The organism is Tsukamurella asaccharolytica, assembly GCF_007858435.1.
Lineage (GTDB): Bacteria > Actinomycetota > Actinomycetes > Mycobacteriales > Mycobacteriaceae > Tsukamurella > Tsukamurella asaccharolytica.
This window is the reverse complement of record NZ_VIGW01000002.1, coordinates 497,228-553,690: the sequence shown is the minus strand read 5'-3', so window position 1 is coordinate 553,690 and position 56,463 is coordinate 497,228. Positions and strand designations below refer to the sequence as shown.

51 protein-coding genes and 1 pseudogene (2 of these 52 only partly in view) are annotated in these 56,463 nt (G+C 70.4%); 28 read left to right on the top strand and 24 right to left on the bottom strand.

Annotated elements, in window-relative coordinates; all coding sequences use genetic code 11:
• Nucleotides 1-1,032: the 3' portion of an alpha/beta hydrolase gene (locus FK529_RS06075; protein ID WP_146560100.1), read on the top strand. Its footprint begins 303 nt before the window's first position; 1,032 of the gene's 1,335 nt are visible here — the last part of the coding sequence; its start codon lies off the left edge, out of view; its stop codon occupies nt 1,030-1,032.
• Here the strand turns inward: FK529_RS06075 and FK529_RS06070 are convergent, their stop codons facing one another.
• The 3 genes from FK529_RS06070 to FK529_RS06060 all read right to left on the bottom strand — a co-directional run bounded on the left by FK529_RS06070 (nt 1,033) and on the right by FK529_RS06060 (nt 4,243).
• On the bottom strand, nt 1,033-1,689 hold the full coding sequence (locus FK529_RS06070) for a response regulator (protein WP_146560099.1): 657 nt from the start codon (nt 1,687-1,689) through the stop codon (nt 1,033-1,035).
• Nucleotides 1,674-2,819, bottom strand: coding sequence for a sensor histidine kinase (locus FK529_RS06065; protein WP_146560098.1), 1,146 nt, complete (start codon nt 2,817-2,819; stop codon nt 1,674-1,676). Before FK529_RS06065 ends, FK529_RS06070 begins: the two co-directional genes overlap by 16 nt.
• A 101-nt stretch (nt 2,820-2,920) precedes the next feature.
• Nucleotides 2,921-4,243 carry an MFS transporter gene (locus tag FK529_RS06060; RefSeq protein WP_146560097.1) on the bottom strand — a complete coding sequence of 441 codons (1,323 nt, stop codon included), beginning with the start codon at nt 4,241-4,243 and terminating at the stop codon, nt 2,921-2,923.
• 433 nt (nt 4,244-4,676) lie between these two features.
• Between FK529_RS06060 and FK529_RS06055 the strand changes: the two genes are divergently transcribed.
• The gene (locus FK529_RS06055; RefSeq protein ID WP_158635061.1) at nt 4,677-5,924 is read left to right on the top strand and encodes an NAD(P)/FAD-dependent oxidoreductase; all 1,248 of its coding nucleotides are present in this window, start codon (nt 4,677-4,679) and stop codon (nt 5,922-5,924) included.
• Nucleotides 5,924-6,313 carry a RidA family protein gene (locus FK529_RS06050; protein WP_146560095.1) on the top strand — a complete coding sequence of 130 codons (390 nt, stop codon included), beginning with the start codon at nt 5,924-5,926 and terminating at the stop codon, nt 6,311-6,313. Before FK529_RS06055 ends, FK529_RS06050 begins: the two co-directional genes overlap by 1 nt.
• A 1-nt stretch (nt 6,314) precedes the next feature.
• Here the strand turns inward: FK529_RS06050 and FK529_RS06045 are convergent, their stop codons facing one another.
• A complete protein-coding gene (locus tag FK529_RS06045) occupies nt 6,315-6,890 on the bottom strand; it encodes a TetR/AcrR family transcriptional regulator (RefSeq protein WP_146560094.1) in 576 nt (191 codons plus the stop codon).
• Between the two features lie 48 nt (nt 6,891-6,938).
• On the opposite strand from FK529_RS06045, the gene FK529_RS06040 reads away from it, so the two are divergent.
• Nucleotides 6,939-7,553, top strand: a complete 615-nt coding sequence (locus tag FK529_RS06040) for a DUF1345 domain-containing protein (RefSeq protein WP_146560093.1) — start codon at nt 6,939-6,941, stop codon at nt 7,551-7,553.
• A gap of 15 nt (nt 7,554-7,568) precedes the next feature.
• On the opposite strand, the gene helR is transcribed toward FK529_RS06040, so the two are convergent.
• Complete coding sequence (gene helR, locus FK529_RS06035; protein ID WP_193559662.1) at nt 7,569-9,752, bottom strand: RNA polymerase recycling motor ATPase HelR; 2,184 nt, start codon at nt 9,750-9,752, stop codon at nt 7,569-7,571.
• Between the two features lie 207 nt (nt 9,753-9,959).
• Here helR and FK529_RS06030 point away from each other — a divergent pair, with 207 nt between their 5' ends.
• The 8 genes and pseudogenes from FK529_RS06030 to FK529_RS06000 all read left to right on the top strand — a co-directional run bounded on the left by FK529_RS06030 (nt 9,960) and on the right by FK529_RS06000 (nt 17,115).
• A complete protein-coding gene (locus tag FK529_RS06030) occupies nt 9,960-10,604 on the top strand; it encodes an ABC transporter permease (RefSeq protein WP_146560092.1) in 645 nt (214 codons plus the stop codon).
• A complete protein-coding gene (locus FK529_RS06025; protein ID WP_146560091.1) occupies nt 10,601-11,773 on the top strand; it encodes an ATP-binding cassette domain-containing protein in 1,173 nt (390 codons plus the stop codon). Before FK529_RS06030 ends, FK529_RS06025 begins: the two co-directional genes overlap by 4 nt.
• A complete protein-coding gene (locus FK529_RS06020; RefSeq protein WP_146560090.1) occupies nt 11,770-12,567 on the top strand; it encodes an ABC transporter permease in 798 nt (265 codons plus the stop codon). The genes FK529_RS06025 and FK529_RS06020 overlap by 4 nt, the downstream gene beginning before the upstream one ends.
• A complete protein-coding gene (locus FK529_RS06015) occupies nt 12,564-13,553 on the top strand; it encodes a glycine betaine ABC transporter substrate-binding protein (RefSeq protein WP_146560089.1) in 990 nt (329 codons plus the stop codon). Before FK529_RS06020 ends, FK529_RS06015 begins: the two co-directional genes overlap by 4 nt.
• Nucleotides 13,554-13,633: 80 nt before the next feature.
• Nucleotides 13,634-14,131, top strand: a pseudogene (locus FK529_RS20515) (cupin domain-containing protein); the annotation flags it as partial.
• Nucleotides 14,111-14,521: a rhodanese-like domain-containing protein gene (locus tag FK529_RS20510; RefSeq protein ID WP_231702954.1), complete on the top strand. Its 411-nt coding sequence runs from the start codon at nt 14,111-14,113 to the stop codon at nt 14,519-14,521. The pseudogene FK529_RS20515 and the gene FK529_RS20510, both read left to right, overlap by 21 nt.
• 23 nt (nt 14,522-14,544) lie before the next feature.
• Nucleotides 14,545-15,225, top strand: coding sequence for a TIGR00266 family protein (locus FK529_RS06005; RefSeq protein ID WP_146560087.1), 681 nt, complete (start codon nt 14,545-14,547; stop codon nt 15,223-15,225).
• Between the two features lie 123 nt (nt 15,226-15,348).
• The gene (locus FK529_RS06000; RefSeq protein ID WP_146560086.1) at nt 15,349-17,115 is read left to right on the top strand and encodes a BCCT family transporter; all 1,767 of its coding nucleotides are present in this window, start codon (nt 15,349-15,351) and stop codon (nt 17,113-17,115) included.
• A 10-nt stretch (nt 17,116-17,125) separates the two neighbouring features.
• Here the strand turns inward: FK529_RS06000 and FK529_RS05995 are convergent, their stop codons facing one another.
• The 4 genes from FK529_RS05995 to FK529_RS05980 all read right to left on the bottom strand — a co-directional run bounded on the left by FK529_RS05995 (nt 17,126) and on the right by FK529_RS05980 (nt 27,764).
• Complete coding sequence (locus tag FK529_RS05995; protein WP_146560085.1) at nt 17,126-17,710, bottom strand: GNAT family N-acetyltransferase; 585 nt, start codon at nt 17,708-17,710, stop codon at nt 17,126-17,128.
• Between the two features lie 38 nt (nt 17,711-17,748).
• A complete protein-coding gene (locus tag FK529_RS05990; RefSeq protein ID WP_158635060.1) occupies nt 17,749-20,985 on the bottom strand; it encodes an arabinosyltransferase domain-containing protein in 3,237 nt (1,078 codons plus the stop codon).
• A gap of 9 nt (nt 20,986-20,994) precedes the next feature.
• A complete protein-coding gene (locus FK529_RS05985; protein WP_231702938.1) occupies nt 20,995-24,402 on the bottom strand; it encodes an arabinosyltransferase domain-containing protein in 3,408 nt (1,135 codons plus the stop codon).
• A 110-nt stretch (nt 24,403-24,512) separates the two neighbouring features.
• Nucleotides 24,513-27,764, bottom strand: a complete 3,252-nt coding sequence (locus tag FK529_RS05980) for an arabinosyltransferase domain-containing protein (protein ID WP_146560083.1) — start codon at nt 27,762-27,764, stop codon at nt 24,513-24,515.
• A 103-nt stretch (nt 27,765-27,867) separates the two neighbouring features.
• On the opposite strand from FK529_RS05980, the gene FK529_RS05975 reads away from it, so the two are divergent.
• Both FK529_RS05975 and FK529_RS05970 read left to right on the top strand, forming a co-directional pair.
• The gene (locus tag FK529_RS05975; protein ID WP_146560082.1) at nt 27,868-28,293 is read left to right on the top strand and encodes an ImmA/IrrE family metallo-endopeptidase; all 426 of its coding nucleotides are present in this window, start codon (nt 27,868-27,870) and stop codon (nt 28,291-28,293) included.
• Nucleotides 28,290-29,342, top strand: coding sequence for a hypothetical protein (locus tag FK529_RS05970; protein WP_146560081.1), 1,053 nt, complete (start codon nt 28,290-28,292; stop codon nt 29,340-29,342). The genes FK529_RS05975 and FK529_RS05970 overlap by 4 nt, the downstream gene beginning before the upstream one ends.
• Nucleotides 29,343-29,348: 6 nt before the next feature.
• Here the strand turns inward: FK529_RS05970 and FK529_RS05965 are convergent, their stop codons facing one another.
• The gene (locus tag FK529_RS05965; RefSeq protein WP_146560080.1) at nt 29,349-29,735 is read right to left on the bottom strand and encodes a transcriptional regulator; all 387 of its coding nucleotides are present in this window, start codon (nt 29,733-29,735) and stop codon (nt 29,349-29,351) included.
• A 118-nt stretch (nt 29,736-29,853) separates the two neighbouring features.
• On the opposite strand from FK529_RS05965, the gene aroQ reads away from it, so the two are divergent.
• Nucleotides 29,854-30,294: a type II 3-dehydroquinate dehydratase gene (gene aroQ / locus FK529_RS05960; RefSeq protein ID WP_146560079.1), complete on the top strand. Its 441-nt coding sequence runs from the start codon at nt 29,854-29,856 to the stop codon at nt 30,292-30,294.
• Nucleotides 30,295-30,340: 46 nt separating this feature from the next.
• Here the strand turns inward: aroQ and FK529_RS05955 are convergent, their stop codons facing one another.
• Nucleotides 30,341-30,922 (bottom strand): TetR/AcrR family transcriptional regulator C-terminal domain-containing protein, encoded by a 582-nt coding sequence (locus tag FK529_RS05955; RefSeq protein ID WP_158635059.1) that lies wholly within the window; start codon nt 30,920-30,922, stop codon nt 30,341-30,343.
• Nucleotides 30,923-30,962: 40 nt separating this feature from the next.
• Between FK529_RS05955 and FK529_RS05950 the strand changes: the two genes are divergently transcribed.
• Genes FK529_RS05950 through FK529_RS05940 form a run of 3 tightly spaced genes read left to right on the top strand, consistent with a single transcriptional unit; the run spans nt 30,963 to nt 32,820 of the window.
• Nucleotides 30,963-31,565: a biotin transporter BioY gene (locus FK529_RS05950; RefSeq protein WP_146560077.1), complete on the top strand. Its 603-nt coding sequence runs from the start codon at nt 30,963-30,965 to the stop codon at nt 31,563-31,565.
• The gene (locus tag FK529_RS05945) at nt 31,562-32,245 is read left to right on the top strand and encodes an energy-coupling factor ABC transporter ATP-binding protein (RefSeq protein ID WP_146560076.1); all 684 of its coding nucleotides are present in this window, start codon (nt 31,562-31,564) and stop codon (nt 32,243-32,245) included. Before FK529_RS05950 ends, FK529_RS05945 begins: the two co-directional genes overlap by 4 nt.
• The gene (locus FK529_RS05940) at nt 32,245-32,820 is read left to right on the top strand and encodes an energy-coupling factor transporter transmembrane component T family protein (RefSeq protein ID WP_146560075.1); all 576 of its coding nucleotides are present in this window, start codon (nt 32,245-32,247) and stop codon (nt 32,818-32,820) included. Before FK529_RS05945 ends, FK529_RS05940 begins: the two co-directional genes overlap by 1 nt.
• 123 nt (nt 32,821-32,943) lie before the next feature.
• Here FK529_RS05940 and FK529_RS05935 read toward each other — a convergent pair whose 3' ends face one another.
• The 5 genes from FK529_RS05935 to FK529_RS05915 form a co-directional block, all read right to left on the bottom strand.
• Nucleotides 32,944-33,966, bottom strand: a complete 1,023-nt coding sequence (locus FK529_RS05935) for an ABC transporter substrate-binding protein (protein ID WP_146560167.1) — start codon at nt 33,964-33,966, stop codon at nt 32,944-32,946.
• Nucleotides 33,967-34,055: 89 nt separating this feature from the next.
• On the bottom strand, nt 34,056-35,951 hold the full coding sequence (locus FK529_RS05930) for an arabinofuranosyltransferase (RefSeq protein ID WP_146560074.1): 1,896 nt from the start codon (nt 35,949-35,951) through the stop codon (nt 34,056-34,058).
• A gap of 43 nt (nt 35,952-35,994) precedes the next feature.
• Nucleotides 35,995-36,756, bottom strand: coding sequence for a decaprenylphospho-beta-D-erythro-pentofuranosid-2-ulose 2-reductase (gene dprE2 / locus FK529_RS05925; protein ID WP_146560073.1), 762 nt, complete (start codon nt 36,754-36,756; stop codon nt 35,995-35,997).
• Between the two features lie 28 nt (nt 36,757-36,784).
• On the bottom strand, nt 36,785-38,212 hold the full coding sequence (dprE1, locus tag FK529_RS05920) for a decaprenylphosphoryl-beta-D-ribose oxidase (protein WP_146560072.1): 1,428 nt from the start codon (nt 38,210-38,212) through the stop codon (nt 36,785-36,787).
• 112 nt (nt 38,213-38,324) lie between these two features.
• The gene (locus FK529_RS05915; protein ID WP_146560071.1) at nt 38,325-38,510 is read right to left on the bottom strand and encodes a sigma factor-like helix-turn-helix DNA-binding protein; all 186 of its coding nucleotides are present in this window, start codon (nt 38,508-38,510) and stop codon (nt 38,325-38,327) included.
• 125 nt (nt 38,511-38,635) lie between these two features.
• Between FK529_RS05915 and doeB2 the strand changes: the two genes are divergently transcribed.
• The 4 genes from doeB2 to FK529_RS05895 are packed head-to-tail and all read left to right on the top strand — an operon-like array spanning nt 38,636 to nt 43,671.
• Entirely contained in the window at nt 38,636-39,784 is a 1,149-nt protein-coding gene (gene doeB2 / locus FK529_RS05910) for a N(2)-acetyl-L-2,4-diaminobutanoate deacetylase DoeB2 (RefSeq protein ID WP_146560070.1), read from the top strand.
• A 37-nt stretch (nt 39,785-39,821) separates the two neighbouring features.
• Entirely contained in the window at nt 39,822-41,084 is a 1,263-nt protein-coding gene (locus tag FK529_RS05905) for an aspartate aminotransferase family protein (RefSeq protein WP_146560069.1), read from the top strand.
• Nucleotides 41,081-42,295 (top strand): ectoine hydrolase, encoded by a 1,215-nt coding sequence (gene doeA / locus FK529_RS05900; RefSeq protein ID WP_146560068.1) that lies wholly within the window; start codon nt 41,081-41,083, stop codon nt 42,293-42,295. Before FK529_RS05905 ends, doeA begins: the two co-directional genes overlap by 4 nt.
• On the top strand, nt 42,292-43,671 hold the full coding sequence (locus tag FK529_RS05895) for an NAD-dependent succinate-semialdehyde dehydrogenase (protein ID WP_146560067.1): 1,380 nt from the start codon (nt 42,292-42,294) through the stop codon (nt 43,669-43,671). Before doeA ends, FK529_RS05895 begins: the two co-directional genes overlap by 4 nt.
• Here the strand turns inward: FK529_RS05895 and glmS are convergent, their stop codons facing one another.
• Together glmS and FK529_RS05885 are read right to left on the bottom strand one after the other, a co-directional pair.
• Nucleotides 43,672-45,507 (bottom strand): glutamine--fructose-6-phosphate transaminase (isomerizing), encoded by a 1,836-nt coding sequence (gene glmS / locus FK529_RS05890; RefSeq protein ID WP_146560066.1) that lies wholly within the window; start codon nt 45,505-45,507, stop codon nt 43,672-43,674. It lies immediately after the preceding gene.
• Nucleotides 45,508-45,521: 14 nt separating this feature from the next.
• A complete protein-coding gene (locus tag FK529_RS05885; RefSeq protein WP_146560065.1) occupies nt 45,522-45,782 on the bottom strand; it encodes a hypothetical protein in 261 nt (86 codons plus the stop codon).
• A gap of 150 nt (nt 45,783-45,932) precedes the next feature.
• Here FK529_RS05885 and FK529_RS05880 point away from each other — a divergent pair, with 150 nt between their 5' ends.
• From FK529_RS05880 to FK529_RS05865, 4 genes are read left to right on the top strand one after another with little or no spacing between them, the layout of a single operon-like run.
• Nucleotides 45,933-46,163, top strand: a complete 231-nt coding sequence (locus FK529_RS05880) for a helix-turn-helix transcriptional regulator (RefSeq protein ID WP_146560064.1) — start codon at nt 45,933-45,935, stop codon at nt 46,161-46,163.
• Complete coding sequence (locus tag FK529_RS05875; protein ID WP_146560063.1) at nt 46,141-46,641, top strand: hypothetical protein; 501 nt, start codon at nt 46,141-46,143, stop codon at nt 46,639-46,641. Before FK529_RS05880 ends, FK529_RS05875 begins: the two co-directional genes overlap by 23 nt.
• A gap of 30 nt (nt 46,642-46,671) precedes the next feature.
• Complete coding sequence (locus FK529_RS05870; RefSeq protein WP_146560062.1) at nt 46,672-47,109, top strand: GtrA family protein; 438 nt, start codon at nt 46,672-46,674, stop codon at nt 47,107-47,109.
• Nucleotides 47,109-48,719, top strand: coding sequence for a glycosyltransferase family 39 protein (locus FK529_RS05865; RefSeq protein ID WP_146560061.1), 1,611 nt, complete (start codon nt 47,109-47,111; stop codon nt 48,717-48,719). Before FK529_RS05870 ends, FK529_RS05865 begins: the two co-directional genes overlap by 1 nt.
• Before the next feature lie 119 nt (nt 48,720-48,838).
• On the opposite strand, the gene FK529_RS05860 is transcribed toward FK529_RS05865, so the two are convergent.
• From FK529_RS05860 to FK529_RS05835, 6 genes are all read right to left on the bottom strand, one after another.
• Entirely contained in the window at nt 48,839-49,708 is an 870-nt protein-coding gene (locus tag FK529_RS05860; protein WP_158635058.1) for a type IV toxin-antitoxin system AbiEi family antitoxin domain-containing protein, read from the bottom strand.
• An 87-nt stretch (nt 49,709-49,795) separates the two neighbouring features.
• Nucleotides 49,796-51,430: an acyl-CoA synthetase gene (locus tag FK529_RS05855; protein ID WP_146560059.1), complete on the bottom strand. Its 1,635-nt coding sequence runs from the start codon at nt 51,428-51,430 to the stop codon at nt 49,796-49,798.
• Between the two features lie 70 nt (nt 51,431-51,500).
• Complete coding sequence (gene glfT1, locus FK529_RS05850; RefSeq protein WP_146560058.1) at nt 51,501-52,412, bottom strand: galactofuranosyltransferase GlfT1; 912 nt, start codon at nt 52,410-52,412, stop codon at nt 51,501-51,503.
• The gene (gene wzt / locus FK529_RS05845) at nt 52,405-53,202 is read right to left on the bottom strand and encodes a galactan export ABC transporter ATP-binding subunit Wzt/RfbE (RefSeq protein WP_146560057.1); all 798 of its coding nucleotides are present in this window, start codon (nt 53,200-53,202) and stop codon (nt 52,405-52,407) included. The genes glfT1 and wzt overlap by 8 nt, the downstream gene beginning before the upstream one ends.
• 1 nt (nt 53,203) lies before the next feature.
• On the bottom strand, nt 53,204-54,061 hold the full coding sequence (gene wzm, locus FK529_RS05840; protein ID WP_146560056.1) for a galactan export ABC transporter permease subunit Wzm/RfbD: 858 nt from the start codon (nt 54,059-54,061) through the stop codon (nt 53,204-53,206).
• A gap of 102 nt (nt 54,062-54,163) precedes the next feature.
• Entirely contained in the window at nt 54,164-54,670 is a 507-nt protein-coding gene (locus FK529_RS05835) for a bacterial proteasome activator family protein (protein WP_146560055.1), read from the bottom strand.
• A gap of 69 nt (nt 54,671-54,739) precedes the next feature.
• On the opposite strand from FK529_RS05835, the gene FK529_RS05830 reads away from it, so the two are divergent.
• On the top strand, nt 54,740-55,996 hold the full coding sequence (locus tag FK529_RS05830) for a cysteine desulfurase-like protein (RefSeq protein ID WP_146560054.1): 1,257 nt from the start codon (nt 54,740-54,742) through the stop codon (nt 55,994-55,996).
• Nucleotides 55,997-55,999: 3 nt separating this feature from the next.
• On the top strand, nt 56,000-56,463 hold the 5' portion of the coding sequence (locus tag FK529_RS05825) for a LysE family transporter (protein WP_146560053.1). 178 nt of this gene lie beyond the right edge of the window; 464 of the gene's 642 nt are visible here — the first part of the coding sequence; the start codon lies at nt 56,000-56,002; its stop codon lies beyond the right edge, outside the window.

The following is a 56,463-nucleotide window of genomic DNA, read 5'->3' as shown; positions in this document are numbered from 1 at the left end:
CTGGTCGCGGTGGGGTTCGGGCTGCTCTTCCTGCGGCCGTTCCCGCCGATGCAGCAGGTTCCGGTGCCGGCCGACGTCCAGTTCTGGCAGCTGGCCGATGGATCCCGGCTGGCGTACCGCGCCAGCCCCTCCACGGCGGCGGACCGCAAGGCCACGCCGGTGATCTTCCTGCACGGCGGGCCCGGCACTCCCGGCGAAGGTTTGCCGTATGGAACGCAAGCGCTGAACGCGGCCGGCTACGACGTCTACAGCTACGACCAGATCGGCGCCGGTCGATCCACGCGACTGGACGACGTCACCGGGTACACCGTGTCCCGCAACGTCGAAGACCTCGAAACGATCCGGAAGCTGATCGGGGCCGAGCACATGATCCTGATCGGCCAGTCGTGGGGCGGGTCGCTGGCGGCGCAGTACCTTGCGGCACATCCGAATCGGGTGGCGAAGGTGGCCTTCACGTCGCCCGGAGAGATCTGGCCGGGTGCACGCCCGGGATCGGGCGCCTCACCCTGGGGCGGGCTGACCGGAGCGAACAAGAAGCGCTACGACGAGCTGACGTCGGATTCACGCTTCCTGCTGCAGGCGGTGCTGCTGACGAACAGTCCGCAGGCGGCGCATCGCCTGGTGGGCGACGCGGAGTCCGACTCCCGGTTACACGAGATCGCCGTGGCCGGCCGGGACCTGGGCCGTTGCCCGGGCGCGCCGCGAGGGGAGGGCGAGGTGCATCAGAACCCCCAGGGCTTCTACACCAACCAGCTCACCAACGCCGACTTCGCGGTGATCGCCGACCCGCGGCCGGTGCTGCGCACGGTTCGCACACCCGCGCTGATCCTCCGGGCGGAGTGCGACTACGTCCGGTGGACCGAGACCCGCGAGTACCGCGACACCCTGCCCGACGCGACGTTGGTGTACATCCCCGGCGCTGGTCACAGCATCACCGCAGACGCCGGTCCGGCGTACCTGCGGTCGATCCTGGGTTTCCTGGCCGGCGAGCCGCTGGTGTCCTACACCGGGGCCGACGACCCGGCCGGGTGATCAACCGGAGCCGACGAGTCCCGATCGGTAGCCGATGATCACCAGTTGCACACGATCCCTGGCGTCGAGCTTGGCCAGGATCCGACTGACGTGGGTCTTGGCCGTGGCGGGGCTGATGTGAAGCTCGGCCGCCAGCTCGGCGTTGCTCAGTCCCTCGGTGACCTTGACGAGGACCTCCCGCTCCCGCTCCGTCAGGTCGGCCAACCCGGGGTGCGGCGTCGCCGAGCGGGCGGGCGGCGTCCACGTCTCGGCGATCCGGCGGGCGATCACCGGCGCCAGCAGTGCCTCGCCGGCCGCGGCGGTCCGAATGCTCTGCAGGAGCGCCGGAGCCTCGAAGTCCTTGAGCAGGTAGCCGCTCGCGCCGTACCTCAGCGCCGCCATGACGGAGTCGTCGCTGTCGTAGCTGGTCAGCACGATGACCTTCGTGGCGACCAGCTCCGGGTCGTCGGCGATGATCCTGGTTGCCGTCAGGCCGTCGCCGCCCGGCATCTTGAGGTCCATCAGGACCACGTCCGGACGCAGGCGGCGGGCCAGCTCGACGGCGGTGGAGCCGTCCCCGGCCTCCCCGGTCACCGTGAGGTCGGGCTCGGGCTCGATCAGCGACCGCAGCCCCGATCGGGCGAGCTGGTGATCGTCGACGATCAGGACGGTGAGCATGCCCGGTCCTCCCTGGGGACTTCCGCGATCACGTGAAAGCCGCCGCCGGGTGCTGGGCCCCAGCGCAGGCTGCCTCCGACGAGGGCCAGGCGCTCGCGCATCCCGCGGACGCCGTACCCCTCGACCAGGTCGCCCGGAGGCGGTCCCGTGCCGTCGTCGGTGACGCTCAGTCTCAGTCGGTCCGCCTGCCAGTCGAGCTCGACCCGCACCGAGCCCGCGTGGGCATGACGACGGGCGTTGATCAGTGCCTCCTGAGCCACCCGGTAGAGCGTACGGCCGGTCAGCGGGTCGCAGCTTCCCGGAGCTCCGCTCACCGCGAATGTGGCCGGCGGACCGTCGATCCCGCTCGCGTGGACGAGTCCGGGGAGATCCTCGAGGCTCGGGACCCGGCCCGGCTCGATCTCCGTGCCGCGCAACAGCCCCAAGAGCTCCCTGATCTCCCGGGACGCACCTCTGCTCGTGGTGTGAATCCGCTGCAAAGCCGCCTTCGCCTCGTCCGGCCGGCTGTCGAACAAGTGCAGGCCGATACCGGCCTGCATCGACACCGCCTCGACCGACTGGGCGATCAGGTCGTGCAGCTCCCGCGCCATCGCGGCCCGCTCGTCGGCGATCCGCCGCTCGATCGCCTGCCGCTGCTCGGCCCGCTCGGCAGCGGCGCGCGCCAGGAACAGTGAGCGGCGGAAGCCGACCGCGCGGCCGATGGCGAACGCGAGCGCCAGCCAGGCGGCGGTGGCGATCACGCCTCCCGGCTCGTGATCCAGCAGCCACCCGGCGGTCACGAAGGCGGGGGCGGCCGCGACCACGACCCAGGCGGCGGCCCGCCACGGCCGTTCCCCCGCCGCAACCGTGCCGATGGCCACCGCGAACGCCAGCACGAACGGACCCTCGAGCAGGGCCGCGATCGGCGTCACCTGGCCCGCGAAGCCCAGCAGCCCGATGACCAGCAGTCCCGTGACGGGAAAGCGCCGCCGCCATGCCAGTGGGAGGCTGCAGAGCAGTCCGAACCCGGCGACGACGAGCCGGTCGGACGGGGTCGTGGGATGACCCAGGAGCGTGGCCACCCCGAGCGCCCACACCGCGGCCGCCACCAGCGGATCGGCTCGACGGAGGAGACTCGACCTGAGGGACATGATGCACCGAGTGTAGAGAGCGACATGGCCCCCGGCCGGTCAGCGGATCGTCCCGCGACGCGCCGTTACGGCGCGCCATTGGCCGGCTCGAGCGCGTGGGCCTAAAGGGAGGACGTCTCGGCGAGGGTCTTCCCGCGTGTCTCGGGTGCCGCCACAATGCTGTAGAACATCGCGATCAGGGATAGTGCCGCGGCGGCCAGCATCGTCGGTCCGATTCCGAATTTCGCGATCATGGGCGGGACCGCGTAGATCCCGACCGCACCGCCGATTCTGCTGAGCGAACAGGCCATTCCCACCGCGCTCGCCCGTATGCTTGTAGGGAACAGCTCGTTCGGGTAGACCCATTGCAATACCTGAGCACCGCCGATGAATACCGCATATGCGGCGAGCATCCCGAACAACACGTACGACGGGGCACTCGGAAACAATCCGAGCACCAGAAGCGCCAATCCGGAAAGAAAGAAGCTTGCGATGATCAGGGGCCGCCGTCCGTAGCGATTAATCGTAATCATCGCGAGTACGCACCCCGCCAGAAACAGAGTATTGATGAGAGCAGAGGCGTAGTTGGCCATCGAACCGTTGAGGCCGATTTTGGCGAGAATTGCCGGCCCGAATGCGTAGATCGCGTACACCGGGATGAGCGAGCAGGTCCAGATGACTGTCACGAACACCATGCGCCCCAAGTAGCCGGATCCGAGGAGGCGAGCGGCAGGGGTGTCGTCGATGGCGGACAGCGTCGCGTCCGGCCCGAACGCCTTGCGCATCGCGGCTTGCGCTTCGTCGACCCGCCCCTTCGATAGGAGCCAGCGTGGCGATTCAGGTGTTCCTGCTCGAAGCGCGACGATGAGTGCGGCTGGAAGCGCCGCACTCGCCAACGTCCAGCGCCATCCGTCCTCTCCGGCCAGGTGGATGAACATTTCGCCCACGAACGACGCTAGGCCCGCTCCCACGAACATCATCACCATGAGAAAGCTGATGAGCTGGCCCCGGTGCTTCAGGGGCGTGAACTCCGTTAGGAGCGATGTCGCGATCGGATAGTCGGCGCCCACCGCAACGCCGACCAGGATTCGTAACGCGAAGAGCCACCAGAAACTGTCCGCCCAGAATTGGGCGACCGACAACACGACGATGGCAGTCAGGTCGACTGTATAAAGTACCTTGCGACCGAATACATCAGTCAGCCAACCTCCGGCGTAGGCGCCGAACAACATGCCGAACAGAATGGATGCGCCAAGTAGCCCCTCTTGGCTCGCGGTGAGGTGCAGCTGCGGCGATATCTGGACCATGGCGACGCCGATACTTGCGATGATGAATCCGTCGAGAAACGGACCGCCCGCCGAATAGAGAGCAAGCTTCTTGTGGAACGAGTTCAGCGGCGCTTCGTCGATACCGAGGCCGCTCGACGGGATTTTCTGCGTAGTCATTTCCAGCTCCTGCTGCAGGTGGGAATGCGGGTAGGGGAAGTCGGTGTGTTTACGTGCGCGAATAACAAGGGGTGCACCTCCGGAAGCCGCCGAAATGCCACGACCCGGCAAACGTCGCGGAGTAAAAAAATGCGGCTAGCGCTCGGACTCGCCATTAGCAGGCGCGTAGCCATAATCGAAGTGGCGAAGGCAGACTATGGTCTGCGTCACACCGATGTCAAGACGCTATTAACCAGCGACTCGTAGCTCGACCCGGCGCCGGGAACAGGGCAAAGACCGAACTCGACATTCGTAGAACTGTGGCACTTTTTCCTGCGACAACGCAATGTATCGTGCCCGACTCCGCCTCAGTATCTTGTGGAGAAGCATTGATCCGGCTGCCCATTCATCGACAGGGCTGCCCGAAATCAGCACGCGTTCCTAGGAGTGGATTGTGACGACTGTAGTGCTCGGAGGGGGTGTTGTCGGCCTCAGTACCGCATGGAGCCTTCGCCGGCGCGGCGAGGAGGTTATCGTCCTCGAACGCAACGCCATTGGCGAATCCGCCTCGGCGGTGAACGCCGGATGGGTGACGCCCTCTCTGTCGACGCCACTGGCGTCCCCCGGGGTGTTGACTCTCGGTCTCAAGCACGCGCTCCATCGCGACGGCGCGTTGTCGATCCGGCCGAAACTCGACGGCGAGTGGATCAAGTGGTTGTGGAATTTCATGAGGGCGGCGCAACCGGCCGCGTACAGAGACGGAGTGCGTGCTCTGCTCCACCTCAACGCGCACACTCTCGACCTCTTCGACGAGATGCATGACGACGGTGTCTCCTTCGAAATGCACAAGTCCGGACTATTGGCTCTGGCGCGGACGCCCGACGGACTCGGCTGGTTCACGCAACTGTTCGACCAGCTCATTCCCCTCGGTTTCACAGGCAACATCGAATACCTCTCCGGTGACGAGGCCAGGGAGCGCGAACCGGCGGTCGGCCCCGGGGTATCGGCGGCCGCGCACACCTCGGTGGACCGGCACGTCAATCCCGACATCCTCCTTCGTGGGCTTCACGAGCGGATCGCCGAGATGGGGGTGCTCGTTCGCGAGCACACCGCGGCCCGAAAGATCATCTTCACGGGCACACGGTGGATGATCGACACGGCGGACGAGACGGTGTCGGCCGACAACGTCGTCGTGGCCCTGGGAGCGGCGACGAACGCCGTTCTCCGACCGCTGGGCGTGGCTCTGCCCCTCGCCGGCGCGAAGGGCTACTCCATCGATCTTCGCGGCGTGGGAACGCCGCCCGAGTATTCGCTGTACCTCATGGAATCCAAGCTCGGAGTGAGTCCGTACAACGACGCGGTGCGCATCGCGGGAGCCTTCGAGTTGCCCGCCCAGGACGACGAGATCACCGGCCGACGAATCAGAAGTCTCGTAGAGCAGGCCCGCCCGTACCTGTCCGGATGGACACCGGACGTCGACGTGGACGTCAGTGTGGGCCGGGCGGGGCTGCGGCCGTCGACGCCGGACAGTCTCCCGTTCATCGGACCGGTCCCTGGCCGCGACGGCCTGTTCGTCGCGGCGGGCCACGGAATGCTCGGCGTGACTCTGGCACCGGCGACCGCGGAGGGGATCGCGGAAGTGATCACCACCAAGCGCGTTCCGTCCCATCTGTTGCCGTTCCAGCTCGCGGGACGGATCTGATGGCCGGCAACGACGAGGCGGTCACCCCACCCCCGGCGCCGGCGTACCGGCGGATCAACGACCTCGTCCTCCTCTCCGGCCAGGTCGGTGTCGACGCGCTCTGGCGCGTGGTCGGACCGGACTTCGAAGACGAAGCACGGCAGGTCTTCCGGAACATCGCCACGACTCTGGCCGAAGTGGACTGCACGCTCGCCGATGCCGTCTTCGTCCGGACCTACCTGTCGGACTTCGCGTACTTCGCAGCCTTCAACGACGTGTGGCGGGCCGTCTTCGGCGACTCGCCCCCCGCTCGCACCACCGTCCAGGCCGGCCTGCACCCGCCGTTCCGGATCGAATGCGAGGTGGTCGCGGCAGTACCGCCCGGGGCCGCCGGTTCGCCCGGGCGCTGACTCACGAACGCGGCTCACCTGGCAGCCCGCCGAGGGCACCGTCGGTGAACGTGCGGAAGGCGAAGGCGAGCGTGTCGAGCGACTGCAGGGTGCCGCTCTCGTAGCCCACCAGCAGGTACAGGGCGGTGGTCGCGTACTTCTCCGCGAGCCCGCGGTCGCCGATCACCTCGGTGTAGGTCTCCGCGATCACATCGCGCCGCGCGCGGTCGACCTCGGCCTGGTGCCTCGCCACCTCGGGGTCGTGCGCTGCCCACACCCGGATCGCCGCCTCAGTGGCGTGCGGCAGCGTCATCCCCACGTCGATGAGCGACATCAGCCGGTCGTAGGCGTCGGGCACCTGGCGCGCGGCCTCGATGAGCCGGTCGCTCTTGGTCTGCCGCCAGTACGCGATGAGCGCCGACGTGAACTCCGGCCAACTCGGGTACGCGTGGTAAAAGCTGCCGGTCGACGAGCCCGCCTGCTCGCAGACGGCGGCCAGTTTCAGCGCCGCATGCCCCCGCTCGGCCAGCACTGCCAGCCCCGCTTCCAGGAACCGCAGCTGAACGTAGCGCGATGGGCTCGAGCGCGCGGCGGGCATGCCGCGATCGTATCGGTCGCGCGCCCGGCGCCGTGGAATGCTGACCGCATGCGACGTTCGGTACTGGTTCCTCTGCTCGAGACGGTGCTCACGCTGCTGGGCCTCGTCTGGCTCGCCGCGGTGCTGCTGTTCGGCAGCGCCGCGCTGCCGCTGCTCGTCGTGTGGAACGTGTCGGCGGTCGCCTACGTGATCGCGGGATGGCTCCTGTTGCGCCGCCGGATCCCCGCGGGCGAGGACGATCCGGACCTGATCGCCGCGCCGCGGTGGCAGACCACGCTGTTCGCGGGCGTGGTCAGCGGCTCGGGCCTGGTGGGCGGCCTGCTCATGATCGCCACGCGCGGCGCCGAGCCGGATCCGGCGCTCCAGCCCGTCGCCGCCGCGACGGTCCTCCTCTCCTGGCTGCTCCTGCACACGGCGTTCGCCCAGATCTACGCGCGCGACTACTTCTCGGGAGGTGGCCTGCAGTTCCCGGAGTGCGAACGTCCGCAATTCACCGAGTTCGTCTACTTCGCCATCACGATCGGGACGTCCTTCGCGGTCTCGGACGTCACCGTCACGCGGCGATCCACGCGCCGGCTGGTGATCGTGCACAGCGTGCTCAGCTTCTTCTTCAACGCGGCCGTCGTGGCGATCGCGCTGGACTGGATCAAGCGCGGAGGCTGAGCACGCCGCGCGGCGTCAGGAGGCCACGACGGGGCGCTCGAGGCCGGTCAGGCGGGCGGGCAGCGGGGCGCGGTGCAGCACCCCCAGCCGCTGCGTCGCGCGGGTGAGCGCGACGTAGAGTTCCGCCGCACCCCGCTCGCCGTCGGCGAGGATCGCCTCGGGATCCACCACCAGCACCGCATCGAACTCGAGCCCCTTCGTCTCCGACGGCGGGACAGCGCCCGGCGTCCCTTCGGGCCCGATGACGACGGACGTGCCCTCCCGGCCCGCCTCGTCGCGGACGAAGGCCGCGATCGCGTCGGCGAGGTCCCCGTCGGTCACCTGCCGCGCCCACGGCCGGATTCCGGAGGCGCGCACCGACTCCGGCGGCACCGCGTCGGGCGCGAACTCCGACAGCACGTCCGCGGCGACCGCCATGATCTCCGACGGGGTGCGGTAGTTCACCGTGAGTGCGGTGTACGCCCACCGGCCCGCGACGTACGGGTCCAGCATCTCGGCCCACGAGCGGGCGCCCGCCGGGGCGCTGCGCTGAGTGAGGTCGCCCACCACGGTGAACGAGCGGGACGGGCAGCGGCGCATCAGTACCCGCCAGTCCATCGCCGACAGCTCCTGCGCCTCGTCGACCACCACGTGCCGGTACACCCAGGTCCGGTCCGCGGCGGCGCGCTCCACCAGATCGCGGGTGTCCCGCTCCTCGAAACGCCCCGCGAGATCGTCGGCGTAGAGCAGGTCGGTGGCGAAGAGGTGGTCCTCGTCATCCATCGAATCCGACCGGGAGACCAGCGAATCCAGCACGCCCTCGGCGAACTCCGCCTCCTCCCTCCGGGCCGCGGCGGCCGCGGCGTCGTCGGTCGCCTCGTGCGGGCCGAGCAGCTCGGCGAGCTCGTCCAGCAGGGGCACGTCGGAGACGGTCCACGCGGCACCGTCGGAGCGCAGCAGCGACGGGTCCGCTCCCGCCGCGGCCAGCCGTTCGGGCGAGCTCAGCAGGTCCGCGAGCAGAGTTTCAGGGGAGAGCACGGGCCACAGCTGATCGACGGTGCGCCGGAAGGTCCCGTCCACTGCGAGGTCGGCGAGCATGCTGCCGCGCATCTCCTCCCAGGCGCGCGTGTCCTCGCGCCGCAGCCACTGCTTCCCGATCCGGCCCAGCGCGCGCTCGGTGATCGCCCAGGTGAGCACGTCGAGGAAGACGGCCCGCGCCTGATTGTGAGGCTGCCCGCTGGCGGTGGCCTCGTCGCGGGCCCAGCCGACGACGTCGGCCTCGACCCGCACTTCTGCGTCGCCGAGCCCGATGGAGACGGGGGCCTCCGGCAGGGCGCGACGGTCCGCGACCGCTGCCGCGAGCACGCCGGCCATCGCGGGCGCGCCCTTGATCCGGGCCACCGCGGGCACGTCCTCCGCGCGGGCGGTGACCCCCGGGTAGAGCGTCGCCGGGGTCGCGAAGACCACGTCGGACTCACCGAGCGAGGGCAGCACGCGACCGATGTGCCGGAGGAAGGACGTGTTCGGCCCGACCACCAGCACGCCGTGCCGCTCGAACCGCGCCCGCTGGGTGTACAGCAGGTACGCCACCCGGTGCAGCGCCACGACCGTCTTACCGGTGCCGGGCCCGCCCTCGATCACCGTGACGCCCGGGTTGTCGGAGCGGATGATCCGGTCCTGATCCGCCTGGATGGTCGCGACGATGTCGCGCATCCCCTCGCCGCGCGGCGCGTTCACCGCGGCCAGCAGAGCGGCGTCACCGCGGGCGTCGGCTCCCGGGCGGCCCAGCATCTCGTCGGTGAACGCGGTCAGCGCCCGGCCGTGGCTGAGGAACTGTCGCCGCCGGTGCACGCCCTCCGGGTGCGCGCCCGTGGCCGTGTAGAAGGGCCGCGCCGCGGGGGCCCGCCAGTCCAGGAGCAGCTCGTCCTCCCCGTTCTCGTCGTCGAACAGGCCGAGTCGTCCCACGTACCGCGTCCCGACGGTGCCGCCCGGCTCCCCGTCGAGCCGGCCGAAGGCGAGGCCCTCCTCGGCGACGCTCAGCCGCCGCACCTCCCGGGCGGAGGTCATGACGTCGCCCTCCCGGTCCACCGCCCGGCCCTCGTGGTCGCGCAGGGCGTCGGTGTACCGTCGGCGCGCCCGGTCCCGCTCGGCGTCCAATCGCGCGTACAACGCCGCCACGTACTCGCGCTCCGATGTCAGTTCGTTCTCGTATTCGGACATGCACCCACCTCGTCGAATTCGGATCCGGCCAGCGAGTATGCGCCCTCCACGGGGCCTTGCGGCAAGGCCCGGGGTGCGTTATACATTGAAGGGGGAGAGCGGTCCCGCGCCCTCGCCTGTCTCCCTGCGCCTGGCTTCGCGTCCAGGATTCGGCCCACTCTGACGCTAATCACGCGCGAAGGCCTGTTTCGTCTGTAGGTTCGACACGTGGACCTCCGAAGATTCCTCGACGGTCGTGGGGGTCAGCTCGGCTTCCTCACCTATCAACACGCGTCGTTGGTGATCCAGTGCGTGGTGATCGGGGTGGTGATCGCGCTGGTCATCGCCGCCCTGGTGTATCGCTCCCGCGCCGGTGCCGCCTTCGCCACCGCCGTCGCCTCGGTCGGTATGACGGTGCCGTCCCTCGCGCTCCTCGCGTTGCTGCTCCTCGTCTTCGGGCTGGGGGTGACGCCGTCGGTCACGATGCTCACGTTCTACGCCACCCTGCCGATCCTGACCAGCGCGATCGTCGGACTACAGGCGGTGCCGCCGGCGCTGGTCGAGGCGGCCCGCGGCCTGGGTATGCCCCGCTGGCGGGTGCTGGCCACCGTCGAGCTGCCGAACGCCTGGCCCGTGATCCTCACCGGCATCCGCGTGAGCACGCAGCTGGTGGTGGGCGTGGCGACGGTGGTCGCCTACGTGCTCGGGCCGGGCCTGGGCTCCCTGATCTTCACCGGCCTCTCCCGCCTCGGCGGCGCGGGGGCACTCGAATCCGCGCTGGTGGGCACCGTTCTCGTGGTGGCCGTCGCGCTCGTACTCGACGGTCTGCTGGTGCTCCTGGGCCGCTTCACCGTCTCGAAGGGACTGCGATGAGTCAAACCACCGGCGTATCGATCGAGCTGGAGAAGGTGATCAAGCGCTACCGCGGGCAGGACAAGCCGGCGGTCAAGGAGCTGTCGATCGCCATCGACGCGGGCGAGACGGTGGCCATCGTCGGGCCCTCGGGCTGCGGCAAGACCACCACGATGAAGATGATCAACCGGCTGATCGAACCCACCTCGGGCCGGGTGCTCATCGACGGGACCGACGTCACCAAGGCCGACGCCGACCACCTCCGCCAGGGCATCGGCTACGTCGTGCAGGCGGGCGGACTGTTCCCGCACTGGACCGTCGAGAAGAACATCGGCGCGGTGCCGGGGCTCCTCGGCTGGGACAAGGCGCGCTCCCGCGCCCGCGTCACCGAGCTCCTCGAACTGGTCGGGCTGGACCCCGACGTCTTCCGCAACCGGTTCCCCAAGGAGATGTCCGGCGGCCAGCAGCAGCGTGTCGGCGTCGCCCGCGCACTGGCGGCCGACCCGCCGGTCCTGCTCATGGACGAGCCCTTCGGCGCCGTCGACCCGATCACCCGCGTGCGCCTGCAGGATCAGCTCCTCGCGATCCAGGAGGAGCTGCACAAGACCATCGTGATCGTCACGCACGACGTGGACGAGGCGATCAAGCTCGGCGACCGGGTACTGATCCTGTCCGAGGGCGGCCAGATCGAGCAGTTCGGCACGCCCGAGGAGATCCTCACGGCTCCGGCCAATGCCTTCGTCGAGGAGTTCGTGGGAGCGGGCGCCACCCTCAAGCACCTCTCGCTCAGCTCCGTCGGCGAGATCCCCAGCGCCCCCGTCGTGCTCGCCCGCCCCGGCGACTCCTCGGAGGAGGTCGCCGCGCGGGCCAAGGAGGCGAAGCTGAGCTGGGTGGTCGTCGTCGACGAGGACGACCGGCCGCGCGCGTGGCCGTCGGTGGCGGAGGTGCTGAGCAAGCCCGTCGTCTCGACCTACGTCGATCAGCGGCTGCCCGTCACCGAGCGCACCGCGACGCTCGCCGATGCGCTCGACGTGATGCTGGCCGCCAGCCAGGGCGGCGTGCTGGTCACGCAGCGCGGCAAGGTGATCGGCGCGCTCACCATCGAACAGGTGGCGGAGCGGATTCGCGAACGGCAGGCCATCGCGAATCCGGAGCAGGCCGCCGACACCTACCGGGCGGCGCCGTCGTGACCGCCGCGGCCGAGGCGCCGAAGGAGGCGCGCATCGGGCCCACGCCCCGGTTCGCCGGTGGCGTGCCGATCGATCTCATCCTCGAACCCCTGCTCGTCGTCGTCGGATTCGTCGGGTACCTGATCTGGCACGCCGCCCAGGACTTCACGGAGACCGAGGCCGTGCAGCTGCAGTGGTCGGCCCTCGGCCAGTCGGTGTGGGAGCACATCCAGCTGACCGTGGTCTCCGCGGTGCTCGTCGTGCTCATCGCCATTCCGCTGGGGATCCTGGTCACGCGCAAGCGATTCGCGCGCGTCGCGCCGATCATCGTCGGGCTCGCCAACGTCGGGCAGGCCGCGCCCGTGCTCGGCATGGTCGTGCTGTTCGCCATGTGGTTCGGCACGGGCTTCCGCACCGCCGTCGCGGCGCTCGTGGTGTACGCGGTGCTGCCGATCCTGCAGAACACCGTGACCGGCCTACGCCAGGTGGACGACCGCGTGATCGAAGCCGCGCGCGGTCAGGGCTTCTCGGCCTTCCAGACGCTCCTTCGGGTGGAGCTGCCGCTGTCCGTGCCGGTGATCCTGCACGGCGTGCGCACGGCCCTCGTCATCCTCGTCGGCACCGCCACCCTCGGCACCTTCATCGGCGCCGGCGGACTCGGCGTGCTCATCACCACCGGCGTCACGCTGTACCTTCCGGCCCTGCTGTTCTCCGGCGCGCTGCTGGTCGCCCTGCTCGCACTGGCCATCGACTGGCTGGCCCGGCTCGCCGAGTACCTGCTGGCGCCGCGTGGACTGCGCGGGGTGACGGCATGACGCGGGCGGGCCGGACTGCGCGGACGCGCGTGCGTCGCGCGCTGCTGCCGGTGCTGGCGGCCCTGTCGCTGGTCCTTGCGGGCTGCGGGCTGGAGAGCTCGTCGGGCCACTTCGTGCACGCCGAACCCGCGGACGGACAGACCCCGCTGGCGGGCGCGAAGATCTCGGTCACGTCGAAGTCCTTCTCCGAGGGCATTCTGCTCGGCAAGATCAGCACCACGGTGCTGCAGGCCGCGGGCGCCGAGATCACCGACCTCACCAACGCGCCCGGCTCGATGTCCTCGCGGCAGGCGATGACCAGCGGCGCGGCCGACGTCTCCTGGGAGTACACCGGCACCATCTGGGTCAGCTACCACAAGCAGACCGAGACCATCAGCGACTCCGCCGCTCTGCTGGCCCGCGTGCGCGAGGCGGAGCGGGCCGAAGGGATCGAGGTGCTCGATCCCGCACCGTTCAACAACACCTACGCCTTCGCGGTGACCCCCGCGCAGAAGGCGCAGCTGAACCTGAACACCCTGAGCGATCTGTTCCGGCTGCCGCCGGCGCAGCGGTCGCTGTGCGTGGATCCCGAGTTCCAGTCGCGCCCCGACGGCCTCGGCCGACTGCTCGAGAAGTACGAGGTGCCCCTCGGCAGCGGCACCCCGGCGAACACCGTCACCACGATGGACGCGGGCGTCATCTACTCGGCGATCTCCGGCGGCACCTGCCTCGCCGGAGACGTCTACGCGACCGACGGCCGCATCCGCAAGCTCGGCCTGCAACTGCTGGAGGACGACCGGAAGTTCTTCCTGCCCTACGACGGTGTGCCGGAGGTCCGCGCGGACGCGCTGGCGAAGTACCCGGCGATCAGGGAGGTACTGGGGAAGGTCAGCCGCCTGCTGACCAACGAGACCATGCAGGAGCTCAACGGCGAGATCGACATCGAGGGACGCGATCCCGCCGACGTGGCCGCCACCTGGCTCAAGGAAGTGGGACTCGTCCGCTGACCGCCCGCCCCGCGGGGCGCTTTCGGTCGCGGTGAGCGGAAGGGTTCATCCGGGGCGGTCACCGTCCGACACTGAAATGCATGACCGATACCGCACCGGACCTGCTGGCGCTCACCGCGACCGAGGCCGCGAAGGTGTGTGCCGGCGAGTACGACCGGGTGATCCCCACCGAGTGGCCGGTCGGTGAGCGGTGGTCGACCCGGCTGTGGGGCGACGACGATGTGGACGTCTGGCTGATCAGCTGGGTGCCCGCGCGCTCGACGGAGCTGCACGATCACGCCGGCTCGCTGGGCGCGCTCACCGTGGTCTCCGGTGCGCTGGCGGAACGCAGCTGGGACGGGGAGGCCCTGCGGGAGCGCCGGATCGACGCCGGAGGCCAGGCGGCCTTCGACCGCGGATGGGTGCACGACGTGACCCGGCACGCCGACGCGCACGACGCGGCGACCGGCGAGGCCGCCACGCCCACCCTCTCGGTGCACGCCTACTCCCCGCCGCTCACCGCGATGTCCTACTACGAGGTGACACCCGGCGGTAGGCTCCGCAGGGTGCGCAGCGAACTGACCGACGAACCCGAGGGTCCCACCGGCGGGCGCGGGATCGACGAGCTCCTCGCGAGCGCGCGCGACCGCATCGACCGCGTCGAGGCCGCGGACCTGCGCGCCGAGCTCGACGCCGGCGCGATCATCGTCGACACGCGGCCCGCGGCGCAGCGTGAAGCTGAGGGCGAGCTCGACGGCGCCCTGATCATCGAGCGGAACGTGCTCGAGTGGCGGCTCGACCCGTCGTCCGACGCACGGATCGCGGAGGCCACCGGCTGGGACGTGCGGTGGATCGTGATGTGCCAGGAGGGCTACTCCAGCTCCCTCGCCGCGGCGGCCCTGCGCGACATCGGGCTGCACCGCGCCGCCGACCTCGCGGGCGGGTACAAGGCCCTGGCAGCCGCGGCCGTCGGACCCGGCGCCGACTGATCGCATTCGGCTAGATTGGCGGCATGCAGGTACAGCTCCGTCACAACCCGTCGTTCACCATGGCCCGGTGTCAGCTGGCACCGAACGAGCCGATGACCGTCGAGTCGGGCGCGATGGTCGCCCACTCGGCCGGGATGAACCTGCAGTCGCAGGCCCAGGGCGGCATCATGCAGGGCCTCAAGCGCAGCCTGCTCTCGGGGGAGTCCTTCTTCGTCTCCACCTTCACCGCTCCCCAGCAGGGCGGCTGGGTGGACGTCGCGGGCACGCTCCCGGGCGATGTCGCGGTCCTGCAGATCCAGCCCGACCGGCCGTACTACGTGACCCGGGGCGGCTGGCTGGCCAGCTCCCACGGAGTGCAGACCACCACCCAGTTCGGCGGCGCGAAGACCTTCTTCGGCGGCGAGGGCGCGTTCGGTCTTCAGGCCGCGGGCCAGGGCGAGGTGCTCGTCGCCTGCTACGGCGCGATCGACGTGATCGACCTGCGCCCCGGCGAGCAGGTGGTGATCGACACCGGCCACGTGGTGGCCTACGACCTGAACATGCAGTTCTCGATGCGCCGCGCGGTGCAGGGGAAGTGGATCCAGTCGATGAAGTCCGGCGAGGGAATGGTCTTCGAATTCACCGGTCCGGGCCGGGTGCTGCTGCAGACCCGTAACCCGCGCGGCCTCGAGGGCTGGATCCGTTCGGTGGTGCCCTCGGCCTGATCGGCGGAGCATCGTCGCAGCGCACGAACCTGCAGGTCGTGCTGCCCCGTGCGTGGTGCGGGGGCGCGGGGGAGTTCGCCGGAGATTTGACCGGTGCCATAGCCCCTGTGATCTAGTTGCATCATGGCTACTGCAACTAATAGGCCAGAAGACCATCGCCGGACGACCGACTGGGTCGTCTTCGGTGTGACGGCCGTCGCGGTCCTGGCGTTCGTCCTCTGGGGTTTCCTGGATCCGGACGGGTTGAAGACGACGACGTCCGAGGTGCTCGATTGGATCATCACCGATCTGGGGTGGCTGTTCATCATCTCAGCCAGTCTTTTCGTTCTCTTCGCGGCGTTCCTGGCCTTCTCCCGGTTCGGTCGTATCCCGCTGGGGCGTGACGGGGAGCGACCCGAGTTCAAGACCGTGTCCTGGATCGCGATGATGTTCAGCGCGGGCATGGGGATCGGCCTGATGTTCTTCGGGGCCGCCGAGCCGATCTACCACTTCGTGGGCGCTCCTCCCGGCATGAACAGCCACGACGTGGCGGTCGCGATGGCGACCACGATGTTCCACTGGGGGTTCCACCCGTGGGCGATCTACGCCGTGGTCGGCCTGGCCATCGCGTACAGCACCTATCGGTGCGGGCGCAGCCAGCTGATCAGCTCCGTCTTCGCGCCCATCTTCAACCGCACCGGCGGGCACGGCGTGGGCGGCCGCATCATCGACATCCTGGCCATCTTCGCCACGCTGTTCGGCACCACCGCCTCGCTGGGCCTCGGCGCCGCGCAGGTCGGGGCGGGCCTGGAGCGGCTGGGCTGGGCCCAGGACGGCTCCAGCAAGCTGTTGCTCGTCGCCATCATCGCGCTCCTGACGCTGGCCTTCGTCGCCTCCGCGGTCTCCGGCGTCGCGAAGGGCATCCAGTGGCTCTCGAACATCAACATGGTGCTCGCACTGGTGCTCGCGGTCTTCGTCTTCGTGGTCGGCCCGACCGTGTTCATCCTGAACCTGCTGCCCACGTCGATGGGTGCGTACGCCGCCGACTTCATGGACATGTCCGCCCGCTCCGCCGCGAACGAGCCGGAGGCGGGCAAGTGGCTGGCCTCGTGGACCATCTTCTACTGGGCGTGGTGGGTCAGCTGGACTCCCTTCGTGGGCCTGTTCCTCGCGAAGATCTCGCGCGGCCGCACCATCCGCGAGTTCGTGATCGGCGTCATGGCCGTGCCCACCTTGGTGTCGCTGGTGTGGTTCTCCGTCTTCGGCGGCACCGCGATCAACCAGGAACAGGCGGGCCTCGGCATCAGCAAGGCCGAGAACGAGGAGGTCATGCTCTTCGACGTCCTCGGTAACCTGCCGTGGTCCACGATCACCACGTTCCTGGTGGTGCTGCTGGTCGGCATCTTCTTCGTCTCCGGCGCCGACTCCGCGTCCATCGTGATGGGCACACTGTCCCAGCGCGGCGCCGAGGAGCCCAACCGGCTGGTCACGGTCTTCTGGGGCGTGCTCACCGGGACCGTTGCGGCGCTGCTGCTCTGGGTGAGCGGCGACGACGCGCTGACCGGAATCAAACAGATGGCGATCATCGCGGCGGTGCCCTTCCTCGTGGTGATGGTCGGCATGTGCGTGGGCCTGATGATGGACCTGTGGCACGATCCGCTCATCGTCGCCGAGCGGGCGCACCGCGACGAGCTCGGAGAGCGCCTGCGCTGGCACGCGAACACGCTCGCGGTGACCGACGACAGCACCGACGTGCTGCCCTCGCAGGACCTGCCCGTCTACTCCGACGGCGAGGTCCCGGATGACCTGTACCACCCGCACCACACGGGCGAGCTGGTCACCGTCGAGGTCTACGACGCCGATCACTCCGGGCCGATCGAAATCGATCCGCAGGACGGCGCCTCCCGGTAGACCGGGAGGTTCAGCGCGCGGGCCGGAGCATCGGGATGAGCTCGGGGCCGTCCGGCAGCAGGATCGGTGCCAACGGCTCGAACCCGAACCGCTGGTACAGGGGCACGTTGCGGGGGTTGCTCGACTCGAGGTAGGCCATGCCGGTGACCCGCTCGAGGCCGTAGCGCAGCAACGCCGAGCCGAAGCCGCGGCCGGGAACGGCCGACCCGATCGTGGCGAGGTACCAGTGCGGCTCCGTGGGCCGGCGTTCCTCGAGCGCGGTCACCAGGGCGGCTCCCCGCCCGAGCCCGGTGCCGATCCCCGCGGCCAGCAGCGGCAGCGCGGCGAACGGCCGCAGCGGGTGCGGCGCGTGGCCCGGCGGGTTCCAGGACGCCGCGGCGACGGGCTCGGCACCGTCGAACAGGAGGTGGCTCGCCCCCGGCGCCCCGTGCGAGGCCAGGTGGATGCCCGCGAAGGTGACGCGGTCGAGCCGCGGGGAGGGCTGGACCCACCGGATCACGGGATCGTCGGCGAAGGCGCGCGCCAGCACCCCGAACGACGCCCACAGCGTGCGCCGCGTGACGTCCTCGATGCGATGCCGGATGACCGGTTCCATACTTCGACGGTACGCCCGCGGCGGGCCCGGCGGCGGGATCAGTACGGGGCGGAGCGCATCGGCCCCGGCGTGTACCAGCCCGAGCGGGTGGCGGTGCCCAGCTCCAGTTGCGCCGGCTCCGCCGCAGTCCACGGCGTGAACCTGGTCAGCGTGCCCCAGTCCATCGCCCACTTGCCCTTGAGGTAGGTGGGCACGATCTGCTCGTGGTAGAGCGCGTCGGTCACGCCGAGCGGGCCGCCGGTCTTCCAGCCCTGCCACGTGTTCGAGGTGAGCACGGTCGCCATGTAGTCGGGCGAGATCCGGTACTCGGGCCGCTCGAAGAGACCGTTGACGGCGCGCACCTGACGCTGGCACGGGAAGGCGAAGGCCACCATGAAGTCCAGCGCGACCACCGTGTCGCGGCCGAGGGACTCCTGCAGCGTCCTCATGGGCGTCATCCTCGGCGGGGTCACGACGACGGGGTCGGGCGAGGGGACCTTGTCGTCGATCACCACGCGCACGGTGTTCGTGCCGCGCGGCAGGTCGGCCGTCGGGAAGCGCAGGTTGCGCCAGTTGTTGTTGTTCCACGCGTCGATCGGAACCAGCCGGCCGAGCGGCTGTACCGCCCCGTCCGCGGACCGGCGCCCGGCCTCGAGGAACAGCGTGCGGCCCTCGCGCGGGACCCCGTTGAGGCCGGTGGCCGCCACCGGGCCCCCGACGGACAGGGTCACCAGCGGGGTCGACTCGTCGATCGCGCCGAGCGTGTACCAGTCCGTGGTGAGGTTCGCCAGGCCCGTCGCGCCGGACGACCCCAGCACCGGGGTGGTCGCCGGGTTCAGGCCGAAGGGCAGCGGCACGCCGTCGGTCTTCGGGTCGGGGTTACGCTTTCCGCCCACCGTCTCCGGTACGTCGGTGTTCGTGACGTCGGTGTTGTGGCCCGGGTTCGACTTCACCGGAGACAGCCAGCCGGGGATCCCGGTGGGGGAGAAGCCCGTCGACCTCCCGGCCAGGGCCTGCGCGGCGCTCGGTACGGAACCGTCCGGCCGGGGCGCGGGCCGCAGCTGCCCCGCGTTCGGGTCGGTCTCCATCAGCACGTAGTTCGCCATCGAGCACGTGTCGCCCTGCAGGGCACGGACGTTCGATGCGGTCCACGAGAAGCTGCCGCGCTGCGCGTAGGCGCCCTTGGCCATCGTGCCCACGTCGAACAGAACCATGAGCATGGTGAGGATGGCCAGCGTCGGGAGCGTGCGACCGCGGGTCTTCGTCGGCTCGGGGGCGTAGTCGCGCCGGTAGTGCAGCCACAGACCGTAGAGGGCCGTGAGCACGGAGGCGAAGAACAGCACCCAGGAGAACTCGATCCCGAAGAGCTGCGGCGGCATGGTGTTCCACGGGATGCCGTAGGTGCCCACCCAGTAGTAGCCGACGCGCGCCGCGAAGGAGATCGCGGCGATGAACAGGGCCGCGGCGGCGAAGAAGACGCGGTTGCGCTTGGAGCGCATCATCGGGGCCATCGTCAGCGTCGCGGCCACGGCGGCGATGCCCGCGGCGTAACCGGCGAACAGGCCCAGGTGGTGGGTCCACTTGGTCGGGGTGAAGGCCAGCAGCACCACGGTGGCGAAGAAGACTGCCATGAGGCGCCAGACGGGGCCCGCAGCGATGCCCGCGGGACGCTTGCGGCGGAGCATGAAGGTCAGCACCGTCAGCAGGCAGAGGAAGGCGGTGAGCACGCCGATGCGCCGCACGGCGGAGCCGTCCTCGGTCTCGAGCATCAGGTAGTAGTAGCGGACGCCCTCCTCGTACCAGTTCAGGGTGGGACCGGTGACGCCCTTGACCGTGATCGCCTCGAGGAGGGACGCCGCGGTGGGGGTGAAGAAGGCGTAGAAGAGATAGGCCATGCCCGAGGCCAGGATCGGAGCGATCAACGGCAGCAGCCCGTCGCGCCGGCGGCGCTTGACGATGCGCGTGATGATCTGGCGCGACGCCGCCAGCAGCGCGGCGACGGCGATGAGGCCGCCGGGCGCGGCGCCCACGCAGAGCGCGGCGCACGGGACGGCGATCGCCACGGGCAACATGCGTCCCGTCGCGATCGCGCGCTCCACGGAGACCCAGGTGAGCAGCGAGAAGAAGACCACGGCGGGCTCGGGCCGCAGGCCGTTGTTGAGCGGCAGCCAGATCAGCAGGAAGCCGCCCGCGGCGGCCCACAGCGCGGCGGGGTTGTTGCGTACCGCACGGCCCAGCCGGGGGATCATCTCGCGGGAGATGATCAGCCAGGTGAGCAGGCCGAAGACCAGGCCGGGCACGCGCATCGCGGGCGCCGCGGTCGTGAAGTGCGAAATCGCGGTGAACAGGTAGTCGTTCCAGCCGACCGGGTTCTCCGGCACGCCGAAGCTGCGGAAGTAGTTGATCAGGTAGCCGCTGTACTTCGTCTGCGTGGCCATCGTGATCTGGTAGCCGTCGTCGGACGTATTGGGCCCGATCAGCCACCAGATCCCCAGCACGCCGATCACCGTGAAGTCCACCGGGCGCGGGCGCAGCCAGCCCTGCGGCATGAATCGGATGTGTCCGCGGCCGTCGCGCATGTCCACGAAGCCCAGCGCGACCAGCGCGAGGATCGTCGAGGCGATGCCCACGATGATCGCGATCAGCTTGATCGTCGACGGCGAGGTGATGAACCGGGTGTCCACCTGGGTCGAGACGTCGATCCCGGCGACGGGGGTCGACGCGGGCAGATCGGTGTAGAAGCCCGCGATCTGCGGCCGCAGGTTGGGGTCGGCCACCGTGTTCGACAGCTGGTTCGAAGTCTGCGCGCCCTCCGGCATGCCGGTGAACTCCGCCGTCGTCGTCTCCGGGGTCGAGACGAAGCGGATGGCGCAGCCCGCACCGGCGCGGGCCACGTCGGCGCGGTTGGCCGTCGCCAGAGCGACGTCGCGGTCGGCGATGATGACGTTCTGCGCGTCCGCGCGGATCACCAGCCCCTGCAGGCCCGGGCGCGGTCCGTCCTCGGGCAGCGTGCGCAGCAGGGTGCCGCCGGCCGCGGGCAACCCGTCGACCACCGTGCACGGCAGCGAGACGTCGAGCCGGATCGGGGCGTACGAGACGAGCGGTGCCTCGACGTTCGAGACCCGGCCGTTCTGCGGCCAGTTCAGCGCGGTGGTGGTCTCCTTGACGGGCAGGAACGGCGTGAGGATCGCCAAGAAGAAGCCCAGCAGGCCCGCCACGGCCGCGACGATCCGCCACTTCCCGTAGCGCTGCTCCGGCGGCACCGTCGCGGGTGCGGTCGAGTTCTCGCTGCTCATCATCGATTCCTAGTTCCTCACGGTCTGGTCGGTCAGCGCGCGGATCGGGCCCTGGCGCCACCACCCCGACCGCGTCTGGACACCGACCGTCAGGTCCGCCGCGCGGGCGTCGTCGGCGAGGGGCGTGTACTGCTGCAGCTCGCCCCAGTCCCGGGTGAGGTCCCCGGCCATGTACGTGGGCAGCGTCGTGGTCCGCAGCAGGGTGTCCGGCACCGTCAGGAGGCCGCCGGCCTCGCGCGCCTGCCACGTCCCCGAGGTGGAGAGCGCGTCCTTGCGGGTGGGCAGGATGCGCCACTTCGGGACCTCGTAGGTGCCGTTGCGAATGGCCATCGGGCGCTGGCACGGGAACTGCTGGCCCACCAGCAGGTCGAGCAGCACGGGATCCGTCTCGCCGACGACCTCCTGCAGGGTCCGCAGGCGGGGGACGCGGGGCGGCGTCACGCCGACCCACTGCTGGGCGCCCAGGTTCGGATCGCGCACGTGGATGCGCACCACGTTCGCGACCGGCGGGATCGCGTCCATCGGCACCCGCAGGTTGCGCCAGGGCTTGTTCGGACCCGGGTCGATCGGGTCGATGACGCCGCGGGCGCCGATCGAGCCGTCGGCGCGGCGCTCGGCCCACTCCAGCGTCACGGGCTGGCCGTACTCCTTCTTGCCGGTGGGGCCCACGGAGGCGATCGCGCCCGACGCGGCGAAGGCCACCAGCGGGCGGTCGGCGGACCGTGGCGGGAGCCCGTACCAGTCGCTGAACAGCTCCGCGGGCACCGTGTTCTGGCCGTACGAGCCGACGACGGGGGTGCGCGCCGGATCCAGCCCGAAGGGCAGGGCGGCGGTGCTGCCGTTGACGGTGCGCGGCCCGGTGCCGCCGCCGGTGCCCGCCGTCGCCGCCGTGGACGTGAACGGCGAGGTGATCGGGGAGGCCATGTTGATCTGGCCGGGCGCCGAGCTGATCGCGAGGGGCTTCAACTCGTCCGGGATGCCGTCGGGGGTGAATCCCGTCGAGCCGGGACCGACCAGCGCCTGCGCGGTCGCGCGACCCTCGGCCGAGGTCAGCATGTCGGCGTTGGGGTCGGTCTCCACGAGCACCGAGCGCGCCATGCCGCAGCTCGTGCCGCGCAGCGCGTCCAGGTTGCCCTTGGCCACGGTGTACGTCGCCGGATTCGAGACGTACGCCTTCGCGAAGATCGCGCCCTCGCCGAGCACCAGCAAGCCCAGGACCACGACCAGCGGCAGCGAGGCCAGCTGCAGCCTGCGCCGACTGCGCAGGGCCTGATCCCGGTCGGCCCGTGTGTGGCTGGCCAGCTGCGTGTCCTCCAGGGCCGTGTCGTCGACGGTGCCGTCCTCGACGAGGCCGCCCTCGCCGCGGCCACGGAAATCGATGCGGAAGTGCTGCCACGCGGCCAGCGCCCCGGCAAGGCCGGCCAGCACCAGGAAGGCCTTACTGAAGGTGATCCCGACGACCTCGGGCTGCCGGTCGAACCACGGCACCCCCCACAGGTAGGGCCAGGACCACAGGTTGAAGCCCGCGAAGGCGGCGGCCAGCGCGAACAGCATGCCGCACAGGAAGAAGGTGAAGTTCCGGATCGACGTGCGCGCGGCCTCGACCACCGCCACCGTCGTCACCGCGGCCAGCGCGGCGGCGAGTCCCGCGTACACCCCGAAGTGCACCGTCCACTTGGTGGGCGTGAGCGAGAGGAGGGCCGCGGCGATGAAGACGGCACCCACGAGGCGCCACACCGGCCCCGGCGCGATGCGCGGGATGCGACGGCTGCGGAGCATGACGAACAGCGCCACGAACAGGCACATGACGAACAGGTAGACCGGTACGCGGCGGACCAGCGAGCCGTCGGTCGTCTCGACCGTGAGGAAGAAGAAGCGCAGGTACTCCTGCGTCCACGGCGCCGCGGGGCCCACCTCGAGGCGGATCCGGATGGCCTCGGCGACGGACGCCAGCGACTGGTCGCGGAAGGCGATCGGCACGATCACCGCGGCCGCGGCCAGGACCGGTAGCACCAGGGCGGCCAGCCCGGCCTCGCGGCGGCGCGCGACCAGCACGCGGAGCACCGCCGCCGACGAGGCCAGCAGCAGCGCCGCCGCGATCACGCCCTGCGGGGCGAGGCCCAAGGTCAGGCCCGCGGCCATCGCGGCCACCGCCGCGGGCAGCGCGCGATGCGTGGCGACCGCGCGCTCGACGGCCGCCCACGTGACGATCGTGCCCAGCACGATGATCGGCTCCGAGCGCAGGCCCGAGGCCAGCGGGAACCAGAAGGCCAGCAGCATCGCGCCCGCGGCCCACACGGCCAGCGGGTAGCGACGGACGCCCGGCCCGAGGCGGGGCAGCAGCACGCGGCTGAGCAGCAGCCACGTCACGACGCCCGCGGCGAGCATGGGCAGTCGCATCCAGATCGCGTTGGCGCTGATCGAGCCCCAGTGCGAGAGGAGGCTGTAGTACCAGTCGAACGGGGCCTCGGGGGCGCCGAAGAAGCGGTAGTAGTTGGCCGTGTAGCCGGCCTCGGACGCGACCTTGCCCATCGAGAGGATGTAGCCGTCGTCGGAGCTGCCCGCGCCGAGCACGGTCCACAGCGCGAGACCGCCGAGGACGGCCACGTCGACGGGCCGGGGACGCAGGAGCTGCCCGATGCTGCGGTGCGGCGCCCGGCGGTGGTGGCCGAAGTGTCGGTCCAGCAGCCACAGCGCGACGAGCGAGGCGAGAACACTGAGCAGGCCGATGCCCATCGCGGCGGCCTTGAGCGGGGACGGGGACAGCTCGAAACGGGTGTCGAGGTCGGCGCGCAGGCGTAGGCCCGGGCCCGCGGCCGCCACGTCGGCGGCCTTCAGGGAGGTGAAGACGCCGCCCACCACCGGCCGATTCTCCGTGGGGATGGACCCGGCCACGTCGATGCCCTCGAATCGGGCGGCCACCTCGGCGGCGTTCGACCACACCCGCAGCTGAGAGCAGCCGCGCAGCCGGTCCACCGGCGCCGCGGCGATGACGGTGTTGCGCGAGGCCACCGTGACGGCCTGGCCCGGTCCCGGTGCTCCGACGGTGACGCTCAGGCCCAGTTCCCGGGCCGCACCCGTGCCCGCGGGCAGCGTCGAGAGGACCGTGCCTCCGGAGGCGGCGGCGCGAGTGATCGCCGAGCACGGCACCGTCGCCGTGAGGTCGGCCGGCGACTGCGCGACGAGGGAGGCCGTGACCTCCGCGCTCTCGGCCCCCGGCCGCAGCTGCGGCCAGTCGAGCGCGGCGGTGGTCTGCTGCACGGGCAGCAGCGGGGTCAGCAGGCAGAGCAGGAGGCCGACGGCACCGGCGACGACCGCGACGAGGCGGGCGATGCCGGCGGCTCGCGGCGGAGCTGTGGTAGCGGCTCGCCGCTGCGGGCCGGGCTCCGACTCGGAGCGGGACGTAGGCACGGACACGGATGCTCATGCTATGCGAGTCAGCTGCGAGAACCGATTCCCCGTCCGGGGAAGTCGGGATCGCTTACGGGATTCTCAGTCCGGGTGACCACGCAGGTCGGGAAACCCCGTCAGGAATCGGTCCGGTCCTTGCGGATCGGCGCCTCGACGTGCGTTCCCCAGACGGTGCGCGTGCCGAGTGTGAGATCCGCCGCACGGGCCTGGGAGTACGGCACGAGTCGCATCACGTCGCCGAAGTCCTGCCCGAGGTCGCCCCGGAGGTAGCCGGGGATCTTCTCCTGCTGCAGTAGCATCTGCGTCCAGCCCAGCGGGCCGCCGCCCAGGATGCCCTCCCACTCGGTGGTCACCGGAGCGAGGTTCTGGTCGGGCGTGATGCGCCACTGCGGCACCTCGGCGACGCCGTTGCTGTGGCCGAACGGCCGCTGGCAGGGGAAGGCCAGGCCCGACGTCCAGTCGAGCAGGACGGGCTCGGTGGAACCGATCAGCTCCTGCGCCGTCACCAGCTTCGACACCCGCGGCGGGGTCACCGCCAGCCAGTGGTCGATCGCCAGGTCGTCGTCGATCGCGACCACGCGGATCGCTGTGGCGTCGGCGGGCAGGTCGGTGCGCGGCAGGCGCAGGTTGCGCCAGGCCGGCTTCGGGCCGATGTCGATGAAGGATTTCTTGCCCGCGACGCTCGGCTCCGCGCCGGCGGACGGCGCGTCGGTGGAGTACTCGAGGTAGAGCTCGTCGTCGGTGAACCTGCCGGCGGCCGACAGCGTGATGAGCGAACGGTCCGCGGCCTTCGCGGGCAGCGGGTACCACTTCGAGACCACCTGCGCCTTGATCTGCGCCTCCTGCGAGTACGAGCCGAGCACCGGGGTGCGCGCCGGGTCCAATCCGTAGGGCAGGCGCATGCGCGAGCCGTTGATCCCGGCCGTCGACGTCAGGCCCGACGTGGTGTCCTGGGGCAGCCGAGCCATCGCGTCCAGCGACGTGCTCGAGTCGTCGGTGTTCGAGCTGGTGGTGGCGTTGATGATCGTGGGCACCCCGTCGGGCGAGACCCCGGTGGTGCCCGGCCCCGCGAGGCCGTCGCGGACGTTCCCGTCGAGCGGCACGAGCAGGCCCGACGTGGGGTCCGGCTCGGTGAGCACGTAGTCGGCCAGGTTGCAGCCCTGGCCGCCGAGCGCGCGCAGGTTCGCCTTGCCGTTGGAGAAGGATGAGAACTGGGTGATGCCGGTCGTCGCCAGCATCGAACCGATGCACAGGAGCACCACCGCCCAGGCGGCCCACGTGATCGACGACTGCCGGCCGACGGCGTCGGCGAGCCGCTTCGCCCGGGCCGGAACGGGAGCCGGATCCGGCTCGTGGAAGTGCAGCCAGCCCGCGACCAGCAGCGCGATGCCGGCACCGACGAAGAACACCGTGCCCAGGGCCAGCACCGACGACTCGCCCCACGGGACGCCGAAGTTGCTGGCGTACCACCAGCCGTTCGGGCCGCTGAACGACAATCCGAGGACCAGCAGGACCACCGCGGCGCTGAGGGCACGGTTGCGGGCGCTGCGCAGCGCGGCCGGGGCCAGGACGATCGCCGCGAGGGCCGCCAGCGCGCCGGCGAGGCCCGCGAACGCGCCGAACTGGTGGGTCCACTTGGTGGGCGTGAACATGAGCAGCAGCAGCCCGCCGAGGGTGACGGCCACGAGGCGCAGGCTGGGGCCGAGGCTCGCGCCGGGGATCCGGCCCTTGCGCAGCAGTGCCGCGCCCGCGAACAGCAGGCAGGCGAGGGTGATGATGACCGCGAACCGTCGGGCGACGCCGCCGTCGGCCGTGAACGTGAAGAGAGCCGAGTACCGGTCGATCTCGTTGTACCACTTCTTGGTGTCGACGACGGTGCCCACGTCGGACTGCATGAGCGTCTTCTGCACGAACGCCGACGCGGTCAGTTTGGAGAAGATGATCGGCACCAGCAGCACTCCGGCGGCCAGCACGGGAGCGACGTACGCGGCGACCGTCAGCCGGGAACCGACGGGGCTCGAGCGGGCCCGGGCCAGGATCCGCCGGCCCACCGGCCGCACCCCCGCGAGGAGCGCGGCGACCGTCATGATGCCCGTCGGCCCGGCGGCCACAGTCCACCCCGCGAAGATCGCCGCGGCCGCGAAGGGCAGGACCCGCCCCGTCGCGATGGCGCGCTCCACCGAGCACCAGGTGAGCAGCGCGCCCAACGCGATCACGGGCTCGGGGCGCAGGCCGTTGTTGAAGGCGAACCAGTAGACCAGGAACACGCCTGCCGCGGCCCAGAGCGCGAACCGTGAGCGCGCCGCGCGGCCGAGCCGGGGCACCACCTCCCGGCTGATGATGAGCCACGTCGCGATGCCGCAGATCAGGGCGGGCAGCCGCACCCACGGGCTGGCGGTCGAGAGGTGCGAGAGCCACGCGAAGGCCTGGTAGTACCAGCCGAACGGAGTCTCGGGCGCGCCGTACCAGCGGTAGTAGTTCGCGGTGTAGCCCGCGGCCTCCGCAGTGCGCGCCATCGTGAGGATGTAGCCGTCGTCGGAGGTGTTCGCGCCGATCACGTGCCAGGTCACCAGCAGCGCGATGACGGTGCTGTCGAGCTTGGTCGGGCGCCACCAGCCCGCGGGCAGGAGCCGACGGTGCCGCCGGCCGTCGGCCGCGACGTCGAGCCGGTGCAGCGCGACGAGGCTCGCCAGGATCAGCGCGAGGGCGAGGACGATGACGACCCACCGGGAGGCGGCAGGCACGGTCGAGTACCGGGTGTCGACGCTCGCACGGAACTGCATCCTCGTGCTGTCCGTGACTGCGCCGTGCAGGTCTGTGAACACTCCGACGACCTGGGGCCGGTAGTCGAAGCCGTTGTCCTTCCCCCCGGCGAGGGCTTTGCCGTCGGGGCCGGTGACACCCCTGACTTCGGCCTGCACGGTCTTCGCATCGCCCGAGAAGACGATCGCGCCGCAGCCGGGGGCGGCGAGGGCCGCCACATCGACGCTGAGCAGCGGGGTGTTTCGGACGACCACCTCCAGCACGCGGCGCTGGTCGGGGAGCGTGTTGACGCCGATGGTCATGCCCCGTCGGACGGTCTCGGGCGAGCCGACCGGCCCCGTCGCGACCAGGGTCCCCGAGCCCCCGGGAAGTTCGTTGACGGCGGAACAGGGGACGGCGACGTCGACCCGATCGGGGACGTAGGACAGCAGCGGAGCCGTGACGGCCTCGAGCGAGCCGCGCTGCGGCCAGTCCAGCGCCGCGGTCGACTGCTGGACCGGCATGAAGGGGGTGAGCAGCGCGAACAGTACCCCGAGAACGCCGGTGAGCGCGGCGGTCCGGGCCGTGGTGCGGGCGGTGCGGACAGCGTCGGACGGTTCGGGCACCCCGCGAGTCTAGACGCCGTCACCTCGCGGAATCGGGGTGAACCAGTGCGACGAGGATCGCAACATTCGTGGCGTCGACGAAACGGCGTATACAGTTTCGTGCATGAGGGGATCCGACAGGCCGACACGCGCGGTACGCGCCGTCGTGCGTGCGGTGACCCCGCAGTCCGGATCGGGCCCCAGGACCGTCGCCGACGTGGTCGCCGCGTACGCGGATCACCTCGGCCGTCGGATCGACGTGCAGCGCATGACGCTGCCCGTGGGCGTCTTCGGGATGTGGCTGCGCTCCGACGAACGGGACGTCCTGGTGGTCTCCAGCGGGGTCGCCACCTTCGAGCAGACGCTCGCACACGAGCTGGGGCACCTCGTGCTCGACCATGAGCAGGGCTGCTCCTCCGACCCCGACAGCGGCAAGGCCGCGCGGTGCGAGGCGGAGGCGGAGTCCTTCGCCACGCTGCTCGTGCGCCGCGTCAAGGCCGGGCACACGATCACGCGCGTCGACTCCGTGGTCGACGAACTGCTCGGATGATCGCGTCACTCGTCGCACCGATCCTGTGGCTCGGTGCACTGGAGAGGTTCAGCCGCTGGCAGACCAACAGGAATCCCCCCGCCGGTGGCGCGCTGCTCACCGCTGTCGCGCTGGCGGTGATGGTGACGCTCGATACCCCGGTGTCGATCGGCGCGCTGGTCCGTCTCGGTATGACCGAGCTCGAGGTCGTGACCGTCCAGCGGCTACTGCTGCTGGTGGCGTGCTTCGGCGCCCTGGTCTTCGCCTTCGCGCTCGACGGCCGGCTGACCCGCGTCCGGCTGGCGGCGTGGGCGACGCCCCTCGCCGTCGTCGGCGTCGTGATCGTGGTGGGTGCGATCCTCGGCCGCGTCGGCGATCCGACGGGGCTGGGCTTCGGCGGCGATTTCGGGCTCGCCGTGGAGACGGCGCTGATCTACACGTGCCTCGGGGCGACGGCGCTCGTCGTGGCGGTGTCCACCTGGCGGGTGTCCAAGCGCAGCCGAGTGCACCGCACGCAGCTGCGCATCCTGGCGCTGGGCGGCGTGCTGCTGGCGATCGTCGCGGTCGCGAACGTCATCGCCGGCGGGGTCCTGCTGCAGCAGCTGCAGGTCGGCGTGTGGGTGCTCCGGCTCAACCGGTTCATGCTGGACGCGGCGTTCGCCAGCTGGACGCTGGTGCTCATGGCGTCGTGGCTGACGTCGATCCTCATCTCGGCGCGCGAGTGGTTCTCCTTCCGGCCCGCGTACGAGCAGGTCAAGGAGCTCTTCCCCGAACTCGAGGCAGTCGTGCGCCAGGGGGGAGGCTGGGTCGAGACCGCGGAGGCGCGCGCCATCGTCGTGCTCGACGGGTGGGCGATGCTGGCCAGTCCGGGCGAGGGGAAGCTGTCCGAGGCTTCGCCGTCCGACCGCGCCGCCGCGGTGGCACGCTGGCTGGATCGCGACGCGCCGTACGGCTCCGTGCACGCCGTCGATCTCGAGCCCCCGTCGGGCTGGCGGACCTCGCGGTGGACGTCCGCCATCGCGAAAAGGACCCAGCACACCCCGTCGCCCCTGCTGGAGCGGGTGCGCTGAGCTCCCCTACTGCTCCTCGGCCTCGAACTCGGCGAGGAGGCCGGCGAGAGCCGCGCGACGGTCCGCCGACAGCTTCGTCGACCGACGCGCCATCTCGAGCATGCCCGACTCGCGCAGTTCGCGGGTCAGCTCCAGATCGCTCAGGACCTCGCGCTCGTACAGCGGGTCCGAGAAGTACTCGGCGCGGACGCCGAAGGTCTGCGCGATCGACGCCACCATGTCGTAGGCGGGGCGCGAGCTCCGGCCCGACCGCAGCTGCGACAGGTAGGGGACGGACAGCTTGCCGCCGCCCTCCTCGACCATCCGGCAGAACTCCGACGAGGTGTAGGGCCCCCGGTCAGCGGGATGCACGACCTCGAAAAGCCGATTCAGCTTGGCCGCGAACGTCGTCATGAGGCCCTCTCTTCCAGATTGCGAATACTGGGAGATTACATGATGTGCGGGGCGGATGTGTGCGGCATGGGACATGTATCCCCTATACGTCGATCGACGGACAGCTATTGTCGCTCGTATGAAAGCCCGCATTCTGGTGCTGAACGGACCGAACTTGAACCTGCTGGGGGTTCGGCAACCGGAGGTCTACGGCGAATATTCGTACGCCGACGTGGTCGACGTTTGTCATCGGGCCGCGGCCGCGCGGGGGGCAGAGGCGGAGGTTCGGCAGACGAACGATGAGGCCGAGTTGCTGGAGTGGATCCACGATGTTGTACGCGATAAGAACTTCTCGGCCATCGTCATCAATCCGGCAGCGTGGACGCACACTTCAGTGGCGCTCGCCGATGCCCTGGTGATTCCGGAGGTTCCGGTCATCGAGGTGCACCTCTCCAACGTCCACGCGCGCGAGGCCTTCCGGCACCACTCCTACGTCTCGCCCGTCGCCTCCGGCGTGATCGCCGGATTCGGGATCGCCGGATACGGCTACGCCGTGGATCGCGCCGTCGACCTGTCCTGACCGCAGCCCGCTCGCGGACGCGCCGCAGGGACGTGGCGGGGGCGACTCAGGCGGGCGCGACGGTGCGGGCGCGCAGGCCGTCGACGATGAGGTCGACGCCGCCGGCGAAGGCCCGGTCGGTGCCGGGCTGGTCGAGCTCGCCCGCGGCGGCGCCCGCCCGGGCCATGGCCTCGCGAGTCTGCTCCTCGAACGTGAAGCCCACGACGAAGTGCGTCAGCGTGAGCCCGACGGCGTTCGCGTCGGCGGGAGCAGCGCCGGCGCTGGCCGCGATCTCGGCGATCTGCGCCTGCAGGTTGCTGGTACCGAGCTGCGAGGCGAGAGATGCCGAGACCACCTCGGCGCCGTCGCGGTGCTTGCGGAGCACCGCGCGCAGGGCGTGCGCGTACCCCGTGAGCTGGCGGTCCCAGCGCATCCGCGACTTCGACGCCGCCGCGGCCAGCGACGGGTCGGCGAGGATGGTGTCGGCGATCGCGGCGAGCAGCGACTGCTTGTTCGGGATGTGCCAGTACAGCGCGCCGGGCGCGACGCCCAGGTCGGCCGCCACGCGACGCATCGTCAGGTCCGGCAGGCCCGACCGGTCGAGCACACCGATCGCGGAGGTCAGCACGTCGGAGCGGTTGATGGCCACGGACTTGACTCTAGCCGAGCGCCCCGTTACTTCTTGAACCGTGTTCAATGCCGCCACGTATCGCGCCACGCCGCGCGATATCGCCCTCGTCGCCGTCTTCACCGCCCTGACGGCGGTGCTGGCGATGCCCACGATCACAGTCAGCGGTATCGCGCCCATCACCCTGCAGACCCTGGGGTTCATGCTCGCCGCATCCCTGCTCGGCTACCCGTGGGGCGGGGCGTCGGTCGCGCTGTACGTGCTGCTCATCGTCGTGGGGCTGCCGATCGGCGCGGGCGGCCGCGGCGGTCTGGCGGTGCTCACCGGCCCCACGGGTGGCTTCCTCCTCGGTGGCATCGTCGGCGCGCTGGTCACCGGCTGGCTCGTCGACAAGTGGGGTCGGACGAACCCGTTCACCGTCGGCCTGGCCAACATCATCGGGCTCGTGCTCATCGTCTACGCCGTCGGCCTGCCGTGGCTCGGCTGGCGCACCGGCTCGGGCCTGTTCGCCAAGCTCACGCTGGGTTTCCAGTTCGTCCCCGGTGACCTCATCAAGGTCGTCATCACGTCGCTGGTGGTGGTGACGGTGGCGCGGGCCTACCCGCCCATCGCGCGGAGGGGCACGGCCGCCGCTCAGAGGGCCGCCTCCGAGAAGAGAGCATGATCCGTCTCGACGGTGTCACGCACGCCTACGACGACCGCCCCGTCCTGCGCGGCATCACGGCGGAACTGTCGGAGCAGCGGATCGGCATCGTCGGCGCCAACGGCTCCGGGAAGTCGACGCTCGCCCGCACGTTCAACGGCCTCGTCGTGCCCGATTCCGGCACCGTCGAGACTCTGGGCCTCGACGTGGCGAAGAAGCGGACCGAGGTGCGGCGCCGGGTCGGCTTCATGTTCGCGGACGCCTCCGCGCAGATCGTCATGCCCACGCCGGCGGAGGACGTCGCACTGTCGCTCCGCCCGCCGGGGCGCGGCCGCAAGCCTCCCGTCGATGCGGAGCGGGTGGCGGCGGTGCTCGCCGAGTTCGGCCTCGCCGACCACGCCGACGCCCCCGCGCAGCTGCTGAGCTCGGGACAGAAGCAGATGCTCGCCTTCGCGTCGGTGCTGGTCACCGACCCGGAGATCCTGGTGTGCGACGAGCCCACGACCCTGCTGGATTTGCGCAACGTGCTCAAGGTCCGGGACCGGCTCGCCGCGCTGGAGCAGCAGGTCATCCTCCTCACCCACCACCTCGACCTCCTCGATGACTTCGACCGGGTGCTGGTCATGGACGACGGCGCCCTCGTCCACGACGGCCCGCCGGCGGAGTCGATCGCCTTCTACCGCGAGCTGGCGGCGCGCTGATGCTGGGCCGCTACGTCCCGCGCGACTCCCCGCTGCACCGCGCGCGGGCCACGGTGAAGCTCGTGGCGATGCTCGCCCTGGTCACGGTCCTCGCGGTCTTTCCGCGGCCGGTCCCGCTCGCGGTCGCGGCGCTCGCCGTGGCCGCGCTGTTCCCGGTGGCCCGGCTCCGCCCGGTGCACCTGTGGCGGGCCCTGCGCCCGGCCCTGCTGTTCGCGGTGGTCCTCACCGGGTTCTACCTGCTCAGTCAGGGGCTCCCCGACGGTTCGCGCGCGGCCGTCGGCCCCGTCGGGCAGCTGGTGGTGGGCGTGCTCGCGGGCAACCTACTGGTCTTCACCACCCGCGCGACCGACCTCGCGGCGCTCGCGGGGCGGGTCCTCGGCTGGCGCGTGGAGCTGTTGATCGCGCTGACGATCCGCTCCATCCCGACGGTGATCGCCGTCGTCCGGCAGACCCGCGAGGCGGCGTGGGCGCGGGGGCAGCGCGCCTCGCTGGTCCGCGTCCTCCCGACGGTGCTGGTCCGCCTGATCCGCGACGCCGACCTCCTCGGCGAGGCCCTCGCCGCCCGCGGTCTCTAGCGCGTCAGCGCAGCGGGTGGGGGAGGAGCAGCTCGCAATTGCGGTCGGCTTCGGCGCCCAGGTGCGCGTCGTCGCGGTTGGTAACCGCTCGGCGGCGGCTGCGTGCCGGTGGCAGGGCGTGCCCTACTTCGCCAGGTACTCGCCCAGCTGCTTGACGATCAGGTTGGCGCCGGTCGGGCCGAGACCGAGGTACCAGACGTCGTCGTCCACGCGGAAGGCCTTGCCCTTCTGCACGCCGCTGAGCTGCGACCACGCGGGGTTCGCGAGCGCCGCGGTCTCGCCCGTGTTCTCGGGCTTGCCGTAACTCGAGTAGAAGATGTAATCACCGTCGGCCTGCGCGAGGTTCTCCAGCGAGATCTCGGTGGCGAGTTCGTCGACGCCCTGGTTGCCGGCGCGCGGAAGGCCCGCGTCCTGCAGGATCACGCCGATCAGCGACTTGTTTCCGTAGAGGCGCAGCCGGTTCGGCATGAACCGGACGAGCGAGATCGTCGGCTTCTGGCCGGTGAACTTCGCGCCGAGCGCCCTCGCATTGTCCGCGTACGTGTTGAGCGCGCCCACGGCCTTCGTCTCCTCGCCGAGGGCCGCGCCGATCAGCCGGAAGTTCTCCTTCCACGGAAAGCCGGGGCGGATGGAGAAGACGGTCGGCGCGATCGCGGAGAGCTGGTCGTACTGCTTGTCCACGCGCAGCTGGCTGCCGAGGATGAGGTCGGGCTTGAGCCTGGCGATGGCCTCGAGGTTCAGGCTGGTGTTCTTGCCGACGGTCTCGACGCCCTGCACCTTGTCGGCGAGGTACGTCGGGATCGGGCTGGCGCCGTCGGTCACCACCAGGCCGACGGGCTTGATGCCGAGGGTGAGCACCGAGTCGAGCTCGCCGCTGTCGAGCACGACGACCCGCTCGGGCTTCTTCGGGATCTCGGTCACTCCGCGCGCGTGCCTGATGGTGCGCGGGAAGACGCCGGGCGCCGCGTCGGTGCCGAGTTTGGCCGTCTCGACGTCGGCGGTGCCGAACCGCTCGCCGCCGGTGGCGACGGCGGTGTTGCCGGGGGTCTTGGCGTCATCGGTCGAGTCGGAGCAGGCGCTGATGCCGACGGTGGCGGCCAGCACGACGACCACGGGCGCGAGCCGGCGGGCGAGGGTTCGTTTCATCACGCGCCGTAGCGTACACCGAGTGTTAGGTGAGCCAAATCAAACTTTCCCGGTACGCGGTGGCAGGGCAGCCGGGGAGGGGGCGAAGGTCACCTTCGCACGATCACGACGAACGGGCCCGTCTCGGTGACGGCGAATCGCGGATCCTCGAAGAGCTTCTCGGGGAAGACCACGGTGTACCGGCGGACGTTCGGGTCGTTGGGGTACACGTCCTCGGCGAGCCGCAGCGACAGGCCGTCGGCGGACCGTCGGAAGACGAAGGCGTCGGGAGCGCGCCACGGCGTCGAGCCGAGGGCCTGGATCAGCTCGTCGGGCGTCTCGAGCTTCGCCCACGACTCGATCGCCTCGGACCGGGCGGTGAAGTGCGCGAGGGGGTTCGCGTAGTTCGACGTGAGGTTCTGGAAGCCCCAGTACGGGTAGATCGCGAGGAAGCCGTAGTCGGCCGTGAGCACGACGGTGTCGGTGCGCGGCCTGCCCGTCGCGGCCAGGATCGCGGCGTCCACATCCTTGTACGACGATTCCGCGCCCGCGGGCCGGCGATCGCCGCGCTCTCCGTTCCCGTCGGTATCGGAGTACGCGACGGCGATCTCGCCGGCCAGCTGCGCCGGGATCGTCTGCGCCACACCGATCGCGGCGAGGACGCCGAGCACCACGCCCGCGTCCCGGTAGCGCGGGTAGCCGTCGCCCAGCGCGCCGACCATGGTGACCGCACCGAGCGCGCCCGCGGCGGCGAGCAAGATGTGCAGCACCGGCTCCGTGCGGAAGCCGAGCAGCGTGGTGCCGACGGGGGAGACGGCCATCGAACCGATCGCCCACAGGTACGAGCCGGCGATGCTCAGGCCGAGCGCCTGCGCAAGCACGGAGGAGCGGGCCTTCACCAGGATCCACACGATGCCGATCATGCCGAGGGCGCCGAGCAGCGTGAAGTGGAGCATGGGCAGCGACAGCACCGACCCCTGCTCGGGCAGGTAGTGGAACGCGGAGCCCTTGGAATCGGTGCCGTCGCGGGCCACGCGCAGGAGGAACGGCCCGTATGCGGGCAGCCCGATCGCGATGGCGATCACCCCCATCGCCGCGACCCGTGCAGGGTAGCGCCACTCGAACCGGCGCTCCCGGATCCACGCGGCGCCCAGCGCGACCACGCCCATCAGCACGACGGTGAACGCGGCGACACCCAGATACAGCGTGTAGAACCACACCGCGACGCCGAGGTAGACGCCCACCAGCGCGATCGCGCCGCGTCCGCCGCGGAGGATGGCGAACCAGGCGACGATGAGTGCCGGCGGAAGCAGGATCGCGACGGCCGCGCCGTAGGGCTCGGCGGAACCGTAGAGCAGCATCGCGACGCTGGTGGCGAGGGTGGCCGCGATGGCCCGGGCGGGCCCGACGACGGTGAGCCACAGGGCCAGGGCGACGGCGGCAGCGACGGCCAGGGAGATGATCGACCAGGGCTGGAAGGCGGCCCAGCCCTCGAATCCGAACAGCTTCGCGAATCGTCCGCCCAGCCAGAACCAACCGGGGGAGTACAGCGGCGGCATGTCGATGTAGGTCATATCCGCCAGCCGCGGCGAGGAGGTGAACCGGGTGAGGTACTCGGTGCGGAACTGCTGGTCGACGGAGATGCCGCCGAGGTACAGCTTGGTGCCGCCGAGCGGGAGGGCGAGGGTGACGGTCACGAAGCCGGCCACCGTGGCGAAGGAGAGCAGGCGGGCGATGCGGGCCTGCCAGGCCGGCACGGGTCGCGACAGCAGCACGGCGCACCCCGCGAGCACGACGATCGCGATCACCTGGAAGACCGTCGAGAACGCGCGGGTCACGTTGGAGCTGCTGTAGGCCGGCCACTCGACGGAGCTGACGGCGAACCACCCGACGACACCGACCACCGCCGCGAGGATCGCGGCGGCAGCGAGGTCGAGGGCCAGGATTCGGCCCTGCGACGGTGCTGCCGGGGCGACGGTGCCGGAGCCGGTGCGCGTGTCAGTCACGCGGGCAAGCGTAGAGGGTGATGCCGGGAATCGGACGCACCGCCTAGATCGGTAGCTTCTTGAAGATCGGCTGCGGAATGTTCTTCAGGCCGAAGCTGACGAAGCCCCACGGTGCGGGCGCGTAGACCAGCGACTTGCCCTTGATCGCGGCGTCGACGGCGAGCTTGCCGATGACCTCCTTGTCGATCGTCAGCGGCGCCTCCTTGACGTGGGCGGAGAACTTGGTGCGCACCATCCCCGGCCGGACCACGAGGACGGAGCCGCCGAAGGGCTCGAGCGCCTGGCCCAGGTTGAGGTAGAAGCCGTCGAAGCCGGCCTTGGAGGAGCCGTAGACGAAGTTGCTGCGGCGCGGGCGCAGGCCGGCGACGGAGCTCATCGCGATGATCTGGCCGTGGCCCTGCTCCTTGATCTTCTGGCCCAGGAGCACGCCGACGGAGACGGCGCCGGTGTAGTTGACCTGCGCGAGGAGCACGGCCTTGCGCTGGTTCTGCCACAGCTCCTCGGCGTCGAAGTCGAGCGCGAAGGCCACGATCGCGACGTCGATGTCGCCGCCGGCGAAGGCGGCGTCGATGGTCTTCTGGTGACCGTCGAAGTCGGTGGCGTCGAAGTCGACGACCTCGACCGACGTGGCGCCGGCGGCCTCGGCCTGGGCGACGGCCTCCGCGCGCAGCGGATCGTTCGGCAGCGCGGCGAGCACGACGCGCTGCGCGCCCAGGGCGAGGTACTCCTCGACGATGGACAGGCCGATCTCGGAGGTCCCGCCGAGCAGCAGGATGGACTGGGGGACGCCCACGGCGTTCTTCATTTCTCTTCGTTCCTTGCTGTCGTGAGGCTCAGGCGAGTTCCAGGCGGCGGCCCAGGTCGGAGATGAAGACTCCGGTGGGGTCGATTCGCCGCCGCGTGGCGATCCACTGGTCGATCTGCGGGTACATGGCGTGGAACCGCTCCGCGGTCGTGCGGGAGTCCTTCGCCGTGTACAGCCGGCCGCCCATCGCCATGATGCGCTTGTCGAGTTCGTTGAGGAACTCCGCCACGCCCCGCTTGACCGGGAAGTCCAGGCACACGTTCCAGCCCTTGAACGGGAAGCTCAGGGGCGCCTGATTGCCGTCGCCGAACAACTTGATCACGTTGAGGAAGCTGACGTTGCCGGAGGCCTGAATGTCCTCGATGAGCCGGACGAACTCGGGCTCGTTGCCCGTGGGCACGATGAACTGGTACTGGACGAAGCCGGCGGGTCCGTACGCGTAGTTCCAGCCGCCGAAGACGTCGAGCATGTGGTAGAAGCCCGCGAGGTTCTTCACCTTCCCCGTGCTGGGAGGCCCCGCGCGCCAGTAGGCTTCGCCCACCAGCGAGAAGTCGAACTTGTTCGCGAGGCCGTTGGGGAACACGTTCGGCAGGCTGAACAGCGGCTTGTTGTTGAAGCTCAGCGGGTTCTTCCGGTACTTCTCCGGCAGCTCGTCGAGCGTCGCGAGGTTGCCGCGCGAGAAGGTGCCGCGGCCCAGCTTCGGCGGCGCGCTGATCGCGTCGAACCAGCCGGACGCGTACTCGTAGCCGTCTTCGAAGCCGTCCTGCAGGTGCAGGTCGATGGTCTCCTGCAGCGAGCCGGTCCGCTCGGTGTCCGCGATGAAGTAGGCGCTCTCGGTGCGCTTCATCTGAATCTTCGCGCGCAGGATGATGCCGGTCATGCCGACGCCGGCCACCGTCGCCCAGAACAGTTCACCGTTCGGATCGTCGGAGGAGCCCTGCGGGGTGAGCGTCAGCACCGTGCCGTCCGCGGTGAGCAGCGTCATCTCGGTGATGTGGTTGCCGAACGAGCCCTGGCTGTGGTGGTTCTTGCCGTGGATGTCGTGGGCGATGGCGCCGCCGATCGTCACCTGGCGCGTGCCGGGGAGCACGGGGACCCAGAGGCCGTACGGCAGAGCCGCCTGCATCAGGTCGTCGAGGCTGACACCCGCGTCCACCTCGACGATGCCGGTGTCCGCGTCGATGTCGTGGATCGCGCTGAGCGGCGTCATGTCGATGGTCAGGCCGCCGGTGTTCTGCGCCGACTCGTTGTACGAGCGGCCCAGCCCGCGCGCGATCACGCCGCGTCGCAGGTAGGCGGGCTTGTCGGCCTCGGCGTCGGCCACGACGGCGACGGCCTTGGCGATCTGGTCCACGTCAGGGGTGGACAGCACGTGCCCCTCGATCGGGGTGGTGCGCGACCACCCGACCAGCTTGCGCGTCGAGATGGGCAGATAGGGAAGAGTTGTCTCGGACATCGCCCATGAGATTACCGCGCCTCACCTGAGTCGATGCTGAGGTTGAAGCTGCTGTGACCTCGACCTCGTCGCGCGCAGCCGCTCGCAACCCGGCGACGAGCGGGTACGGCCGCTACAGACCCCCGCGGATCCTTTGCAGCGCACGGTGTTGACGCAACCGGACCGTGGACGGGGTGATCCGCAGCAGCGCAGCGGTCTCGTCGACGGTGCGGCGCTGCACGACGCGCAGGTGCAGCACGCGATACAGCTCGGGCGGCAACGCCGACCGGATCTGCGCGTCGTGCGCCCCGTGTTCCATGTGGATTCACGCTAGGCACCGCCCGCGAGCGCGTGCATCCTCCGTTCGGGTGATCTGTGCGCGCCGTTCGGCGGACCACGGTAGGTTGAAGAGGACCGAAACGGACAGCCATCCGAGGAGGTCCTGTGAACGATTCTTGGGCCGAGACCGTTGCCCGGGCCACCGAACTCCGACGCGAACTTCATCGCCGCCCCGAAATCGCCTGGGCGGAGCACGCCACCGCCGCGACCGTCCGCGCCGAACTGGATGCGATCGGCCTCGGCTGGCGGACCTGCGCGGATACGGGCACCGTCGTCCGCCTCTCCCCGTCCGCGCCGGGCAGGCACGTGGCGCTGCGCGCCGACCTCGACGCCATGCCGATCGGGGAGGCCACCGGCCTGCCGTACGCCTCCGCGACCGACGGCGTCATGCACGCCTGCGGGCACGACGGGCACACGGCCGCCCTGCTCGCCGCCGCCCGATGGCTCCACTCGCACGAATCGAGCCTCCCCGGCCCGGTCACCCTGCTCTTCCAGCCCGCCGAGGAGGGTGGGCACGGCGCGCGCGGCATGATCGCCGACGGTGCGCTCGAGGGCGTCGACGTCGTCTACGGCTGGCACAACTGGCCCGGTCTGCCGTTCGGCCGAGCCCTGTGCCCCGACGGTTCCGTGATGTCCGCGAACGGCACCTTCGAGGTCGAGCTTCTGGGCCGCGGCGGCCACGCCTCGCAGCCCGAGGCCACGCGCGATCCGGTTCTCGCCGCGGCCGCCGTCGTGGTGGCGCTGCAGCAGATCGTCGCGCGCCGCACCTCGCCGCAGCAGGCCGCGGTCGTGGCCGTGACCTCGCTCCGCGCCGAGAGCGCCGCCACCGTCACCCCTGATTCGGCGCTGATCGCCGGCAGCGTGCGCGCCGCGGACGACGACGCCCGGTCCCGGATCTTCTCCCTCATCGACGACATCGCCCGCGCCACCGCCGCCGCCCACGGCGTGGACGCCGACGTGCGGACCACTGTGCGCTACGGCGCCACCGTCAACCATCCCGGCCCGGCGGCCGAGCTGCGGGAGCGCCTCTCGGCGGTCCTCGGCCCGGCCTGGGCCGAGCATGCAGCCGCGGCGCCGGTCCTCGCTTCGGAGGACTTCAGCTACTACCTGAACCGGATCCCGGGAGCCTTCGCGCTGCTCGGCTCCGGCACCACGGCGCCTCTGCACAGCGCCGGATACGACTTCGACGATGCCCTGCTCGATCCCGCTGCGCGCCTGCTGGTGGGTCTCGCGGGAGCGCCGGAGCCGCTCTGACAGAACAGATCCGCACCGAACGAAAGGAATTCAGCCCATGACATCATCGGCCACTGCCCCGTTCGAGAACTGGGAATCGGAAGTCCGTGGGTACTGCAGGAACTTCCCCACCGTCTTCGCCTCCGCGTCCAACGCCCGGCAGGTGGACGAAGAGGGGAAGAGCTACATCGACTTCTTCGCGGGCGCCGGCGTCCTCAACTTCGGGCACAACAACCCGAACATGAAGCGCGCCATGATCGCCTTCCTCGAGGCCGACGGCGTGGCCCACAGCCTCGACACCTACACCACCACCAAGCGCGACTTCCTCACCCGCTTCCACGACGTGATCCTCGCGCCGCGAGGCATGGATCACCGCATGCAGTTCACCGGCCCGACCGGGACGAACGCGGTGGAAGCGGCGCTCAAGCTGGCGCGCCTCGCCACCGGCCGGCGCGAGGTCGTGGCCTTCAGTCACGGCTTTCACGGCATGACCCTCGGGGCGCTCGCCGCCACGGCCAACCACGCCTTCCGGCAGTGGGCGGGCGTCCCGCTGCGCGACGTGGTGCGGCTGCCCTTCGAGACCGCGCCCGGCGGCAAGACCGCGCTCGCCGATTACGCCGCCGCCCTGGCGGACCCGTCCAGCGGGCACACTCCGCCCGCCGCCTTCCTCGTCGAAGCCGTGCAGGCGGAGGGCGGTGTCAACGTCGCGAGCGCCGAGTGGCTGCACGCCGTGCAGGACCTCGCGCGGGAGACCGGGGCGTTGTTCATCATCGACGACATTCAGGCCGGATGTGGACGCACCGGAAGCTACTTCAGCTTCGACGGCTACGGCCTCGATCCCGATGTCGTCACCCTCGCCAAGGGGCTCGGCGGTTACGGCACACCGATCGCGATGAACCTTAATAAGCCCGCCGTCGACGCGCACTGGTCGCCCGGAGCGCACACCGGCACCTTCCGCGGCCAGGGCCTGTCGATGGTGGCCGGCACCGTCGCCCTGGACTACTTCGCCGACGACGAGCTGATGACGGCCGTCGCCGCGAAGGGCGAGGTCATGCGCGAGCGCCTCGCCGCGCTCGCGGCCGCACACCCAGACCGCGATTGGGAGGTCCGCGGCAAGGGCATGATGCAGGCCCTCGACACGGGCGACGGCGCCTTCGCCAAGGCCGTGCAGACCTCCTGTTTCGACGCCGGCCTCCTCATCGGGCCCTGTGGCAGCGGCGGCCGCGTGCTCAAACTCATTCCGCCGCTGACGATCCCCGACGAGGATCTCGCCGAAGGCCTGGACATCCTCGAGCGGGCCGTGACGGAGGTGGCGCGATGAGGCGGCGCGACGACATGACCTTCCCGCCGGAGGAGTACGAGCGCCGGCTGACGGAACTTCGGGAACGGATGGACAAGCGCGGGCTCGACGCCGTAGTGATCACCGACCCCGAGAACCTGATGTACCTCACCGACTACCAGACCACCGGCTACTCGTTCTTCCAGGCGCTGGTGGTGCCGCTCGACGACGATCCGGTGATGATCACGCGCGCGATGGAGGAGTCCAACGTGATCGCGCGGACCTGGGTGGAGCGGACCCGGCCCTACCCGGACACCGGCGATGCGATCCAGGAACTGGTGCTCACCCTCAAGGAGGGCGGGCTCGGGACCAAGCGGGTGGGCTACGAGCGCAATAGCTACTTCTTCCCCGCCTACCAGCAGGATCGCGTGCACACCTCGTTCCAGCAGGGTGTGCTCATGGACTGCTTCGGCATCGTCGAGGCCGGCCGCGCAACGAAGTCCGACGCCGAGATCGCGGTGATGCGCAAGGCCGCCCGCGCCGCCGAGGCGGGGATGGCGGCAGGGCTGGAGGCGGCCGTCCCCGGCAACACGGAGAACGACGTGGCGGCGGCGATCAGCTCCGCGATGTTCCGGGCCGGCGGCGAGTTCCCGTCCGTCATGCCGTACGTCGCCTCGGGGCCGCGGTCGATGATCGGCCACGCGACGTGGGAGGGACGGACGATCGAGCCCGGCGAGCACGTCTTCCTCGAGGTGGGCGGCTGCTATCGCCGCTATCACGCTGCCCTCATGCGCACTGTGGTCAACGGCGAGCTCTCGCCCAGCATGCACCAGGCGCAGGAGCGGATGAAACTCGCCCTAGCCGAGCTGAAATCCCTGATGCGGCCCGGCATGACGGTCTCGGACGCCGATTCGCTGGTGCGCCGCATCATCTCGGACAACACCGTCGGCGCGCGCCTGGTCACGCGGTCCGGCTACTCCATCGGGATCGCCTTCCCACCGTCCTGGGACGAGGGCTACATCCTCAGTCTCAACCCCGGCGACTTCACCGCGCTGGAACCGGGCATGACCTTCCACGTGATCCCGTGGATGTGGGGCGTCGACGGCGACAAGACCGTCGGCATCTCGGACACGATCCGGATCACCGACGACGGCTGTGAGTCCTTCTTCACGCTCGACGAGGACTTCACGGTGCACGATGCGGAAGGCGCGGTGCCGCAGCTGGAGACGAACGAATCGGAGGTGCCTTCATGACCACGATGCTGACTGCGATCGACCCGTCGACGGGGCGAACGGTGCGGGAGGTGCCCGCCGCGAGCCCCGTCGAGATCGAGGCGACCCTCGAGGCTGCCGAGACGGCGTACCACGACTGGCGCCGGGCGGGTTTCGCCGAGCGGGCGGCGCTCCTGCGGGCGGTGGGTGCCGAGTTGCGTGGCAACGTCGAGGATTACGCCGCCGTGATGACGGAGGAGATGGGCAAGCCCATCACCGAGGCCCGCGGCGAGGTGATCAAGGCGGCGTGGGCCGCGGAGCACTACGCCGACCACGCCGAGCGGTATCTCGCCACCGACGTCGTCGAATCCGACGCCACGTCGAGCTACGTGCAGTACCTGCCGATCGGTCCGGTGCTCGGCGTGCTGCCGTGGAACGCGCCGTTCTGGTTGGCCTTCCGGTTCTGCGCGCCCGCGCTCATGGCGGGCAACACGGCCGTGATGAAGCACGATCCGCATGTGCCCGGCTGCGCTGACGCGATCGCCGGGGCCTTTCGCGCGGTCGGGGCACCCGACGGGGTCTTCTCCTCCCTCCCCGTCGCCACGCCCGATGTGGCCGGGGTGATCCGCGACCGCCGGATCCGCGCCGTCTCCTTCACGGGCTCCGACCGCGCCGGGGCCGCCGTCGCGGCGGTGGCGGCGAGCGAGATCAAGCCCGCCGTGCTGGAGCTGGGCGGTTCGGACCCGTCGATCGTGCTGGCGGACGCCGACATCGAGGCCGCCGCGGAGGTACTGGCCCTGTCTCGGATCATCAACGCCGGCCAGTCCTGCATCGCGGCGAAGCGGATCATCGTGGAGCGGCCGGTGCACGAGGAGCTCGTCGAGGCGCTGCGCATCCGGCTCGCCGCACTGCGGATGGGCGATCCCCGTCAGGACGACACCCAGGTCGGGCCGATCGCCCGTGCGGATCTACGGGACAACCTGCACCGCCAGGTCACCGAGACTGTGGCGGCCGGCGCCACCTGCCTGCTGGGCGGGACGGTGCCCGACGGCCCGGGCTTCTTCTACCCGCCCACGCTGCTGACCGGGGTGCGTCCGGGTATGGCGGCGTGCGCCGAGGAGACCTTCGGCCCCGTCGCCGCGGTGATGCCGGCCGTCGATGCCGAGCACGCCGTCGATCTCGCGAACGCCACCCCGTACGGTCTGGCCGCGAGCGTGTGGACCGACGCGGCACGCGGCGAGTCCCTCGCGCGCGAGCTCGAGGCCGGGCAGGTCAGCGTCAACGGCATCGTCAAGACCGATCCGCGGCTGCCGAGCGGCGGCGTCAAGCGGTCCGGCTACGGCCGCGAGCTGGGCCGCGCCGGTATCCACGAGTTCGTCAACGCCCAGCAGGTCTGGGTGGGGCCGAAGCGGGACTGACTACTCGACGGTGACCGACTTCGCCAGGTTGCGGGGCCGGTCGATGTTGAGCCCGAGGCTCAGCGCCGCGTAGTAGGCCAGCAGCTGGGTGGGGATCATCAGCAGGATCGGATCCAGCTCGGGCTCGTTCTTCGGCACCCTCAGCGTGACCTTGGCCTCGGGCAGCTCGACGCCCGGGTTGGTGATGGCCACGATGTCGCCGCCGCGGGCCGCGATCTCGTGCAGCGCACCGATGTTGCGGTCGAGCAGCTCGTCGTCGGGGACGATCGCGACGGTCGGCATCTCCGGGCTGATCAGCGCGAGCGGGCCGTGCTTAAGCTCGGAGGCCTGGTACGCCTCGGCATGGCGGTAGCTGATCTCCTTGAACTTCTGCGCGCCTTCGCGGGCCGTCGGGTAGCCCCGTACGCGGCCGATGAAGAACAGGCTCGGCGCCTCGGCCAGCAGCTTCGCCGCGTCCTCGACGTCGCCGGGGGAGTCGATGATCTCGCCGATCTGGGCGGGCAGGGCCCTGAGGCCCTTGACGATCCGGGTCCCGTCGGTGATCGAGAGGTCCCGCACGCGGCCCAGGGCGAGCGCGAGCAGCGCGAAGCCCACCGCCATGTGGGTGTTGGCCTTGGTGGAGGCAACGGAGACCTCGGGGCCGGCGTGCAGGTAGATGCCGCCGGAGACCTCGCGCGCGATGGTCGAGCCGACCACGTTGACCAGGCCGACGATGGTGCCGCCCTTGCGCTTGACCTCCTGCACGGCGAACGCGGTGTCGGCGGTCTCGCCGGACTGGCTCACCGCGACGTAGAGGGTATCGGGCTCCACGATCGGGTTGCGGTAGCGGAACTCGCTGGCGGGCTCGGCATCCGCGGGGATGCGCGCGAGCTCCTCGATGAGGGAGGCGCCCAACTGGCCCATGTAATAGGCGCTGCCGCAGCCCAGGATTTTGACGCGCTTGAATCGGCGCATGGCCTGCGCGTCCAGGTTCAGGCCGTCGAGGCGTGCGGTGGCGAAGCGCTCATCGAGGCGGCCGGAGAGCATGCGCTCGAGCGAGCTCGGCTGCTCCGCGATCTCCTTGAGCATGAAGTGGCTGTGGTTGCCCAGCTCCAGGTCGTCGGGCGAGATGTCCACGGTGGTGGCGGACTTCGCGACGGAGCGGTTGTCGTCCGCGCTGAACATGCGGAAGCCGGAGGCGGTGACGGTGGCGCACTCGCCGTCGTCGAGGTGCACGACCTGGCTGGTGTGCCGCACCACGGCGGAGATGTCCGAGGCGACGAACATCTCCTTGTCTCCGACGCCGATGATGAGCGGCGAGCCGTTGCGGGCCACGACGATCCGGTCGGGGTGCTCGGTGTCGAGCACGGCCAGCGCGTAGGTGCCGCTGAGCCGCTGCAGGGTCTGGCGCACCGCGTCCTCGAGCGTCTCGGCGTCGCTGCGGGCGATGAGGTGCGCGACGGCCTCCGTGTCGGTGTCCGAGGTGAGCTCCACGCCGGCGGCCTCGAGCTCGAGGCGAAGGTCCCGGGCATTGTCGATGATGCCGTTGTGCACCACGAAGATCCGCTCGTTGCCCTCTGCGTCGGTGGCGGAGGTGTGCGGGTGCGCGTTGGCCTCGGACGGGGCGCCGTGCGTCGCCCAGCGGGTGTGGCCGATGCCCGTCTTGCCGGCCAGCCGCTTCGGCAGGGCGGCCTCGAGGTCGCGCACCCGGCCGACGCTGCGGACGCGCTTCGCGCCGGACGGACCGAGCACTGCGATGCCCGCCGAGTCGTACCCGCGGTACTCGAGCTGGGTCAGCCCGTCGACGAGGATGTCCACGGCCGTCTGGCCACCGATGTATCCGACGATTCCGCACATGCTTCGGAAGGCTCCTAGCTGTAGATGAGGCGGCGCAACTGCCGCTCGGTGAGATCGGGTGCGGCGACGAGCCGGCTGCTCAACTCGTCGGCGAGGGTCGCGAAGATCTCGGCGTTCTTGGCGCCGCGACCCTGAAGGTCGCGGTGGCGGCGGCGGACGAACTCCTCGACCGGTTCCCGGTAGTAGGCCGTGACGTCGTCGATGACACGCACGGCCTCGGTGGCGGAGAGCCCCGTGGTCCGCGCGACGTGATCCACGAGCTCGCTGTCCGGCACGAGGTCGATCTTCCGTGCCCGACGGTTCCGTGTCAACTATCTGCCCGGATTCGGGCAGGAATGAGAGCGGAGCGCCGTGGCGAGGCCGGACATCACTACTAGTGACAAGAATGCTTGACATCAAAAGTCAAGAATGCTTGACTTCAGTCCGTGGACGACGAGAACCCGGTGCGCGCCCGACGACGCGCACGACGGATCACTCAGGCCGAGCTGGCCGCCGCGGTCGGCGTGAGCCGGCAGACGGTGGTCTCGGTCGAGAAGGGCGACTATGCGCCCAGCGTGTACCTCGCTGTGAAGATCGCCCGGGTCCTCGGCTCCACCGTGGAAGAGCTGTTCCCAGTACCGGAGGAGGAGAACAATGGCGCCCTTGACCCGCGCTGAGCAGTACATCCTGGCACCGTCCGACCCGGCCTGGGGCGACGAACGCAATCGCGACGAGTACTACCGGGCCTCGTCGGTGGGCTTCTTCTGGGCCACCTACGCCTTCCTGGCGGTCGCGGTGATCGCCGCGCTGCAGGGTGCGATCGTTGCGGCGATCGTCGCGGCGGTGGCACCCGGCCTCATCCAGATCGGCGCAGTGCAGCGCTACTGCGCGCGGCACGGCGTCGCCTACTACGCGATCGCCGCGGCGTTCAACACCGGCAGGCGGAGGACCGTCGGACTCGTGACGCTGGTACCCCTGTATCTGGCGCTGGCCGTGATCCTCGCCGCGAAACTCGGCGTCCTGGAGGGCGACGCGGCCACGCTGGCGGGCGGCCTCGTGGGCGCGATCTGTGGTGCGGGCGCGGCCTGGGCGGCCTATCTGATCGGTAAGCGGCAGCAGCAGGATCCGTCGGAGCCGGACGACGTATTCGAATGACGAAGGATTTCTGAAGTACGCTGTGACCTCGTGACCGCCTCCGAAGCCGCCGATCGGGTACCCCTCGATCTCAAGACCCAGCTCGTGCGATTCGTGCTGACCGGTGGCTTCTCGGCGGTCGTCGACTTCGGGATCACCCTGCTGCTCGGCAAGTTCCTCGGCCTCGACGAGGCCCTGGCCAAGACCATCGGCTTCGTCTGCGGCACCACCACCGCCTACCTGCTCAACCGGCGCTGGACCTTCCAGGCCGAGCCCTCCACCAAGCGGATGATCGCGGTGTGGGCCCTGTACATCGCGATGTACGGCGTGCAGCTGGGCATCTACATGGCCTTCTACACGCTGTTCCCGCCACCCGAGGACGGGATCGGCAGCTACCTCAACCGCCTCGTCGCCTTCGTGGTCGCCCAGGGCACGGCGACGGTCGTCAACTTCATCGTCCAGCGCACGGTGATCTTCCGACTGATGTGATGGCCCCGGCAACTCGGCCCTGGAGAATTCGGCTCGTTCCCTGGGGTTTCGCGCTCCTCGGCGTTCTCCTGTCGCTGTGGCAGGGCGGGCGACCGTCCGTCTGGTTCGACGAGCTCGCCACCGCCTCCGCGATGGATCGCTCGCCGGGCGAGCTGTGGCACCTGCTGACGAACATCGACGCGGTGCACGGCCTCTACTACTGGGGCGTGCGGACCTTCTCGCTGGTCTTCGGCCTCGACGAGACGGCGTTGCGGGCGTTCTCGGCACTGGGCGTCGGCGCGGCCACCGCGGCCTGCTACGTCCTCGCGCGGCGGCTCGGCGGCGAGACCTTCGCGCTGGTCGCGGCGGTGATCGCGCTGATCCTCCCGCGGCTCACGTGGTCCGGTGTCGAGGCGCGGTCCTACGCATGGGTCATCGCCTCCGCAGCGCTCGTGCTGATCGCCGCGCACCGGGCGGCATCGTCGGCCGGTAATCCCCGCGCTGGGCGAGCCTGGCTCGCCTACGGCGCGGCGCTGCTTCTCGCGACGGTGCTCTTCCTGTACTCCGCGACGCTCGTCCTCGCGGTGCTCGCGGTCTTCGCCGCGGACCCGCGGACCCGGACGCGCGCCGTCCTGCGCCCGGCCGCGATCGTCTCCGCGGGCGCGATCGTCCTCGCCAGCCCCGTGCTGATCCTCGCCGCCACCCAGCGCGACCAGGTCTCCTGGCTGCGCTGGCCGGGGTGGCGGATCTTCCAGAACGTGCTGGTCGACCAGTGGTTCGACCATTCGTACGCCTTCGCGATCGCGGCCTGGCTCGTGATCGCCGTCGCGGCGCTGCTGTGGTGGCGGCGGGGCGTACCGTCGGACCTGGCGGACGCGCTCCGCTACGGCCTGGCCGGCGCACTGGTGCCGCTGGCCGCGATCCTGCTGGTCTCGCCGGTCGTCCCGTCGTACGTGGGGCGGTACGTGAGCTTCACGGTGCCCGGGGTGGTGCTCGTGCTCGCGGCCGCGGTGACGACGGTGGCGCGGTCGCTGCCTCGTCCGCGGGTGGCCGGCGCGGCGCTGCTCGCCGTGTTGTCGGTGGCCGCGATCCCCGGCTACCTGTGGCAGCACAGCCCCCTGTCGAAGCCGGGGGGTAGCGACTTCAGCTACGCCGCCCGCTACATCCGTGACCATGCCCGCCCCGGCGATTGCGTCTTCTTCCAGGTGCAGCCGAGCTGGGCGTGGCCCTCGCTGCGCATCGCGCACGACGGCCTGCCTGGGATGTTCGACGGGCTGCGCGACATGGGCAACGACGGTGACCGGCGTTCCGAGGGGAAACTCTGGGACAAGGAGAAGGGCGTCAACCAGTGGGCGTCGTGGGCCGCCGACGAGTGCACCGCCGCCTGGGTGCTCGCCGACGCCGACCGGCCCGAGGAGGACTTCCGGCAGGAGAACGGCAACCTCTGGTGGACCTTCCGCCCGTTCCGGTTCATGGGGACCGACATGCAGGTCTCGCTCGACGACGGCGGCCTCGCGGTGGTGCACCAGGAGCAGTTCCACATCCTCCAGGTGGTGCACCTGGTGCAGCCGCCGCCCGCGGAGGGGCCGGATCCCCAGCCGCTGCCGATGACCCGGCACACCTACTGGTGACCACGCCGAAGCGGCTGGCATTGAGCTCGTCGGTGCCGACCGGATGTCCGGTCATCCGTACTCATGATCGTTGAGACGGATGACCGGACATTTCTCGTCGTCGCCGACGGAATGCGGCGTCAGGCCGCGCGAGCACCGATCGCGTCGGCAAGGGTGGTGATGACACCCTCGGGATCGTCGGTGAGGTGGTGCCAGGAGAAGTTGAGGACCGACCACCCGGCGACGGTCAGCGCGTTCGCCTTGTTCTGATCACTGTGCCACCGGGCACGCGAGCGATGGAAGGCCCACCCGTTGATCTCGATCGCGAGCTTGAGCTCCGGAAACGCGAAATCGATCGCCCACCCCCGGAACCCGAGCTGGGCGTGCCATCCCGTGATGCCGTGGAGGCGGAGCAGCGCCACGAACAGCCTCTCCGCTTCCGATTCGGTGTCCCCGGACGCCACGCTGAAGACCGCGCGGGCCGAGCCGATGCCCTTGGCGTTCGCGTTCCGGTCCAGTGCGGCCGATAGTTGGTCGAGCGTCACGTCCTTCCGCTGCAGAGCACGATCCATGACTTTCGCGTCCGCCACCTCCAGGACGGTCAGCGCCTTCCCGGTGACGGCGAGTCCGTCGACCTCGGCCACGTCGGCGGGATCCAGCGCGCGCCGACGCGTGCGAATCGGATAGCCGGCAGTCGAGCGGAGACGCCGGTCCACCGGAACGGTGACGCTGATCGACGCGGGTGCCGTGTCGACCATCCCCTGCCAGAACAGAGCGGTTTCGCGGTCACCGATGCCGCCCGCGAGCAGGACTCCGATGCGGATCGCGGTCCTGTCGGTGTGCGGGTGGTGCTTCGTGCGAAAGAGGCCGGGCCGGACCCGGACGATCTCACCGGCGTCGATCCGCACCGCGATCATCGAGTCGCTCACACCGACGGCATGCAATTGCTTGCGGGTGGCCACCCCATCCTGGGCGGCGAACACCAGCGCGGCGCGATTCCACATACCCATTGGACGCATCAGCAGGCCGCAGGGTTCCGGCGCGCGGACTTTCGGTCACCCGTTCTCATGATCGTTAGGACGGATGACCGGACATCGTCAGTCCTTCGGGAGCTCCCGGCGGACGATCTTGCCCGTGGGGTTGCGGGGCAGGGTGTCGAGGAAGACGACGTCGCGCGGCACCTTGAAGCGGGCCAGGTTGCCGCGGACGAACTCCTTGAGATCGTCCGCGAGCGCGTCCTCGTCGGACGGGGCGCCGCCGTCGATCACGACGAAGGCGCGCAGGCGCTGGCCGTACTCGGTGTCGGGCACGCCGATCACCGCGGCCTCCACGACGTCGTCGCGGGTGGCCAGCAGGTTCTCCACCTCGAGCGGATAGACGTTCTCGCCACCGGAGACGATCATGTCGTCGTCGCGGCCGTCGATGTGCAGCAGGCCGTGCTCATCCCAGTGGCCGATGTCGCCCGACGCGAGGTGGCCGTCGATGATCTGCTTGGTGCGGCCGTCGCTGTAGCCTTCGAAGGGCGCGCCGGCGCGGACGAAGACGCGGCCCCGGTTGCCGACGCCCTCGACCAGACGGTCGTTCTCGTCGTACAGGCGGACCGTGGTGAGGACCGGGGGCTTACCGACGGTGCCGGGCGCGGTGCGCAGGTTGCGCGGCGTCGCGACGGTGGCGACGGCGACCTCGGTGGAGCCGTAGACGTTGTAGAGCACATCGCCGAAGACGTCCTGGAACCTCTCCGAGAGCTCGGGGGAGACGGCGGAGCCGGCCACGACGACCGTTTTCAGGCAGCTGGTGTCGTACTTCGCGAGCGTGTCCGCGGGCAGGCTCAGCATGCGGGAGAGCATCGTGGGCACGGCGACCAGCATGTCGGCGCGGTTGTCCGCGATCAGCTTGAGCGTGTTCTCGGGATCGAACCGGCGCATGGTGACAGTGGTACAGCCGACGGACATGCCCGCGGACCACATGGCGAAGCCGGTCGAATGGAAGATCGGCGAGGCGATGACGACGGTGCCGCGGCGCCGGAACGGGATGCGGTCGACCAGCATCGCCGTTGCCAGTGAGGGCACCTTGCTGCGGGTCGCACCCTTGGGCAGGCCGGTGGTGCCCGAGGTCAGGATGATGAACCCGCCCTGCTTCTCGGGCGGTGGGACGCGCGTGGCGTCGCGGCCGGACATGAGCTGATCGATCGTCTGCGACCCCTCGGGAAGCCCGTCGGCGTCGTCGACCCAGGTCAGATACTGCGGCATGTCGTCGGGCAGCGCGTCCAGCAGACCGGTGAACTCGCTGTCGTGGAACACCGCCTGTACCTTCTCGCGCTCGCAGACCTCGGCGAACTGGGGTTTGGCGAAGCCGGTGTTCATCATGGCCAGCCGCAGGCCCGCGCGGGCGGCGGCGCTGATGATGAGCAGGAGGCCGCGGTGGTCGCGAGCCAGCACGGCGATGACATCGCCGGACTTCAGGCCCGACGCGAGCAGGCCACGGGCCAGGGCGTTCGACTGCGCCTCGTACTGCGCGTAGGTGAGCGTGCCGCGCTCGTCGACGATCGCGATGCGGTCGGGGCTCTCGGCGGCGCTCTTGATCACCAGTGCGGCCTGTGGACCGTACTTCCGGTTGTAGCCGAGGGCGCGCAGCGCGACATCAGGGCGAGACGGGTCGACGACCCGTCGCTGAAGCATGCGCAGCAGGGCGCGACCCTGCGGAAGAAGATCGGAGACCAGGCTCGTTCCCATGCCGACGATAATAGAGACATACCGGTCGCTCTGCTGACGCCCCCTCAATAGGAGCCGCGCGCGGTGTCCGTCAGGGGCGGGTGAATCGCTCGTCGCGCCCCAGCTTGCGCAGGCGCAGCCACTCGCGGAAGCCCGCGAGGTCGCGCCGCTGCACCAGGAAGAACCAGCCGAACCGTGCCCACTCCTGCGGGATCAACTTCCGCATGCCCGGCTGGGACTGCAGGTAGCCGCGGTTGCGGTAGGTGAAGAAGCGTTTGGTCTCGTTGTCCGGGTACTGCGTGTGCATCCGCCCGCCGAGGATGGGCCGGAACTCGTCGGCCCCGTTCGGGTGCAGGTAGGCGGTGGTCAGGCAGGTGCCGAACGGGAGCCCGGAGCGCACGAGGCGCCGGTGCACCTCCACCTCGTCGCCGCGGATGAACAGGCGCAGGTCGGGCACGCCGACGGCGGCCACCGTGTCCTTGCGGAACAGCGCGCCGTTGAAGAGAGAGGCGATGCCCAACAGCACGTCGTGCGACGGGGCCGCGGGGTCGATCAGCTCCGACCGCTTGCGCCGCCAGACCAGGCCGCGGCGCAGGGGGAAGGCGAGGGTCTCGGGGTCGTCGATGGTCGAGACCACGGGGGAGACCTCGGCGAGACCGTGCTTCTCGGCGCACGCCAGCAGCGTGCCGAGCACGCGTGGGCCCTCGGGCCGGCCGTCGTCGTCGGCGAGCCAGAGCCAGTCGGCGCCCAGCGCGAGCGCATGCAGCATGCCGAGCGCGAAGCCGCCGGCGCCGCCCAGGTTGAACTGCGAGGGCAGGTAGGTGGTGGCGACGGGCTGGGACTCGACCAGCGCGCGCACCTCGTCCTGCGCGGCGTTGTCGACGACGATCAGGTGGTCGACGGGGCGCTCCTGCGAGCTGAGCACCTCGAGGGACTTCGCGAGCAGGGCGGCCCGGTCGTGCGTGACGACCACCGCGACGACGGTGCCCCGGGCGTCACTCATCCTTCTCGGCCTCGAGCTTGTCGAGCACCTTGCGTACCTGTGCGCCGGAGTCGGGCCCCTCGTACGACGTCACGACCTCCTCGATGCCGCCCTCCTGACGGATCTCACCGTGGTCGATCCACATGGCCCGGTCGCAGAGCTGCGCGAGGAACTCGTTGGAGTGCGACGCGAAGACGAGGATGCCGGAGCGCTCGACGAGCGCGGAGAGTCGCTTGCGGGCCTTGCGCATGAACTCGGCGTCGACGGCGCCGATGCCCTCGTCGAGCAGCAGGATCTCGGGATCGATCGAGGTGACCACGCCCAGAGCGATCCGCACGCGCATGCCCGTGGAGTAGGTGCGCAGCGGCATCGAGAGGTAGTCGCCGAGCTCGGTGAACTCGGCGATCTCATCGGCCTTGCGGAGCATCGACTTGCGGGTCTGTCCGAGGAACAGGCCGCGGATGATGATGTTCTCCATGCCCGAGATCTCGGGGTCCATGCCCACGCCGAGGTCGAAGACCGGCGCCACGCGGCCCTGCACGACGGCTGAGCCGCGGGTGGGCTCGTAGATGCCGGCCAACAGCCGCAGCAGCGTCGACTTGCCTGCGCCGTTGTGGCCCACCAGGCCGACCCGGTCGCCCTCGTTGAGGCTCATGGTGATGTTGCGCAGGGCCTCGACCACGACGACGTTGTCGTCGGCCATCACCGCGCCGCCGGCCGAGCCCATGACCGCGCGCTTGATCGAGCGCGATTTCGCGTCGAACACCGGGAAGTCGACGCAGGCGCCCTGCGTCCGAATGGAAACGGTCATCTCACACCCAATACGCGACTCGGGAACGGAACTGCTTCATCAGCACCAGGGTCAGCCCCAGGCCGACGATCGTGCAGCCGATCACCACGTACCAGTGCTGGGGATCGAAGGGCTTGCCGGTGAGCGGGCCGCGGACCAGCTCCAGGTAGTGGTACAGCGGGTTCAGCTTCACCAGCTGGGCGCGTTCGCTGTTGCCCCCGGGCACGGTTTCGAGCGTCCACACCACGGGCGTGATGTAGAACAGCAGCTGCGTCAGAGCGGTGAGGAGCGGCGCGATGTCGCGGAACCTGGTGGCGAGGATGCCGAAGGACATCGAGACCCAGACGCCGGTGATCGCCAGCATGGCGAACGCCGGGATCACGCTGAGCTGCGTCCACGACCACTGCTTCGGCGGGAAGATCGCCAGCACGATCACCACGATGATCATGTTGTGGGCGAGGAACAGCATGTGCCGCCACACCAGCCGGTAGACGTGAACCGACAGTGGCGCCGGTAACTGTTTGATCAGCCCCTCGTTGGCGATGAACACCTCGGCGCCGTCGATGATCGAACTCTGGATGAAGGCCCAGAGGACGAAACCGACGGTGAGCTGCGGCAACAGGGTCTTCACGTCGGCGCCGAGCAGCACCGACCACAGCAGCGCGAGCGCGCTGGCCGTGACGCCGGTGGCGATCGTGATCCAGAAGGGGCCGATCACCGACCGGCGGTAGCGCTGCTTGATGTCCTGCCAGCCGAGCTCGAGCCAGAGCTCGCGGTGCACGGTGGCGCCGTCGACCAGGTCGCGGATCGCGCGCGAGAAGGTGCGCGAGTCCGAGACGAGGGGCGCCGGTTCGGCGGCGTTGGGGCTATCGACGGGCACGGTAGGCCAGGGTACCCGCCGCGACTGCCCGCCCGGCGCACGTCGCGCGGGGACGTCGCAGGGGCCTTTCGGTGGGGCGTCCCGCGCGTGGCCGCCGCCCCGTCACAGGTACTGCCCGTGGCCCGTCTGCGACTCCGGGCCCGGGTTCATCACCGCAGGAAGGGCGCCCTGTCGCATCTGCTCGAGCTGGGCGCGCGCCGCCATCTGCTGCGCGAAGAGTGCCGTCTGGATGCCGTGGAAGAGGCCCTCGAGCCAGCCGACCAGCTGCGCCTGGGCGATCCGCAGCTCCGCGTCCGACGGGGTCGAATCGTCGGTGAAGGGCAGCGCGAGGCGCTCCAGCTCGGCCTGCAGATCGGGCGAGAGGCCGTCCTCCAGCTCCTTGATCGAGGTCCGGTGGATGTCCTTGAGGCGCGCCCTGCTGGCCTCGTCGAGCGGCGCGGCCCGCACCTCCTCGAGGAGCTGCTTGATCATCGTGCCGATGCGCATCACCTTCGCGGGCTGCTCGACCATGCCGTGCAGCTCCTCGGCGGTGTTGTCCGCGTCGTCCGATCCGGGCGTGCTCGTGTCGGTTCCTGCAGGAATGATCTCCACGTCGTCGTGATCGCTCATGCCACCATTCTGGCAGCTCCCGCGGGCGGACCACGGTGTCGTCGGGGCGGCGGTGTAATCTGCGTCCCAGTGAACACGTTCTCCGAAGGCCAGGGTGCGCCCGGCCGGGCATCGACTGCGGTTGCGGTATCCGCGTTCGACGTTGCCCGCGTCCGGGGGCTTTATCCTGCGCTGGGAGACGGGTGGATCCACTTCGATCCGCAGGCCGGAGCGCAGATCCCCGGGGCGGTCTCCTCGGCGGTGGCGAACGCCTTCCGCGGTTTCGTCAGCAACCCCTACGGCGTCTACTCCGCGGCGGCGCACACCCGCTCGATCGTGCAGGCCGCTCGCGTCGCCGTGGCCGATCTGGTGCGCGGCAAGCCCGAGGGCGTGGTGCTCGGACCCAGCCGGGAGCAGCTGCTCAACTCGCTCGCGGAGTCGCTGAGCGCGCGCCTGGGCCTGGGCTCGGAGATCGTGCTGTGCCGCCTGGACGACGATGCGAACCAGTCGCCGTGGCTGCGCGTCGCGGACCGCGGCGGCGGGCGCGTCCGCTGGGTCGAAGCCGACATCGAGACCGGTGAGGTCCCGGCGTGGCAGTTCGAGGAGCTCGCCGGGCCCAGCACGTCCGTGATCGCCGTGCCGTATGCCTCGTCGACCATCGGCACCGTCATCGACGTGGCCGCGGCCGCGCAGGCCGCCCATCGGGTGGGCGCGTTGCTCGTGGTCGATGCCACGAGCGCCGCGCCGTACGAGCTGCTCGACATCGAACGACTCGGCGCCGACGTGTTGCTCGTCAGCGCGAACCGCTGGGGCGGGCCCCAGGTGGCGGCGATGGCCGTCCGCGATCCGTCGCTGTTCGGCCGGCTGCGCGCAGTGAACCCCGACCGGAGCCTCACCGGGCCGGAGCGGTTCGAGGTGGGCGAGCACCAGTACGCGATGCTCGCCGGGCTCATCGCGTCGATCGACCACCTCGCGGGCCTCGACGAGTCGTCGGTCGGCACCCGGCGCGACCGGCTGGAGCACTCGATGTTCGGACTGCGCCAGTACCAGCAGCGGCTGCTGTCCTACTTGCTCAACTCGCTGGCCTCCGCGCCGCAGGTGGCGATCATCGGTCGCGCCGAGCGGCGGGTGCCCACGGTCTCGTTCACGATGCCGGGCGTGCCGGCCGCCAAGGCGGCCAAGCGTCTCGCCGATAACGGCGTGTGCGCGCTGTCGAACGTGCCCAGCCGGTACTTCGCCGGCCTGGGCGTACCCGAGTACGGGGGCGCGGTCACCGTCGGGCTCGCTCCCTACTCGACCCCGTACGACGTGGATCAACTGGTCCGCGCCCTCGCCTCCCTGGGTTAGCGGGTGGAACCGTCGGCGCTGGCGACGGCGTTCGGTGCCGGGATCCTCGCCGGCCTCGGGGCCGTACTGCCCCTCGGCGCGATCGGCGTGATGCTCCTGCACGAGGGCGCCTCGCGAGGCTGGCGCCGTGCCGTCCCGGCGGCCGCGGGGGTCGGCACCGCCGATCTGCTCTTCGCGGTGCTCGCGCTCGCGGCGGGTTCCGTCCTCACGCCCCTGGTCGCGCAGTGGGGCCGCTGGCCCGCCGCCGTGGGCGGCGTCCTCCTGCTCGTGGTCGCGGTCGTCATGGTGCGCAACGGCTTCCGTCCCGTCGCGGAGGAGTCCGACGGTGCCGATGCCGTCGGCGACGGTGCCGGCTGGGCGCGCTACGCGATGTTCTTCGGGCTGACGGCCGTCAACCCCTTCCCGCTCGTCTACTTCGGCGCGATCGCCGTCGGGATGGGGGAGGGGCTGCACCGGCCGCCGGTGGC

What these genes read in the sequence shown, in the direction of transcription:
- FK529_RS06070 (WP_146560099.1), bottom strand. Translation starts at nt 1,689, where the DNA reads ATGCTCACCGTCCTGATCGTCGACGATCACCAGCTCGCCCGATCGGGG.
- FK529_RS06065 (WP_146560098.1), bottom strand. Translation starts at nt 2,819, where the DNA reads ATGTCCCTCAGGTCGAGTCTCCTCCGTCGAGCCGATCCGCTGGTGGCG.
- FK529_RS06060 (WP_146560097.1), bottom strand. Translation starts at nt 4,243, where the DNA reads ATGACTACGCAGAAAATCCCGTCGAGCGGCCTCGGTATCGACGAAGCG.
- FK529_RS06050 (WP_146560095.1), top strand. Translation starts at nt 5,924, where the DNA reads ATGGCCGGCAACGACGAGGCGGTCACCCCACCCCCGGCGCCGGCGTAC.
- FK529_RS06045 (WP_146560094.1), bottom strand. Translation starts at nt 6,890, where the DNA reads ATGCCCGCCGCGCGCTCGAGCCCATCGCGCTACGTTCAGCTGCGGTTC.
- FK529_RS06040 (WP_146560093.1), top strand. Translation starts at nt 6,939, where the DNA reads ATGCGACGTTCGGTACTGGTTCCTCTGCTCGAGACGGTGCTCACGCTG.
- helR (WP_193559662.1), bottom strand. Translation starts at nt 9,752, where the DNA reads ATGTCCGAATACGAGAACGAACTGACATCGGAGCGCGAGTACGTGGCG.
- FK529_RS06025 (WP_146560091.1), top strand. Translation starts at nt 10,601, where the DNA reads ATGAGTCAAACCACCGGCGTATCGATCGAGCTGGAGAAGGTGATCAAG.
- FK529_RS06015 (WP_146560089.1), top strand. Translation starts at nt 12,564, where the DNA reads ATGACGCGGGCGGGCCGGACTGCGCGGACGCGCGTGCGTCGCGCGCTG.
- FK529_RS06005 (WP_146560087.1), top strand. Translation starts at nt 14,545, where the DNA reads ATGCAGGTACAGCTCCGTCACAACCCGTCGTTCACCATGGCCCGGTGT.
- FK529_RS06000 (WP_146560086.1), top strand. Translation starts at nt 15,349, where the DNA reads ATGGCTACTGCAACTAATAGGCCAGAAGACCATCGCCGGACGACCGAC.
- FK529_RS05995 (WP_146560085.1), bottom strand. Translation starts at nt 17,710, where the DNA reads ATGGAACCGGTCATCCGGCATCGCATCGAGGACGTCACGCGGCGCACG.
- FK529_RS05990 (WP_158635060.1), bottom strand. Translation starts at nt 20,985, where the DNA reads ATGAGCAGCGAGAACTCGACCGCACCCGCGACGGTGCCGCCGGAGCAG.
- FK529_RS05975 (WP_146560082.1), top strand. Translation starts at nt 27,868, where the DNA reads ATGAGGGGATCCGACAGGCCGACACGCGCGGTACGCGCCGTCGTGCGT.
- FK529_RS05970 (WP_146560081.1), top strand. Translation starts at nt 28,290, where the DNA reads ATGATCGCGTCACTCGTCGCACCGATCCTGTGGCTCGGTGCACTGGAG.
- FK529_RS05965 (WP_146560080.1), bottom strand. Translation starts at nt 29,735, where the DNA reads ATGACGACGTTCGCGGCCAAGCTGAATCGGCTTTTCGAGGTCGTGCAT.
- aroQ (WP_146560079.1), top strand. Translation starts at nt 29,854, where the DNA reads ATGAAAGCCCGCATTCTGGTGCTGAACGGACCGAACTTGAACCTGCTG.
- FK529_RS05945 (WP_146560076.1), top strand. Translation starts at nt 31,562, where the DNA reads ATGATCCGTCTCGACGGTGTCACGCACGCCTACGACGACCGCCCCGTC.
- FK529_RS05940 (WP_146560075.1), top strand. Translation starts at nt 32,245, where the DNA reads ATGCTGGGCCGCTACGTCCCGCGCGACTCCCCGCTGCACCGCGCGCGG.
- FK529_RS05935 (WP_146560167.1), bottom strand. Translation starts at nt 33,966, where the DNA reads ATGAAACGAACCCTCGCCCGCCGGCTCGCGCCCGTGGTCGTCGTGCTG.
- dprE2 (WP_146560073.1), bottom strand. Translation starts at nt 36,756, where the DNA reads ATGAAGAACGCCGTGGGCGTCCCCCAGTCCATCCTGCTGCTCGGCGGG.
- dprE1 (WP_146560072.1), bottom strand. Translation starts at nt 38,212, where the DNA reads ATGTCCGAGACAACTCTTCCCTATCTGCCCATCTCGACGCGCAAGCTG.
- FK529_RS05915 (WP_146560071.1), bottom strand. Translation starts at nt 38,510, where the DNA reads ATGGAACACGGGGCGCACGACGCGCAGATCCGGTCGGCGTTGCCGCCC.
- FK529_RS05905 (WP_146560069.1), top strand. Translation starts at nt 39,822, where the DNA reads ATGACATCATCGGCCACTGCCCCGTTCGAGAACTGGGAATCGGAAGTC.
- doeA (WP_146560068.1), top strand. Translation starts at nt 41,081, where the DNA reads ATGAGGCGGCGCGACGACATGACCTTCCCGCCGGAGGAGTACGAGCGC.
- FK529_RS05895 (WP_146560067.1), top strand. Translation starts at nt 42,292, where the DNA reads ATGACCACGATGCTGACTGCGATCGACCCGTCGACGGGGCGAACGGTG.
- glmS (WP_146560066.1), bottom strand. Translation starts at nt 45,507, where the DNA reads ATGTGCGGAATCGTCGGATACATCGGTGGCCAGACGGCCGTGGACATC.
- FK529_RS05875 (WP_146560063.1), top strand. Translation starts at nt 46,141, where the DNA reads ATGGCGCCCTTGACCCGCGCTGAGCAGTACATCCTGGCACCGTCCGAC.
- FK529_RS05865 (WP_146560061.1), top strand. Translation starts at nt 47,109, where the DNA reads ATGGCCCCGGCAACTCGGCCCTGGAGAATTCGGCTCGTTCCCTGGGGT.
- FK529_RS05860 (WP_158635058.1), bottom strand. Translation starts at nt 49,708, where the DNA reads ATGGGTATGTGGAATCGCGCCGCGCTGGTGTTCGCCGCCCAGGATGGG.
- FK529_RS05855 (WP_146560059.1), bottom strand. Translation starts at nt 51,430, where the DNA reads ATGGGAACGAGCCTGGTCTCCGATCTTCTTCCGCAGGGTCGCGCCCTG.
- glfT1 (WP_146560058.1), bottom strand. Translation starts at nt 52,412, where the DNA reads ATGAGTGACGCCCGGGGCACCGTCGTCGCGGTGGTCGTCACGCACGAC.
- wzt (WP_146560057.1), bottom strand. Translation starts at nt 53,202, where the DNA reads ATGACCGTTTCCATTCGGACGCAGGGCGCCTGCGTCGACTTCCCGGTG.
- FK529_RS05835 (WP_146560055.1), bottom strand. Translation starts at nt 54,670, where the DNA reads ATGAGCGATCACGACGACGTGGAGATCATTCCTGCAGGAACCGACACG.